35 protein-coding genes and 1 pseudogene (1 of these 36 running past the window's edge) are annotated in these 40519 nt (G+C 38.3%); 20 read left to right on the forward strand and 16 right to left on the reverse strand.

All coding sequences use genetic code 11. The annotated features are described in order from the left end of the window. Nucleotides 1-1548, reverse strand: the 5' portion of a protein-coding gene (gene priA / locus XM47_RS11350) for a primosomal protein N' (protein WP_048692569.1). The gene continues 633 nt to the left of window position 1, outside the view; only the first 1548 of its 2181 coding nucleotides appear in the window; its start codon is at nt 1546-1548; the stop codon falls past the left edge of the window. A 277-nt stretch (nt 1549-1825) separates the two neighbouring features. On the opposite strand from priA, the gene rpmE reads away from it, so the two are divergent. From rpmE to XM47_RS11390, 8 genes are all read left to right on the forward strand, one after another. Then, nucleotides 1826-2038, forward strand: coding sequence for a 50S ribosomal protein L31 (gene rpmE, locus XM47_RS11355; RefSeq protein WP_048692571.1), 213 nt, complete (start codon nt 1826-1828; stop codon nt 2036-2038). Between the two features lie 227 nt (nt 2039-2265). Next, the gene (locus tag XM47_RS11360) at nt 2266-2736 is read left to right on the forward strand and encodes a chemotaxis protein CheX (protein WP_048692573.1); all 471 of its coding nucleotides are present in this window, start codon (nt 2266-2268) and stop codon (nt 2734-2736) included. Nucleotides 2737-2742: 6 nt separating this feature from the next. Continuing rightward, nucleotides 2743-3162, forward strand: a complete 420-nt coding sequence (locus XM47_RS11365; protein WP_048692574.1) for a secondary thiamine-phosphate synthase enzyme YjbQ — start codon at nt 2743-2745, stop codon at nt 3160-3162. Between the two features lie 166 nt (nt 3163-3328). After that, nucleotides 3329-4828, forward strand: a complete 1500-nt coding sequence (locus XM47_RS11370) for a methyl-accepting chemotaxis protein (RefSeq protein WP_048692576.1) — start codon at nt 3329-3331, stop codon at nt 4826-4828. Between the two features lie 132 nt (nt 4829-4960). Continuing rightward, entirely contained in the window at nt 4961-5965 is a 1005-nt protein-coding gene (gene trpS, locus XM47_RS11375) for a tryptophan--tRNA ligase (RefSeq protein ID WP_048692578.1), read from the forward strand. A 187-nt stretch (nt 5966-6152) separates the two neighbouring features. Then, nucleotides 6153-7439, forward strand: coding sequence for a hypothetical protein (locus XM47_RS11380; protein ID WP_048692579.1), 1287 nt, complete (start codon nt 6153-6155; stop codon nt 7437-7439). Nucleotides 7440-7441: 2 nt separating this feature from the next. Beyond that, complete coding sequence (locus XM47_RS11385; protein ID WP_149865502.1) at nt 7442-7864, forward strand: type 2 periplasmic-binding domain-containing protein; 423 nt, start codon at nt 7442-7444, stop codon at nt 7862-7864. A gap of 23 nt (nt 7865-7887) precedes the next feature. Then, a complete protein-coding gene (locus XM47_RS11390; protein WP_048692583.1) occupies nt 7888-8529 on the forward strand; it encodes a hypothetical protein in 642 nt (213 codons plus the stop codon). A 23-nt stretch (nt 8530-8552) separates the two neighbouring features. Here the strand turns inward: XM47_RS11390 and XM47_RS11395 are convergent, their stop codons facing one another. The 4 genes from XM47_RS11395 to XM47_RS11410 all read right to left on the reverse strand — a co-directional run bounded on the left by XM47_RS11395 (nt 8553) and on the right by XM47_RS11410 (nt 12281). Beyond that, a complete protein-coding gene (locus XM47_RS11395; protein WP_048692585.1) occupies nt 8553-10016 on the reverse strand; it encodes a sensor histidine kinase in 1464 nt (487 codons plus the stop codon). A gap of 62 nt (nt 10017-10078) precedes the next feature. Beyond that, a complete protein-coding gene (locus XM47_RS11400) occupies nt 10079-10771 on the reverse strand; it encodes a response regulator transcription factor (protein ID WP_048692587.1) in 693 nt (230 codons plus the stop codon). A 102-nt stretch (nt 10772-10873) separates the two neighbouring features. Then, nucleotides 10874-11569: a spondin domain-containing protein gene (locus tag XM47_RS11405; protein WP_048692588.1), complete on the reverse strand. Its 696-nt coding sequence runs from the start codon at nt 11567-11569 to the stop codon at nt 10874-10876. Nucleotides 11570-11579: 10 nt separating this feature from the next. Continuing rightward, on the reverse strand, nt 11580-12281 hold the full coding sequence (locus tag XM47_RS11410; RefSeq protein WP_078061892.1) for a spondin domain-containing protein: 702 nt from the start codon (nt 12279-12281) through the stop codon (nt 11580-11582). A 203-nt stretch (nt 12282-12484) separates the two neighbouring features. Between XM47_RS11410 and uvrD the strand changes: the two genes are divergently transcribed. The 4 genes from uvrD to XM47_RS11430 all read left to right on the forward strand — a co-directional run bounded on the left by uvrD (nt 12485) and on the right by XM47_RS11430 (nt 18147). After that, nucleotides 12485-14650, forward strand: coding sequence for a DNA helicase II (uvrD, locus tag XM47_RS11415; RefSeq protein WP_048692589.1), 2166 nt, complete (start codon nt 12485-12487; stop codon nt 14648-14650). 35 nt (nt 14651-14685) lie between these two features. Continuing rightward, nucleotides 14686-15951 (forward strand): diguanylate cyclase, encoded by a 1266-nt coding sequence (locus XM47_RS11420; protein WP_048692590.1) that lies wholly within the window; start codon nt 14686-14688, stop codon nt 15949-15951. 2 nt (nt 15952-15953) lie between these two features. Further along, on the forward strand, nt 15954-17201 hold the full coding sequence (locus XM47_RS11425) for a diguanylate cyclase domain-containing protein (RefSeq protein ID WP_048692592.1): 1248 nt from the start codon (nt 15954-15956) through the stop codon (nt 17199-17201). 121 nt (nt 17202-17322) lie between these two features. Continuing rightward, entirely contained in the window at nt 17323-18147 is an 825-nt protein-coding gene (locus tag XM47_RS11430; protein WP_048692593.1) for a CvfB family protein, read from the forward strand. Here XM47_RS11430 and XM47_RS11435 read toward each other — a convergent pair. Both XM47_RS11435 and XM47_RS11440 read right to left on the reverse strand, forming a co-directional pair. Next, complete coding sequence (locus XM47_RS11435; protein ID WP_048692595.1) at nt 18113-18625, reverse strand: TIGR02444 family protein; 513 nt, start codon at nt 18623-18625, stop codon at nt 18113-18115. The genes XM47_RS11430 and XM47_RS11435 overlap by 35 nt on opposite strands. 2 nt (nt 18626-18627) lie before the next feature. After that, the gene (locus XM47_RS11440) at nt 18628-20544 is read right to left on the reverse strand and encodes an ABC transporter ATP-binding protein (RefSeq protein WP_048692597.1); all 1917 of its coding nucleotides are present in this window, start codon (nt 20542-20544) and stop codon (nt 18628-18630) included. Nucleotides 20545-20686: 142 nt separating this feature from the next. Between XM47_RS11440 and XM47_RS11445 the strand changes: the two genes are divergently transcribed. Further along, nucleotides 20687-20887, forward strand: a complete 201-nt coding sequence (locus XM47_RS11445) for a YheV family putative zinc ribbon protein (RefSeq protein ID WP_048692599.1) — start codon at nt 20687-20689, stop codon at nt 20885-20887. Nucleotides 20888-20894: 7 nt separating this feature from the next. On the opposite strand, the gene XM47_RS11450 is transcribed toward XM47_RS11445, so the two are convergent. Then, nucleotides 20895-21143: a SlyX family protein gene (locus XM47_RS11450; RefSeq protein WP_245623458.1), complete on the reverse strand. Its 249-nt coding sequence runs from the start codon at nt 21141-21143 to the stop codon at nt 20895-20897. Further along, nucleotides 21125-22108 (reverse strand): WD40 repeat domain-containing protein, encoded by a 984-nt coding sequence (locus XM47_RS11455; RefSeq protein ID WP_048692601.1) that lies wholly within the window; start codon nt 22106-22108, stop codon nt 21125-21127. Before XM47_RS11455 ends, XM47_RS11450 begins: the two co-directional genes overlap by 19 nt. Nucleotides 22109-22222: 114 nt before the next feature. Between XM47_RS11455 and XM47_RS11460 the strand changes: the two genes are divergently transcribed. Continuing rightward, the gene (locus XM47_RS11460) at nt 22223-22993 is read left to right on the forward strand and encodes a BamJ family beta-barrel-assembly machinery protein (protein ID WP_048692602.1); all 771 of its coding nucleotides are present in this window, start codon (nt 22223-22225) and stop codon (nt 22991-22993) included. Between the two features lie 299 nt (nt 22994-23292). Continuing rightward, a complete protein-coding gene (locus XM47_RS11465) occupies nt 23293-23718 on the forward strand; it encodes a hypothetical protein (protein ID WP_048692604.1) in 426 nt (141 codons plus the stop codon). 209 nt (nt 23719-23927) lie between these two features. Here XM47_RS11465 and XM47_RS11470 read toward each other — a convergent pair whose 3' ends face one another. Further along, nucleotides 23928-25388: a BNR-4 repeat-containing protein gene (locus XM47_RS11470; RefSeq protein WP_048692606.1), complete on the reverse strand. Its 1461-nt coding sequence runs from the start codon at nt 25386-25388 to the stop codon at nt 23928-23930. Nucleotides 25389-25757: 369 nt separating this feature from the next. On the opposite strand from XM47_RS11470, the gene XM47_RS11475 reads away from it, so the two are divergent. Continuing rightward, the gene (locus XM47_RS11475) at nt 25758-26366 is read left to right on the forward strand and encodes a hypothetical protein (RefSeq protein WP_048692607.1); all 609 of its coding nucleotides are present in this window, start codon (nt 25758-25760) and stop codon (nt 26364-26366) included. A gap of 282 nt (nt 26367-26648) precedes the next feature. Here the strand turns inward: XM47_RS11475 and XM47_RS11480 are convergent, their stop codons facing one another. Continuing rightward, nucleotides 26649-27107, reverse strand: coding sequence for an Rsd/AlgQ family anti-sigma factor (locus XM47_RS11480; RefSeq protein WP_048692609.1), 459 nt, complete (start codon nt 27105-27107; stop codon nt 26649-26651). A gap of 188 nt (nt 27108-27295) precedes the next feature. Here XM47_RS11480 and nudC point away from each other — a divergent pair, with 188 nt between their 5' ends. Both nudC and hemE read left to right on the forward strand, forming a co-directional pair. Further along, a complete protein-coding gene (nudC, locus tag XM47_RS11485; protein WP_048692611.1) occupies nt 27296-28117 on the forward strand; it encodes an NAD(+) diphosphatase in 822 nt (273 codons plus the stop codon). A 228-nt stretch (nt 28118-28345) separates the two neighbouring features. Continuing rightward, nucleotides 28346-29413, forward strand: coding sequence for a uroporphyrinogen decarboxylase (gene hemE, locus XM47_RS11490; RefSeq protein ID WP_048692612.1), 1068 nt, complete (start codon nt 28346-28348; stop codon nt 29411-29413). A gap of 115 nt (nt 29414-29528) precedes the next feature. On the opposite strand, the gene sthA is transcribed toward hemE, so the two are convergent. The 3 genes from sthA to trmA all read right to left on the reverse strand — a co-directional run bounded on the left by sthA (nt 29529) and on the right by trmA (nt 33617). Further along, nucleotides 29529-30962, reverse strand: coding sequence for a Si-specific NAD(P)(+) transhydrogenase (sthA, locus tag XM47_RS11495; protein WP_048692614.1), 1434 nt, complete (start codon nt 30960-30962; stop codon nt 29529-29531). A 179-nt stretch (nt 30963-31141) separates the two neighbouring features. Next, the gene (locus tag XM47_RS11500) at nt 31142-32263 is read right to left on the reverse strand and encodes a fatty acid desaturase (RefSeq protein WP_048692615.1); all 1122 of its coding nucleotides are present in this window, start codon (nt 32261-32263) and stop codon (nt 31142-31144) included. A 256-nt stretch (nt 32264-32519) separates the two neighbouring features. Then, the gene (trmA, locus tag XM47_RS11505) at nt 32520-33617 is read right to left on the reverse strand and encodes a tRNA (uridine(54)-C5)-methyltransferase TrmA (protein ID WP_048692616.1); all 1098 of its coding nucleotides are present in this window, start codon (nt 33615-33617) and stop codon (nt 32520-32522) included. Nucleotides 33618-33866: 249 nt separating this feature from the next. Between trmA and XM47_RS11510 the strand changes: the two genes are divergently transcribed. Next, nucleotides 33867-35126: a DUF5610 domain-containing protein gene (locus tag XM47_RS11510; protein ID WP_048692617.1), complete on the forward strand. Its 1260-nt coding sequence runs from the start codon at nt 33867-33869 to the stop codon at nt 35124-35126. Between the two features lie 177 nt (nt 35127-35303). Here the strand turns inward: XM47_RS11510 and XM47_RS11515 are convergent, their stop codons facing one another. Then, complete coding sequence (locus tag XM47_RS11515) at nt 35304-37913, reverse strand: DUF7133 domain-containing protein (protein ID WP_053084552.1); 2610 nt, start codon at nt 37911-37913, stop codon at nt 35304-35306. A gap of 771 nt (nt 37914-38684) precedes the next feature. Here XM47_RS11515 and XM47_RS11520 point away from each other — a divergent pair. Beyond that, a complete protein-coding gene (locus tag XM47_RS11520; RefSeq protein ID WP_048692618.1) occupies nt 38685-40217 on the forward strand; it encodes a mechanosensitive ion channel family protein in 1533 nt (510 codons plus the stop codon). A gap of 127 nt (nt 40218-40344) precedes the next feature. Here XM47_RS11520 and XM47_RS18870 read toward each other — a convergent pair. Beyond that, nucleotides 40345-40519: pseudogene (locus XM47_RS18870) on the reverse strand (NADP-dependent phosphogluconate dehydrogenase); the annotation flags it as partial.

Genomic DNA, 40519 nt, shown 5'->3' on the forward strand with positions numbered 1-40519 from the left:
TTTATTTTCTAATTCGCCTTTTCGTCTAACACTGTCGCGGTCTATTCTAATTGCATTAGCTTCTGGAAAGGTTTCATTGAGCCAATCAAAAACTTGCTCGGTTCCTATCCCGACATCAACGATTTGGGTAGAGCCGCAGTCATGGCATTGATGCGGTGGTGGTGCTGCTTCTCCACAATGATGGCAAACAATTTGTCTTAGCGCTTTATGGAAAGTGAAGTGGTTATCGCATCTTTCGCATTTACATACCCAGCCACATTCGTGACATATTAATGCTGGAGAGTAGCCGCGGCGATTTAAAAATACCAGTACTTGATTATTGTTACTCAGATGATGTTTTATCGCTTCAATTGTGCCATAACATAGTCCAGCTTTGAGTGGTTGATGCTTAATATCTAAAACTTCTATTTTTGGCACTTTAGTTGCAGTGGCTCTTTGAGTTAACTTTAGGTGTTTATATTTATTTTGCTTGGCATTTAGCACTGTCTCTAAAGCAGGTGTTGCACTACCAAGTATCACCTTACATTTGTTATCGGCTGCGCGTTTTACCGCGACATCTCTAGCGTTGTATCTTAGACCATCCAGCTGTTTGTATGAGGCATCGTGCTCTTCATCTAAAATAATCAGTCCTAAATCAGGGGCTGGAACCATAACTGCGGAACGAGTGCCAACTATGACACGAGCTACTCCCATTTGACTTTTAAGCCAAGCATTATGGCGTTCACTATCGTTAAGCTCAGAATGGAGCGCGACAATTTCGCAGTTAAACCTCGCTTGAAAGCGCTGAAGTGTTTGCGGAGTTAGGCCTATTTCAGGGACGAGTATTAAAACTTGTTGGCCGTTTTGCAGTACGTCAGCCATAAGTCGCATATAAACTTCTGTCTTACCACTGCCAGTAACACCTTCAAGTAAAAAGGTAGCGAAACCTTGCACAGCTCTAAATTCCTTTATAGCTATGTTTTGCTCTTCGGTTAAGCTGACTTCTGGGGTGGTAATTTTTACTGGTTTACGTTCGCTATAATCGATTTCAGCGGGCTGTATAGCTCCACGTTTTTCTAAAAAATTAATGATTTGCTTAGAAAATCCATCCTGTTTTAATAAACTTTCACTAGTTGGCCCGTTTTGGCTTAAAAATTGGTGCATGGCAAACTGTTGTTTAGCTTTGGTAGGAACCGGATCGGCATGTTCGACGGTTTGCCAGATAGTTTCAGCCAGTAGTTTAGCAGGCTTCCCTTCTTTTAATCTTTTGGGAAGTAAGTTAACAAATACTTCACCAGGTGGGCAGAGGTAGTAATTCACCATCCAATGCTTCATTTTCATTAATTCGGCTGAAAATAAAGCTTGCCGATCGAGTACTTCTATTATTGGCTTTATCTTATTGTTATCAAAATCACTGGTTTCAGTTAAATCGATAACTATGCCGACTACTTTATTCCGGCCAAATGGTACTAACACTCGACAACCAATTTGCGGTTGAGTGTCCGGTTGTATTTTGTAATCAAATAGGCGGCGTAAAGGCACCGCTAATGCAACACGTGCAAAAGCCACAGCATACTCTTATAAAGGAAAACAGAACCACTTATTTTAGGCTTTTAATTTTGCGGTACAAGCGCTTAATTCGTTTTAATGATTTGGCTGCGAGTTAGCTTTAAATTTTCTATCGCCAACTCGCAGTATTGGTTAAATAATAACTTGTAACTTTATTCGCTTTGACATATCATTCGCCGCCAATTTCCCTTGTGGAATTTTTATTAACTGCGCATCGTATTCCGCGATTCTAAATATCGGCGTGATTGGCGATGCGGCCTAACTGAGGTAACCCCCAATGAAAGCAGATATCCATCCGCAGTATGCAGATATTAAAGCAACTTGTTCTTGTGGCAATGTAATTGAAACAAAATCAACAGTTGGTAAAGATTTATACCTAGACGTATGTTCAGCTTGTCACCCATTCTACACAGGTAAGCAACGTAACGTTGATACTGGTGGTCGTATTGACAAGTTCAAGAAACGTTTCAACGTTCTTGGTAAAAAATAAGACTGAATTTTCAGTTGAGCAAGCTTACGGCTTGCAACTTAAAATTTATGCCTTAAGAATCCGCAGTTTGAAAAAACTGCGGATTTTTTCGTTTTATAAGCTACTGTTAATAGCAGAGTTAAATATATTCTGTTGTTAATAGGTTAAAACTTTACAATTCGTTTGATGCGCGGCAAACTGCGTTTAATATTTTTTATTTTTGTTAAGGGATGTATTAGGAAACTAATATGAATGTAGAATTCGTTAACCCATTTTTATCCTCGCTAATTAATGTAATTAGCACTATGGCAATGCTTGAACTTAAGCCTTTAAAGCCAAGATTAAAAAAAGATGAAGTCGCTCGAGGCGACGTTTCAGGTTTGATCGGTATGGTAGGTGCGCAAACTAAAGGTTCTTTATCTATTTCTTTTGACGAAAGTTTAGCGCTTGAAATTATGCAGAGAATGTTAGGTGAGAGACCGGACGGCATCAATGAAGAAGTAACTGATATGGTAGGTGAAATTACTAATATGGTTACTGGTGGTGCTAAAAAGCTACTAGGCGAAAAAGGTTATGAGTTTGATATGGCTACACCTATGGTTGTATCAGGTAAAGGGCACACAATTGCACACAAATCTGAAGGTAGCATAGTGATTATGCCTTTTGAAGCTGAAGCTGGAAAAGCTCACATTGAGATTTGCTTTGATAAAATAGACTAAACGCTAATGTGGCAACAAAAAAAAATAAACTTAAAAGCTCGTAGGCGTGGATTTCATCTGGTAACAGAGGAAATATTAAGCGCTTTACCAGAATTACAACAATATAATATAGGTTTATGTCATTTACAGTTGCAGCATACCTCAGCCAGCCTTTCCTTAAACGAAAATGCCGACCCGAGTGTTCGTAGCGATTTTGAATCCCACATAAATCATATGGTACCGGAAGATCAACCTTATTATATACACACATATGAAGGTCCGGACGATATGCCTGCCCATATTAAATCTAGTTTATTCGGGACTAGTTTAACCCTACCTATTTCATCCGGAATGTTTGGTTTAGGCATATGGCAAGGAATTTACTTAGGTGAACATAGAAATCACGCAAGTAGTAGAAGTATCTTGGTAACAATACAAGGGGAATAATTTGATTAATATTATTTATTAGGCTAATTAATAATATTAACGCTACACTGTGTTTGTGTTAAATGAATTAATCAAATTTTAAAGATGTGAAGCTTATTGCCGATATGTTTGTTACCAAGTAGAGTCATTAATAATTAAGCTTTAGCTGTAAGGGGATTAGATAAATATGCAATCAATTTTAAATTCGATAGCCAAAAAAGTGCTACTTGGATTATTGGCAGTGAACATAGTTGTTTTAGGCTCTGCTGCCGTCCTAACCATGCAGTTAGAATCAAGTGATGAAATTGCGCGGTATGAAGCGAGTAAATCGTCAATTATTGAGCAGCTTCAAGTTATCTTACAAGATCCTATCTTCTCTTATGATTACCCACTGATTCAAAATATTATTAACGCTTATGTACCAGAGCCTATCATTGCACAGATCAAAATTACCGATCATCGTGATAAGCCTATGGGGGAAACTAAGCTAAAACAAGATATTGAGCTTGAAGGCCAGCCTATTTGGCATGAAGTTAAAGACGGCGAAGGTAATTTACTTGGTAAAATTAGAATTAGTTTTTCTCGCTCTTCTATTGATGCCAGGTTAACAACTCAAGCGACTCAAAAGTGGATTTCGGTGCTTATTTCTTTAGTTGCACTGAGTATCATTTTAATCTTTTTGATCACCAAATTAGTGGTTACGCCGCTAAACAACGTAAATCAAGTTTTAGCTGATATTGCTCGAGGTGGCGGTGATTTAACACAACGTATTCCTGCGACTACGACTGATGAAATTGGTTCTTTAGCTAAAAACTTTAATAACTTTATAGAAAAAATTCAGTCCATTATTAAAGATGTTGCAGGCGGTGCTGCTGGGTTAAGTGGTTTATCTGGCTCTATTAGTTCGGTTTGTCATAAGACAACCATGAACACTCACGAGCAAAAAGAGCAAACGGAACAATCTTTAAACTTCCTTAAACAATTATCTGACGCGACAGGTGAAATTGCTAAAAACACCGAGTTAACGGCTTCAAGTACAACAGAAGCTTTCGACTTGGCTGCTGAAAGTCGCAACTCTGTAGAAGCAAACTTATCGCACGTACAGCAATTAAACGACGAATTAGAAAATAATGCGCGCGTTGCATCTGAGTTGAAAACTGCCAGTGAAAATATCGGTGGCGTATTAGATGTTATTAAAGGTATTGCCGAGCAAACGAATTTACTTGCGTTGAATGCTGCTATCGAAGCGGCACGAGCGGGTGAAACGGGTCGAGGCTTTGCGGTTGTTGCGGATGAAGTTCGTTCACTGGCGAGCAAAACGCGCCAATCAACGGAAGAAATTGAAACGATTATCGACTCATTGCAAAGTAAAGCGGATGATTCATTTAAAGCTTCTCATAAGAGTAAAGAGTTAGTGACAGAAGCAATCGAATCAACTCATAAAACGGTTGATTCTTTTACCACTATTTCCAACCAAATGAGCGGCATCAACGATATGATTATTCAAATTGCGAGTGCAACTGAAGAGCAATCTTTATTAACTCGCGAAGTCAGTCAGGGTATGGAACACTTGCTCGATGGTGCGACTCGCTTAGCGGCAGAAACCAATGAACTAGAGCATAACACTGAATCTATGATTGAAGTTGAGCAGCAATTATCGCAGCAGATTAAACAATTTAAATATTAAATCTAGATTAATGACATAAAAGGCAAGCTTCGGCTTGCCTTTTTTATTTGTTTTGCTTTTAATGCTTGGAAATTCTAGTTGAATCATAGAACATATCACCTAATTGAAAGAAAGTAAGATTTTGAGGACAAAATGACTAAACCAGTAGTATTGAGTGGCGCGCAGCCTAGCGGTGAATTAACCATTGGTAATTATATGGGCGCATTACGCCAATGGGATAAGATGCAGTCAGATCATGACTGTTTATTTTCATTAGTTGATTTGCATGCCATTACAGTAAGGCAAGAACCAGAAAAATTGAGAAATGCTTGTTTAGATGGCCTAGCTTTATACCTAGCTTGTGGAATTGACCCAAACAAAAGCTCTATTTTTATTCAATCTCATGTTCCTCAACACTCTCAATTAGCCTGGATTTTGAATTGTTATACTCAAATGGGTGAATTGAATCGAATGACTCAATTTAAAGATAAATCAGCTAAAAATGAGAACAACATTAACGCAGGTTTGTTTACTTACCCTATCTTAATGGCGGCAGATATTTTGCTTTATCAAGCTGATAAAGTACCAGTTGGTCATGATCAAAAGCAGCATTTAGAATTGAGCCGTGATATCGCGACACGATTTAATAATATTTACGGTGATGTATTTAAGATCCCAGATCCTTATATCCCAGAAACTGGCGCTCGAGTCATGAGCTTGTTAGAGCCGACCAAAAAAATGTCTAAATCGGATGCTAACCCTGGCAATTTTATTGGTTTATTAGAAGAGCCGAAAAAAATCACCAAAAAAATTAAACGTGCGGTAACTGACTCAGACGAGCAAGCTCGCATTTATTTTGATGTGGATGAAAAACCAGGTGTTTCTAATTTATTAAGTTTATTGTCTTGTGCGACAGGTAAAAGCGTTGAAGCATTAGTACCTGAATACGAAGATAAAATGTATGGCCATTTAAAAGGTGATGTGGCAGAAGCTGTTGTTGCCTTGTTAGAGCCAATACAAACACGCTTTAAAGCACTTAGAAGCGAGCAAACAGAGTTAAATCGTATTATGGCTGAAGGCGCTGAAAAAGCTTCTGCAAGAGCTCAAGAGACCATCAATAAAGTTTATGACGCAGTAGGCTTTATTGCTAAACCATAATGGTTTAAACCATGTGTTATGCTGCTTACTTTTGCTAAGCAGCATGCTTTATTGTTTTTGTATTAGCTAAGATAGTTTTTCCTTTTAGCTCTATAAACAAAGATAAACGCAACCCAGTTTGCGATACGGCCAGTTTGAGCTACATTTTAAAGTATTCTTTTATAAATAGTTGTGGCAAATGATTCGGATGAATAAGTTCATCAAGCTAGCAATAGCAACCTGCATTATATTCAGTCATTCGTCGAACCTATATGCGCGCGATAAATTGGATATTAAGGGGTTTTTAACTATAGCGGGTTATCATTCTTCTAATGATAATTTGGGTTTTCAGCCGCATTTATCTTCGTCTGACGTGGGTTATAAAGGCGATGATGAATATCTGACTTTGAGTAAAGTCGGTTTGCAATTGAATTATCAGCTGAGCACTCAGTTTGAACTTGTTGGACAAATCGTTGCTCAAAAAGAAGTGGTGGTTGATAATTCTGACAGAATTAAGATAGCGACTTTAAACTATTCACCAACTTCCTCTTTATTATTTCGAATAGGACGTTTTGCACCTAGAACCTACTTATTAAGTGATAGTCGCTTAATTGGCTATTCTAATAATGAAGTAATACCTAATCATGACTTTTATGCTCAGCTTCCTCTGTCTTATGTCAATGGGGCAGACCTAACCTATAACTTTGGTTTATCCGATGGTGTAGGTACAGCTAGCATTTTTACTGGCCGAACCGAAGTCAATATCAATGCAACTGATGGCAATACTTTGAATTCTAAATTTAAGAATTTACTTGGTTTTAATTTAGAGTATCAAACAAATAACTGGCTTTATCGTTTCGGGTATACTCAATCTCAGCTTGCAAATAGTTGGGAGCAAGTGGATACAGCGATTCAGTTTTTAACTTTAGTTTCACAAGATTATCCAAGTCCACTGGTGAGTTGGACTGAAGGTAAGGAGTTTGTTGAGGCATATCGAGTTAAAGATAAGTGGTTTCGCTATAAAACCCTTGCCGTTCAGTATGATAATTCTATTTGGCGAGTCCGAGCTGAAATCGGTGATTTAGCTGCAGATTCCAGTAATATCCCAAAAAATAAAAATGCTTATGTGAGTTTTTCTAGAACATTTGATCAGTTCACGCCATTTTTAACTTTATCGGCAATTAAAACTAGCTCACCTAGAACTTTTTCTAAACCAGATGAGGGGTTAGTGCAATTTCTTTCCGCTCAATCAAATCAAAATTTAGCATTTGGATTGCAACAAGTTTTTCAATTTGCCGAAACCTCTGCTTATAATCAAAAGAGTATTAGTCTAGGTGTTCGTTATGATTTCGCTTTAAGGCAAGATATAAAACTACAGTTTGAGCGCAAGCATGTTGAGGCCATTGGTTCTAACTTATGGGTGGTAAAAGATTTCAGTAAAATAAAAGATGAATACGTCAGCTTAATCATGTTTAGCTATGATAGGGTATTTTAAAAATGAATATCCGAATATTGATTGGCCTGATTTGTTTTGTTTTCAGCAGTGTGGCAAGTGCTGAAATCTTGGTGATAGTAAATAAAAATAACCCTATCTCAAGCATGAGTAAGCAGGAAATAATTTACATATATACAGGGCGTTTGATGGCTTTCTCAAATGGAGAACAAGCCCAGCCAATTGATTTATATGATGGCTCTCAAGAAAAAGCTACATTTTATAAAATTACGACAGGCAAGCGTTTATCTCAAATTAATAGCTATTGGGCTAAGCTCTCTTTTACGGGAAGATTAAAGCCTCCTTTGGCCTTAGAAACACAACAAGCGGCCGTAGAGTATGTTGTGAATAATGCTAATGCGATAGCTTATATTGATGAGAAATACCTGACAGATGACGTCAAGGTCGTGTTCCGGCTAGATAGTTAAAAGACTAGGCGTAAATTAATTAAGTGCTTTTTCTCACCACGCTATATTTTCGACCTAGTTTGTTTTTTAAACAGCTTGAGATTTGTTCTCGTCCCCTTTATCTCATTATTGCCAGCTGGGCATATGGCATATTTCATACACTAGATCGCATTGACCGTCACTTACTAAAAGAAAGTTTAAATCGACCATGGCCAGGTTGGGAGTTATTTGAGCCTGTGGTGAATATGTCTTGGCTAAATTTTTGGATTGTTTTATTGGTTATTGGGGCACCTGCTGGCGTCGTAGCTTATTTTTTAGGTGGCTGGTGGTACAAAATCAGGCTTAAATGGGCTGGTGCAAAGCAAGTAGAAACGCACACCGCGAGATATTTACATATTTATAGCCAGCTTGTGATGTCTTTACCCACGTTATTACTGGTGTTGATCCAATCTTTATTTTATGACAATTATCGTCAAGCTTGGCAAACCGATGTTATTTGGTTTGCTTTATTCTCTGCTTTTCCTTTCTGGTCTTGTTTTACTAGTTATTATGCAGCTAGCCGCATTTGCCAATTAAAACGTAAGGCTGCGTTGTTTTGGTTAGTTTATGCGCCTTCTATTATGTATATTTTAGCTTATCTTGGTTACTGGCAGTTGCTACAGCATTTTGCTGAAACTGCCAGTTAGCTGTATCCATCGCTTAAGTAAATTTAGGTTAATTTAGCAAATGGTAAAAGAAAGCTGAATTGACTACCTTTGCCTTGTTCACTTTTTACTTCAACTCGGCTCATATGCATATCCAATAAATGTTTCACAATTGAAAGGCCTAAACCTGCATTTTTGATACTAGAGCTAGTGTTCGTTGCTTGAAATTTTGCATCGAAAATCTGGTTTAACTCGTCATCCGGAATGCCTTTACCATTGTCTTTTATGCTGAGCTCAATACTTTCAGGTTGTGGCGAAATGACGACTTTTACTTCACCCGTCTCTTCAGTATGACGGATTGCGTTATCGATTAAGTTCACTAATATTCGCTCTAGCTTGCTTATGTCCGCGTTTGCAATTATGCCCGAATTTGGACTTTCTACAGATAAACTAACACCACGTTGCTCCGCCTGATAACGTAATCTTTGGATCACATCATAGGCAAGCTCAACCACATTGACCGCTTCGGGTATAAATTTAATATCACCGCTTTCTAATCTAGCTAACTCAAATAATTGGTCAACTAGTTGGCTAATCTGGTTACCGTTTTTAAGCGCTATTTCGATTAATTCCGGTGACCGCTTTTCTTCTGGTGAAATTAACCAAGTCTCCAAGTAACCATTGAGTGCGGTAAGTGGTGTTCTGAAGTCGTGAGAGATGTGGGATAACAACTCTCTTCTCAGTTGTTCTGTGGTTTTAATTTTTGCTAGCTGATCATTGATATGTTGAGCTGCCGAGACAAAGCTGGTTTCAAGATCATGTATTTCTTTGGATGCTAACAGGCCTTGATGCTCGGTTTTCAAGTTGGTGAAATCATTCGCCACATATTCTAAGCTTCTTTCACTTAGTTTTTTTAGCGGCTTAGTTATGACATTTACCGCAAGCATTAGAGCGATTAAACCAAAGATGATCGCAGAGCCGAGTATTAGGGCGCCATCTTTTAAGACTTTACTACTGTTAAGGATTGCTTCTGCGCTATCACGTTTTTGACCACCAATAATGACATATAAATATCCGGCTAGACTGCCATCTGCTTTATGAATTTCAGACGCAGAGAAAATTTTATGTGTACCTGGTGTTCTTGGATCGTCACCATAAAGCGGAAAACTGGCTGTGTTTAAGTATTGTTTTATCGGTGATAAATCGATTTTGCTTAATTTTACAACACCTTCAGGCGCGGAGTAAGCGAGTATATTTCCTAGGGTATCTACGGCATAAAACTCCCATTCTGGGCCAAGTAGCATTTGAGTATGGAAGGCCGATTTTAATTTCTCTTTTTTGATTATACCTTGGTTTAAATTGATATCATCGTGCACTATATGCGCAGCTAAATCTCTATGTAAACTTTGCTCTACTTCATCAGCAAATTGTTCGCTACTATGAAAGTACCACTGAAAAAGGCCGAAAGCGGCGATTAAAAAAAGTGCCCCTATGATAATGGCAAGCTGGCTTGAAAGTGAACGAAACATGGGATTACCTTACTGAGTTTAATTTGATTCTTCTTGTCCCGAATTCAGGTCTACTACAAGGTTTAGCCTGAAAATTTATAACCTACACCCCAAACTGTTTTCAGCCATTTTGGGTTAGCTGGATCTGGCTCTAATTTGGCACGGATTCGGTTTACAGTTGAATTGACTGTATGAGCAGACCCTTCATGCCGAAAGCCCCATATTTCATCGAGTAAATGCTCTCGACTAAATACGCGCTTAGGTTGCTGAGCTAGAAAATAAAGCAATTCAAATTCTTTTGCTGTGGTTTCTATTTGCTCGTTATTCAAACTCACTTGATATAAATTCGCATCTATTGATAAGCCATCAAAACTAAGGACTGCTTTTGTTTCAGTATCTTCATTTTGTTTTTGCTGAGTCCGCCTAAGATGTGCTTTCACTCTTGCTTGTAACTCTAATACCGAAAATGGTTTAGTTAAGTAATCATCTGCACCATTCTCTAACCCTGTGACTATATCGAGTTCAGAGGATTTAGCCGTTAACATGATTATCGGAATATCAGGTTGTAACTTTCTCAAACGTTTACATAGCGTTAAGCCATCTGTGCCGGGCAACATAATGTCGAGTATTGCTAAATCATATGCTTGATTGAGCTGGCGATAGGCTTCAGCACCATCGTTAAATACTTGTACTTTATGATCCAGCATGGATAAGTTGATCGATATGATGTTTGCTATATCGTGATTGTCTTCTACCAGCAGTATTTTTTTTGTCATTAGCCGTATTCTTATCTTAATGAAAACAGAAAGTAATCAGGCCTAGATAACTGGAAAGATAAGTTATCTAGGCTTTAAGATAAGAACGACTATTGATTCATTTTATTGCATACGTTTAATAACTATTTTTGCTGCTGGGTTATCAAACTTATGTCCAGCCTCTAAAACTGAGCTAGATAATTCTAGAGAAGTTAATACGCCAGGGTGAATATGAACTCGGTCGACATCACCAGTTCGAGCTGAATTAAAACCTTCCCCGCCTGAACCAGGCATAGCGATTTCATCATTCATTTCAGTACCAGCATCATATACATTGAGCATTTTTGAATAGGTATCGCCGACTGATAATTTACTTAGGTCTATACCTGTAACACCGGTAAAGCCGTCATTGGTATTAATCAGCATAGTGGCAACAGATACACCGTAGGCGTAGCCTTTTTCGACTTCAAGAGTCCAAGTGTACATATCACCTGGCGCAACAGGGGCAGCAGCTGCGTGACTTTGCTCTATTCCTGCCATGGCAGAAATTTGGCTAGTGTCACCACCTTCAGCTAAGGCTTCTAAGGCTATACTTGCACTTTCACCCGCTTGCCATAGTTGCATTTGGGCATTATGACTGGTCAAAATTGGCGGTGAGAACATTTGCCCTTGGGTAATATTCATCAGCTTAATTTCATAAACATATGGCATAGGCGCTTTGTCGTCGTCATCATTTATATCAATTGAGCAAGCAGATAATCCTGACATCATGGCAAGTAAACCTAGCCATTTAGCGCCATTTAATTTTAAGTTGTTCATTTCTTTCCCCTTACTTAACGGTTACAACCAATTTTGCGACAGGGTTTAGCCATCTATGAACTGTACTGTTTACGTCTGAAATACCGCCTGTTGCATCTGTGTCGCCAACGTTGCCAGGGTGGATATGAACATTTGAATTAGCTTCGTTACTACTTGCGCCAGTTGCACCAGAGCCAGCATTTCCACTTGGATCTGCCGGAATACCCGGTGTACCAGCATCGCCACCACCATTAATGATTTCATCATTGACTTCTGTGCCAGCATCATAAGCATTTAGCATGACGGTATAGGTGCCAGCTTCTGATGGAATTTTCCAGCTATCTAAGCCAACAAACCCATCGTTAGTAGGTAACATCATAGCGGTAACTGATAAATACATATTTGTACCTGTATCTAGCATGCCCATATGTTTTGTTCCCGCCAGAGTAGGTGCTGTGGTTAAATCTAAGTTTGCGCCACCTGCTGCAGTCACAGCAGTTTTTAAATCACCAGTGTTACCACCCTCTGCCATTTTTTGCAGTGCACTACTTGCCGTTTCACCCACATGGAATAAGGATGTATTCGCGTCATGTGCCGAGACTAAAATAGGGGTAAAAGAAATAGCGTGAGTTAGGTTATAAAGTTCGACTTCTATATTGGCTGCTGAGGCACTAGCACTGGCTAATAAAGTAGTTGCGATAGAAAGTGAAGTTAGGTTTTTTGTTAGTTTCATGAGTATCTCCTTTTAGAAAGTGATTACAGTTTGACTAACAAATGTCCCAACAAATAAGGTTAAATATCACAAAAGTGTCCCAAATATTTTAATTGTCTACTTTGGATTAAAATGGCTGGCGAAGATAAGTTCGAAAGCTAAGCTTTTTAACTGGTCCTTTATCCAGTATAATTAGATTTTTATTAGTAAATTTAAGTGTTTCTATGGATATTACTCATTTAGTTGATGGCCTCAACGACAAGCAAAAACAAGCGATTACTGCACCATTGCAGTCTATGTTGATTTTAGCTGGCGCTGGAAGTGGTAAAACCCGAGTATTAGTTCATAGAATTGCTTGGTTAATGCAGGTTGAAAATTTACCGCCGCATTCTATTTTAGCGGTAACCTTTACCAATAAAGCGGCTGCTGAAATGCGCCATAGGGTAGAAGATTTACTAAAAACCTCAGTCCACAATATGTGGATCGGTACTTTTCATGGTCTAGCACACAGATTACTTCGCTTACATTATGCCGACGCTAAGTTACCAGAAGGCTTTCAAATACTGGACTCAGATGATCAACTCAGATTGATTAAGCGGGTGGTTAGAGCCTTAGATTTAGACGAGAAAAAATGGCCGCCTAAGCAAGCTATGTGGTACATCAATGGTAAAAAAGATGAAGGTTTAAGGCCACAGCATATTGAAACCTTTGGGAACCAGCAGGAACAAATTTTCAAGAAAATTTATGAGTCCTATCAAGAAACTTGTGATCGCTCTGGCCTAGTAGATTTTGCTGAACTATTACTGAGAGCACACGAATTATGGCTCAATAACCCTCAATTACTACGTCATTATCAAAATCGATTTAAGAATATTTTGGTCGACGAATTCCAAGATACCAATAATATTCAGTATGCTTGGTTGCGCATGTTAGCGGATGGCGATAATTATATTGGCATAGTGGGTGACGATGACCAATCTATCTATGGTTGGCGTGGCGCTAGAGTTGAAAATATTCAACAGTTTTTAACTGACTATCCAGATGCTCATACTATTAGACTGGAACAAAATTATCGTTCATCAGGTAATATTTTGAATGCGGCGAATAAGGTTATTGAAAATAACTCAGGGCGACTTGGCAAAAGTTTATGGACTGAGTCCGGTGATGGTGAAGATATTTCCTTATACGCGGCTTTTAACGAATTAGATGAATCCCGCTTTGTCGTTGCTCGAATTAAAGAATGGTTTGAGCAAGGTAATGCCTATTCAGACTCGGCTATTTTATATCGAAGCAATGCTCAATCTCGAGTGCTGGAAGAAGCGTTAATCACGGAAAAAATACCCTATCGCATATATGGTGGTTTAAGATTCTTTGAAAGACAAGAGATTAAAGATACCCTTGCTTATTTAAGGTTACTGAATAACCGCCACGACGATGCGGCATTTGAAAGAATCATTAATACTCCGACTCGAGGGATAGGCGAAAAATCTATCAGTCAATTACGTCAATATGCCAAAGAACACAATACGACTTTATGGCAAGCGGTTGAAGTGATGCTCGACAGTAAACTACTGGTTGGTCGTGCAGCAAACACAATTAAAAGCTTCGTTGAATTAATTCAAGCCATGGAAGAGTCAATTGAAGATGAAGTTTTATATCGACAGGCCGATATAGTGATTAAGCAGTCAGGTTTATTTCATATGTATCAAGCAGAGAAAGGTGAAAAAGCCCAAGCTCGAATCGATAACTTAGAAGAATTAGTCACAGCTTGTCGCCAGTTCGATAATAATGAACCGGATATGACAGACCTAAGTGCCTTTTTGTCTCATGCTGTGCTTGAATCTGGCGAAAATCAGGCCGATCAGCATCAAGATTGCGTCCAGTTGATGACACTTCACAGTGCTAAAGGCCTAGAATTTCCATTGGTCTTTATGGTTGGAGTAGAAGAAGGCATGTTCCCAAGTTTGCAGACCAGTGAAGAGTCGGGGCGAATGGAAGAAGAACGCAGGCTTTGTTATGTAGGCATGACTAGGGCGATGCAAAAGCTTTATATTAGCTATGCTGAAACGCGACGCATTTATGGTAAAGATCAATACCATGCCCCGAGCCGATTTATTAAAGAAATTCCTGCTGAATGCGTCACAGAAATAAGGTTAAATAACCAAGTGAGCCGGCCTTATAATACGGGGCGCTTTAGTCAAGAAAAAGTAACTGAGACATTTAACGAAACTGGTCTAGAATTAGGTCAGAGCGTTTTGCATCACAAATTTGGTCCTGGGGTTATTACAAACTTTGAGGGCAGTGGTGAGCAAAGCCGAGTTGAGATTAATTTTAAGCATGCCGGAACCAAACTTTTGGTTGTCGCGTATGCCAGATTAGAACCCTTGTAATTAAATTTTATTTTTAGCAAATATAAGGAAGGATCTTGAGTCAAACTGACACCATGTTAATTATTGAAGATAGCAAACCAATTGCTTCATTAATTAAACATATTGCGGAACAAGCAGGTTATCAAACCGATCTAGCTATGTCATATGCTCAAGCAGAAGCGTTACTTGCGAGTGGAAAATCGTATTCAGTTGCATCGATTGATTATAATTTACCAGATGCACCTGAAGGCGAGGCGATTGACCTTGTTTTAGACACTAAAACCCCAGGGATAGTGCTGACGGGTAAAATGGATGAAGCAACTCGAGATAAAATTTTACGTAAACCTGTTGTCGATTACATCCCCAAAGAAACGGCTCAAGCCTATGCTTATTTAGGTAAATTATTAACTAGACTCAAGCTCAATCGATATATAAAAGTTTTAGTGGTTGATGACTCTAAAGCTGCTCGATTGTATTTATCTCACTTGCTTTCGCGGCATCAATTTCAAGTCTCAGTTGCTGAAAATGGTCAAGCAGGGCTAGATTACTTAGTCGAAAACCCAGATGTTAAGCTGGTCATTACAGATAATGAAATGCCTGTAATGGGCGGTATTAAATTTGTCAGTGAAGCTAGAAAGCTCTACACCAAAGACCAAATCTCAATTATAGGCTTATCTGGTAATGATGCTGGTTCGTTATCTGCAAGATTCATTAAAAGTGGCGCCAATGATTTCTTAAAAAAACCATTTTGCCACGAAGAATTTTATTGTCGTGTGGTCCAGAACATCGAACATCTAGAGTATGTGAATCGAATTCAGATGCTTGCGAATACAGATTATTTAACTAAGCTAGGTAATCGTCGTTACTTTTTTGATAAAGCTCCAGAAGCTATCAAACGTTGTATTAGCCAACAGCAATCGTATGGTTTGGCTATGATAGATATAGATCATTTTAAAAAAATTAATGATGTATATGGCCATGATGCCGGCGATGTTGTCATCGCGCATATTGCTGATGTGATGAGAAAACTTTTCCCTAGTGCGATTGTGGCGCGCTTTGGTGGTGAAGAGTTTTGTATTTTATTTGAAGATGCTTCAATCGAATCTGTGTTGTCAGAGTTAGATACGTTGAGACGTGAAATTGAGGCAAGTGAAATAACATTTAATCAAGAAAATATTCGCTACACAATTAGTATTGGTTACTCAGAGCAATCTGAGAATATTGATTTAATGCTAAGCATAGCCGATAACGCTTTATACCAAAGTAAAACAAATGGGCGGAATCAAGTGACAGCTCAAAAGCCTGAGTTGGAAACTAATTAAATATGAGCAAAGAAAAAGTTCTAATTATTGACGACAATAAATCGATAACTCGAGTGGTCGATGCGATAGCTAAAAAAATGGGCTTTCTCACGGCTGTGGTGCATAGTTATCGTCAATTAGAACAAGTCATTACTGAAAATAATGAGTTTTTTTGTGCCTGTGTTGATTTTAACCTGCCAGATGCGCCAAATGGTGAAGCGATTGATTTTGTCATTAATCAAGGTATTCCTGCTTTCGTTTTGACTGGGCAAATGGATGAGCAAACTCGTCAGACGATTCTTTCTAAACCGGTAATTGATTACGTACCAAAAGAAACGATTCAATCTTTTGATTATGTCGGCAAGCTTTTAGCGCGGTTGAAAGCGAATGAAAAAATTCGAATTTTGATTGTAGACGATTCTGCGTCAGCTCGAATCCACTTAAGAAGCATGCTAACCAGACATAACTTTCTGATATCTGAAGCTCTGAATGGGGTAGAAGCCCTAAAAGTGCTGGAAACCTATAATGACATCAAGTTAGTGGTAACAGACAATGAAATGCCTGTTATGACTGGCTTACAGCTGGTGCCTGAAATCCGCAAAAAATACGAACATCAAAAATTAGCCATTATTGCTATTTCTAGCTCTAACCAAAGTATATTGTCGGCTCGATTTCTTAAAAGTGGAGCGGATGATTATCTATCCAAGCCTTTTAGCGCAGAAGAATTTTATACTCGTATTTTCAGAAACCTAGAGTTTATTGAGCATGTTGAGGAAGTGCAGTTTGCGGTCGACCATGATTTTCTAACCAAGATGCATAACCGACGATATTTTTTTGAACAATCAGATATTATCTTAAATAAAATGAAAGAAACGGATAGCAACGCAGTTTTTGCCATTTTAGATTTAGACCACTTTAAATCCGTAAACGATACTTATGGGCATGATGCTGGAGATATCATTCTTGTTCAAACCGCTAAACGGTTAAAACAGCATTTTCCAGAGTGTTTAACCGCTCGGTTAGGCGGCGAAGAGTTTTGTATTTTATTCCCTAATACAAGCTCTGAAGAGGCAATTGGCCGTTTAGAGTTTTTAGTTCATCATTTTGAAAATTTTGAATTTGAAATTCCAGATAAGAGCTTACAAGTGACATTAAGCATAGGCATGGCTGATTGCAGTGATGGTCATATCAGTGAAACCATGAAGCGTGCTGATCAAGCTTTATATCGAGCAAAACAAAATGGACGTAACCAATTAGTTGAAGCCAATTAGACTATCGATGTTATAATTCCCGCATCAAACTTCAATTTAGCTATTTTGTCCTCGCGTATTAGAGGGAAATTTGCTGTTCTATTGATATTCTTATTTTTTAGTTTTCTTGTTAGAGGTCCCAATGCTTACTGCCGGCAAATCCTATCAGCTTAAAATCGTTAAAAATGATGAGACCGGAATTTGGCTCGATGCACAAAACTTAGGTGAAGTGTTATTGCCTAAAAAGCTTGCGCCTAAGCAAGCACAAGAAGGCGATTTAGTTTGGGCTTATTTATATCATGACTCTAAAGAGCGTCTTACCGCGACAACCCAAAAAGTGAAAGCTCAAGTGGGTGAGTTTGCCTGCTTAAAAGTTGTTTCAGCCAGTGCATATGGCGTTTTTGTTGATCTTGGGTTAGACAAAGATGTCATTATTCCGCAAAACCAGCAAAAAAGAGACATGGAAATAGGGCGTAAGTATCTCGTATATTTATACCTAGATGAAGACGGCCGAATCACTGCGACAGCTAAAACGAATGAATATTTAGATCAAACTGAAGCTCCTTACGAAGTAAAAGATGCGGTTAATTTATTAGTCTTGAATGAGTCTGATCTAGGATACAACGCGATTATTAATCATGCGCATCGTGGTGTTTTGTATCGTAATGAAGTATTTGAAAGGTTAGAGTTTGGTCAGTTCAAAAAAGGCTTTATCAAACGCATTCGTCCTGATGGCAAGATAGACTTAATCTTACAAGCCGGTAAAGAAACCCGAGATAAATATAGCGCGAGCATTTTAAAGTATTTAGAAAAAAATGATGGTTTTGCACCATTTCACGATAAAAGCTCACCTGAAGAAATCAACAAAGCATTTGCTATGAGCAAAGCCGCATTCAAAAAAGCGATAGGCGGCTTATATAAAACGAAAAAAATTAAGATTGAATCAGATGGGATTCGACTAATTTAATAAATTCAGCTGATTTTAGTTGGTTATTGGCTAAGTTTAAGTATATATCTAGCGGCTTATTTGATTGAGTCGCTGGGTTTGTATCTTCTCTAAATAAGGCTTGAATACAAGCTTTTTGCTCTAACGCCTCGCATTTTAATTCTGCATTTAATACCGATTCTTTAACCGCTTGGTAATCATTTAACGGTAAATTCTGCTTTAAGCTATTTCTAACTTTTCGGATTGCTTGGGTATGCTGTTGGCTAAATTGATTGGTCGCTTCGATCGCGCTGTGGATTAATTGAGTGTTTAAGCTGGATTTTTGGCTTTGGTAAATCGCAAAAATTAATAGCAAGTTGACGTTTAAACCATAAGTGTTTTGCCAGTTTAAGCAGAGTTGCTGAAGCTTATCATCTTGATAAATTTGGCAGCTAAGCTGCCAAATTCGATTTATTTCACCGGTTATATTACTGCTAGTTCGCTCGTGCTGATGTAGCATAGTTAACTCGCTTGGCTATCAAACTCTGCTTGGCGTTGCTCTAGTTCTTCTTCTAGTTCTAACCAAGCTTCCTCTGTTTGCTCTAACTCTGGCTTAATTTGAGCTTGCTGTTTTAATAACTCAGTTAATTTTGCTTTGTTTTCAGAAGCATAAATATCACTATCAGCAAGTTGCGCTTCTATCTCGTCTAGTTTTTGCTGTAATGTATCTGTCTGCTTACTGAGCTTTTCAATTTTTTGTCTTAATGGTTTTGTCGCTTGTCTAAATTCGGCTTCTCTGCGTTTTTGCTCTTTTTTATTACTGGCTGAATTCGCTTTAGTTGAGCTTGAATCACTACTGGTTTCAGCTTTATTTTGCTCAGTTAACCAAGCTTCGTAGTCTTCTAAGTCGCCTTCAAAAGCCGAGACCCTACCCGAATCAACTAAGTAAAAATCATCACAAGTGCTTCTGAGTATGTGCCTATCATGCGAGACTATAATCATAGCGCCTTGATATTCTTGAAGCGCTAAAGTGAGCGCAAAACGCATATCTAAATCTAAATGGTTAGTTGGCTCATCCAGTAATAACAAGTTAGGTTTTTGCCAAACGAGCAGCGCGAGTACAAGACGGGCTTTTTCACCACCTGAGAAATTAGCAATTTCAGATAAAGCTTGATCACCAGAAAAGCCAAAGCCACCTAAATGATCCCTGAGTACTTGCTCTGTTTCATTATTTGCTAAACGCGTTAAATGCTGTAGTGGGGAATCTTGTGGTCTTAATTGCTCCAGCTGGTGCTGAGCAAAGTAGCCTATATTTAAGCCTGCGGCGTGTGTGACTTCGCCTGCTTTAGCTTGAATATCACCAGCTAATAATTTGATTAAAGTCGATTTACCAGCCCCATTTCGACCGAGTAAACCAATTCTGCTACCGGGTACTAGATTGAGTTGCACGGTTTCTAATATGGTTTTATCTGGATAGCCAGCTGATACCTTATCTAAAGCAATTAATGGGTTAGGGTTTTTTTCAGGTTTAAGAAAGCTAAAGTTAAATTCACTATCGACGTGAGCAGGAGCAATAACTTCCATTTTGGCTAAGGCCTTTACTCTTGATTGAGCCTGCTTCGCTTTACTTGCTTTAGCTTTAAACCTGTCAATAAAGCTTTGTACGTGTGCTTTTTCGCGTTGTTGTTTTTCGTACAGGGCTTGCTGCTGCTCTAGTTTTGCCGCGCGCTGGATTTCAAAAGCAGAGTAGTTGCCTTTGTAACTAAATATCTTTTGCTGTTCGATATGACAAATTTGCTGACAAACCTCATCTAAAAAGTCTCTGTCATGCGAAATTAAGATAAGCGTGCCGGCATATTGGTTTAAAAATTTGGCAAGCCAAATAACTGCATCTAAATCTAAGTGGTTGGTCGGCTCATCGAGTAGGAGTAAATCTGAGCGACAAATCAATGCTTGCGCTAAATTCAATCGCATACGCCAACCACCAGAAAAATCAGCCACGCTAGCCGATTGCTGGGTTTGATTAAAGCCTAATCCGTGCATTAATTGTCCGGCTCTCGCATAAATTGTGTAACCGCCAATGTGTTCCATTTTTTCATAAAGCGCGGCGAGTTTATCGCCTTGTTGTTTTTCTTCGGCTGCCGCGATTTGAGCGGTTAAAGCTCGATATTCCTGATCACCATCTATAACATACTCAATTGCAGTTTGGTCGAGCGCAGGTGTTTCTTGCTTTACATTTGCAATTACCCAATGGTTTGGGACAGATAAATCACCACTATCAATATGAAGAATGTTATTTAGCAAGCCAAATAAGCTAGACTTACCACAGCCATTTTTGCCTATTAAGCCAACTTTTTGGCCAGGATGAATAACGGCAGATGCTTGTTCTAATAAAAAAGATTGGCCACGCTGAAGAGAAATTTTATTTAGGGTAATCATTTGGTTTCGAGCTGCGAAATAGTAGGCGTATAATATACCCAAGCTGGTTGAAAATACAGTTGCAAGATGATGTGTATAACGGAAAAACGATATCTTGTCGATTTAAGGTTTGACCGCTACATCAGATTTAAATAGGAAAAGTATGAAACTTAAGAAAAGATTTATTGCGGGCGCGGTATGCCCAGAATGCAAAGCTCAAGATACACTAATGCTTTATCTTGAGAATTCAGTTGAAAAAGTTGAGTGCGTCGATTGTGGTCATAAACAAAGCAAAACCACGCAAGAAGTTGAGAAAGTCACTAAAACAACGAATCAAGTGATAGGCTTGTTTAAACCCGAGTAGTTAATCGCTAGTAATGCGGTGGCGGGGTTTCGTCATCTAAAGAAGCCAGACTATCAGAAGGCTGTATCGCTTTCATTTTTTTAGCTAAAGCCGCCATTTGCTTTTGTAGTGTCATTAACTGATCTTGCTGGCTAATCAGCGCATCATTTAGAGACTGGATTGTGTCTTCTTGAAAAGCTAATTGAGTTTCTAAATCTGCTATTTTATATTCTAAGTCTGTGGTAGTTGTCATATGCTCTAATACTTTATTGGCCAAAATTCAGTATTCCCAACTGAACTTTCAGATACGATTTGCTCTGGGCTAAAAAACGCTGCAGAGTTTACCACAGCCCCTGCAAACTTAGTCTTATTATTTGTCGCAACTTTCCACTCCTGTTGTAACTTGCCAGACGTTAAATCCCATAATAAAAGCTGTTGTCCGTCAGATGCCGTTAATATGAAATTTTGATTAGGGTGAAACCGAGCAGAAGTAATTACTTCAGGTAGTCGATTTTTATCTAATTGAGAAACGATTTTTCTATCTTTGAGTTGCCAGACCTTGGCTGTATTTTTATCACTGCTGAAAATAAGGCGCTTATCTGGGCTGATGGTAATTCGTGTAATTCTGCTCGTGTGGGTGAAGCTTTGAATCATTTCAAAATTGGATAATTGCCAAACAAGCACTTTATAGTCATCGGATGCAGACACAAGTAGCTCGTCATCTTGACTGAGGGCGATATCGTTAATAGAAGCTTGGTGTAGCTGTACTTTTCTGGCTTGATTTGTATTGAAGTTGATTAGGCTAACTTGGCCATTAGATAGCGCTATGATGACTTCTGTCGACTTCTCCGAAATCGCAATCGCGCGAATCTTACTGTCTGAGATTGACCAGTAACCTAGCATACTCCCATTTTGAATATTCCACACCGCGAGTTCATTTGCAGAAGCGGTCGCCGCGTATTGAGATGTAGAAGAAATGTGGGTTAAAAAAATTAAATCATGAATTTTTGAACTATGTTGCCAGATGTATGTCGGATGTTGTTCGGTCAATTTTCTTAGGTAAGCTTTACCATCGATAGAAGCCGTGAGCGACCATTTTTTATCTAAAGAAATAAATCCAGATGTGGTGCCAAGCTGAGTATGAGGGATTACTGTATCAGCCTGATGAGCTGAAAATTTACAGCTAATTACCAAAATTAGGGCAAAAAAGATAAAAAATGGCCGAATAATGCCAATATACATAGGAATACAGTTGTTTATTGTGCTGATAAGGTTAGTATAAAGCGTTTTTAATACTCTGCATCAAGCAAGTGACAAAATAAAGCGAATAAGATTTTATAATTGGAGTATCTACAGATGAAAAAAATTGGAGTGGTAAGTTCACTAGCTGCAGCATTAATTTTAGCAGGTTGTGGTAAAGACGCTGCGAATGCAGCAGTAAGTGAGCAAGCCGAAGTAAAAACAGAGCAAACTAAGCAAGAAGAGGCTGTAACATTGCAAACTTTAACTGAAAAACAAGCTTATGGTTTAGGCGTAAACTTTGGTACTCAATTAAAATCAACAGTTGAGCAAATTAATTCTGTCGGTATCGCTTTAGATATGGAATTAGTTAAAAAAGGTATGACAGACGCAGTAGCTGGCACACCTTCTTTAAGCCAAGAAGATATTCAAACTGCTTTACAAGAGTTACAAAAGCAGCATCAAGAATTAGAGCAAGCTAAACGCGCTGAAGACGGTAAGCAATTTATCGAAGAAGGCCAAACTTTCTTAGCTGAAAATGCTAAAAAAGAAGGTGTAGTAACAACTGAATCTGGTTTACAGTACGAAATCGTAACAGCTGCAGACGGTGAGAAGCCAAAAGCAACAGATACAGTTACAGTTCATTACACAGGTACACTATTAAATGGTGAGAAGTTCGATAGCTCAGTTGACCGTGGTCAACCTGCTTCATTCCCATTAAACCGTGTAATTCCTGGTTGGACAGAAGGTGTTCAATTAATGCCAGTTGGTTCTAAGTTCAGATTCTATATCCCTTACAACTTAGCATATGGTGAAGGCGGTTCTGGTAGCATTCCTCCGTACTCAACTTTAATCTTCGATGTTGAATTAATTTCTATCGATGGTTAATTTAATTAGTTAACACTAATTAAAGATAAAAAAACCGCTTTTAAAGCGGTTTTTTTGTACCTGGTATAAAAATTCTGGTTATAATTAGTTGGAAATTAAATTTAAAAGCAATTAAATTAAAAGTTTGTAGCCACTGCTCACTAGCATTATGACTATTTCATTCGGTACGATGCGAGTTTACACTAATCACGATTAATCATTACATGGAAAGTTAAGCTATTGTTTTATTTAGAAGCTTATAGTGTTTATAGAATGCAACAACACGTTCTCTATTCTACAAATGTATTGGTGGGGTACTAATGAATTGGGTGCGTCGGCAGTTACTTTATGTTTATTACTTTGAAGCTAAACGATGGATAAAAAGAGGTAAACCTGATACGACTTTTAGTTTTTTTAAGTTAACAGGTTTTTTAGGAATGTGGCTAATTGATATCAATATCATCGTTGTTGCTGCGAGTAATTCTTTCAGGGTAACTTTTCAGCAATGGAACAATATTGTTGTTGCTTCAACATACAAAGGTGGAATGACGGTGCCTGCCGCTGTAGTTTGTTTGATTTCTGTGATTATTATGTTTTGTATATTAAAGGTTGGTGTTAAATATGAAGATATACCTAACTTAACAAGGGATTTAAAGTGGCTTGAAAAAAATGGCCGATTGAAAATCGATATTGCTTATTTTCTGAATATCGTGCTTCTGTTTACATTGATGGCTACATTAGTTTAGTAAGCTTTTGGCAATGCGTTGGGGAATAGTGTTGTTGATGAGATGAAAGGACCATCTGTTCTGCACAGATTTCTAAACACTACCTTCTAAGCACTACCAGTTATGGTTTATCCTGCTTCTATTTACATGGTCTGGCATGCTCACTTTTGCATGTTTTTAGGTGTGGCTGTCACACTTAAGATAATCCACCATTTGATCATGTTCGCTCTCTAGTTTAGGTCAAATACTTGTAAATACAGGGTGCGCGTATCACCTATCCCTTCAGCTTGTTTTAAATAGTAATAAACTTTGCCGTCAGCAACAAACAACACACCTTTATCAAATTTTGGTCCTGTGTTGTGCTGGTACATAAGCTCAAATTTATTCTCGCCACCTTGTGTTTTGACTATATTTACCCGGCTGTCTTTTAAACCAATTAGATACACAGCATTGTTTGAGGTGTAAAGCTGGCCGCTTAGGTCATATTCAACAGTCGTAAAGTTTTTTGTACCCGATTTTCGATAGGTGTGAAGGTTTATCTCTTTACCAAATTCAAGGTCTTTCACTTGGCTAACAAAATGTTCATCACCTTTATCTGTTACCACAAAGTCAAAACCATGCACTATCGACACCTGGTCTTTTTTAGTCGTTTGTGCCCAATCACCGGGCTCTGCAATTTGAATAAGCTCGGCTTTAGCGACAGGCAATTCAATTGGCTTAGCGTTAGCATCTTTCCAACTGATTACCCCTGTTGGGTCATCAGAATATGCGTAATAAATACCATTTTGGTAAACATATTTGTCGTTTTTATTTTTTGAACGGCGCTGAAAGGCGACGCGAAACTTGCCGCCTTCGTATTTAAAATCTCCATATAAACCCCAGTTGTATTCACTGCCGTGTTCAGAAGCTAATACTCGATTAAAATCTGTGTAGCCATGCCATTGTTTACCATCGAAACGCGCAAACAGCATTTTGCCGTTGGCAGAAAATCCATAACGCATTTTCATAAACAGGTCGCCGTTGTCGCCGGTAAAAAACGCTGGATAAGTTAATAACTTAGTAGTTTTAACATCATCTATGCCTGTAAAATTTAAATGTTTATAGTGACCTGCTTTGGAGTTAACAAACAGGTTCAAATTAAAATCTTCATCGGCAACAGTTGCTGCGCCTTTAAGTGTGTAGGAATAACGCAAATAGTCATCAGCAAATTCTGAGACACGACCATTTCTATGCATGTCGTAGAGCATATGGATGCTGTCATTTTTGGGGCTTATACCAACCGCTATGGTGTTATGTGTTTCACCAATCCACCATTTACCGTTATACCCAGTGTGACGGTGCGGAAATTCTATGGTTTTCATTACGCCAGTTTTGTTATTTAACCGAGTAAGCATCACGTGGCGATTTTCTTTTCCACCTTTGTACCAAGTCATAAATACATAATCTTTATATACTTTTATGCAATCGCCATGTGGGGATAACGCGTTGCCATATACGTAGTCATAACCTGCTGGGTTATTAGCTTGATGTTTAATCGACACCTTGTTGCCGTCAAAAAACATCGCTTGGTCAGTAATTTTGCTTTGTGAAAGAAAAACAGCCTTAGTTTGATTTTCAGCAAAAGCGAGTTGACTACAACAAAAACTGACAAGAGAAACAAAAATAATGGTTTTTAGTTGGTTTAGAGGCATTGCAAAGTGCTCAGTTCTTTCATAATTATTGCTGTATATAATACAAGCCTATGGCTGAACATTCAGTTTGCCTATGAACTTTTTGGCACTGTTATAAATTTAAAAATATATTAGGTGTACAACTATCTGGACAGGCGTTTATAGAGAGTAATTTATACTCGTTAAGTTTGGTGTGGCTTGATGATTTGTCTAATTACGGATGAAAAATAAATAGACATGAGTTGTAAGTAATTGTAATTTATATTTTTTAACAATGCCTGTCATGTGGATTTTGTTTCTAGAAATCCCTTTACCATCAGGAGGCAGCGATTTTATTAAGGGTGCGTTAAAGGTATTTTATATGCAGTTTTTGAGTAGTAGGTAACTACAATGATAAAAAAGATAGTTATGGGATCCCTCATCGCGGGTTTGTTGATTTGGTGGGCCAATTGGTCTAGTAAAGGTCTTGACGGTTGCGTTAAATTTCAAAATACATATATACCTAGAACGGTTTTGGTAACACCATCTAACTATAATTCAGCACCCTCAGGTCATGATCAACGTACTAGTATCAACATACGGATTTCGATTGATGACACAAAACATATTGTTCAGCTATATGGTAAGTATGCTCGAAAAACTAACGGTTTTCATGACGTCGCAATAAGAGCTTTGAAAGATTATGGGCCTGATACTATAAAACCGGAGCCATATGCAGTTAAATATCATCGGTTATATTATGCATCTCATGAAGGGGAAATGTTACCCAGTTGGTATATGATAAATTCTATTGAGCCGCCTATAGATCCAAATGTTAGATGGGCTTTGGCTTTGTGTTCAGAAAGGACTACTGGTAGTCCTAATTGTATATATTCGAATATGAACCATAAGATTCACTATGTAGTGACCATATATAAAGACTACTTTTCAAGGCTTGAAGAAATTGATCGCGTTATTTCGGATAAGCTTAAAAAATGGGAAGGAAAGTGCACATCTTAGATCCTTATGATACATAAACGTTGGTTCTGCTTATTAAGCTTTTGTTTTGAACTGTGCATATCAGCGTCTAAATATCTAGGCCACCCACCGATTGGAATTTTATAAATTAATCGGTTATGCATTTGGCAATGCGTTGGGGAATAGCATTGTTGAGGGGATAAAGAAAAAGCCTTACCTGACTTGATGGCGGTGTTGGCTTTCTCGTAATCAGCTTAAATATGTTTAGTTTTTATATAAACAGGCAAAGCTATTAGCGCCAAAGCCTGTTTATTATTTGGGGGATTAAGCTGTTTCTGTATGCTTGGTGTATAGGTTATGAATTAGTTGGTCTTCGTATTCAAATCTATCTTCTAACGCTTGTCCTAGCTTGGCTAGGTCTTCGTCAAATGATTTCCATACACTATCGTCAACAACAGAAGTATAAGTGTCGTTGAAATTAAGGGCTAAATCAGTACTGCTGGTTATTTTTGGCAGTAAGTCATGTGCAAGTGCTTTACTCTCGCCACCGTTTTTCTCACATTTTGATACAATGTCATCAAAGATTTCAAAATGACCAGCAGACAAGTAGTCAACGAGTACTTGGCAAAATTCGACCACTTCTTCAGCTTGAGGTAAAGCTGAGCCTTGTTGAATTAAATGGCAATATTTAACTAAAAGATCCTGTCTTTCTGCTAACCAATTATCGATAATTGTGTTTGCGCCACCGTATTTTTGTTGTGTTTGTTTTAAATCTGTTAGCATATCCAGCTCCAATCTTCTTTGGTATTCTTGCTATAGTGTTAATCTAACGCTATCGAAATGTAAAAAGCAACTAAACTAGGCGCTTTAAGTTAAAAATATGCTAAAGCGAGTAAGTTATAGAATAAAGTAACATAAAATTAGTCAAAAATTGAACAAAATCATTCGAATACAAGAGAGCAACACAAAAAATGATAATTGATAAGCTGACAAAAATTCATTCAGTAGAAAAGGCATACTGGTTTATTGTCAGAAAAGATGAAATATGGTTTGAAAGAGAAGCACCTTATGTTCCATTAGCAAGCTTTGCTGAGATGTTTCTTTCTGGTGATGTCAAAAAAATAATTTGTTTGGGTGAGCACAATGGTTTGCCTGTTTATAGCGTTAATTCTAATTCAGTTGCTTTATGCCCTGAGTTGAATGGCGATTTTATTGATCTGCGCCAAGTAATTACCGAATGTGAATTTACTTTATTTGGTTTTGCTGCAAAATCCATCCAATTTCAGCACTTTGTCGAAACTCATAAATTTTGCGGCCGATGCGGCCATAAGATGAAACCTGTTGGTTGGGAATTGGCAAATCAATGTCAAAAATGTAATCACAGGTGTTATCCAAGGCTGTCGCCTTGTGTCATCATGGCGGTAACAGATGGCGACAAATTGTTATTGGCTAGAGACAAGAAAAGCCGTTCAGGTCGGTATTCTATTTTAGCGGGATTTGTCGAGCCGGGTGAAACCTTAGAACATGCAGTGGCTCGTGAAGTTTTTGAAGAAACAGGTTTGGATGTTGGCAATATTAAGTATTTTTCTAGTCAACCTTGGCCCTTCCCACATCAAATTATGGTAGGCTTCACGGCTGAATATATTGCAGGCGAGATCAATGTTGATACTAGAGAGTTGATCGATGCTAAGTGGTTTGAAATATCCGATTTGCCAGAGACACCAGGAAAGTATTCGATTGCGGGTCAGTTAATTGAATATGTCTCTAAAAACAAAAAAGCCTTACATAAGTAAGGCTATAAAGTTAGTGCTTAAGGTCCCGTAAATATCGAGCTTCTGATTGTTGTTTTACTAGCGCGTGTATTTTATACCAGAGAGCCATTTTGCTTGCAACCAAAATATTAAATAAATGTAAATTTTGTAATCAATATAACTGAATTGTGTTCTTTTATATTGAAATAAACGTAAGATATAGGTTTGATTTATTAACTCAGTTTAAATCATCCATAGTTAGGAAATAATATGACTCAACTTAAAAATAGACGATATTTAGATGCTTTATTAAAACAGCCAGTCGATCGTACCCCAATTTGGATGATGAGACAGGCTGGGCGTTATTTGCCTGAATATCGTGCCACTAGAGCGCAAGCCGGTGACTTTATGTCATTATGCAAAAATGCGGAGCTAGCATGTGAGGTAACTATGCAACCCTTACGTCGTTACCCGTTAGATGCTGCTATTTTATTCTCAGACATTTTAACCATTCCTGATGCTATGGGTTTAGGCTTGTATTTTGAAACGGGTGAAGGTCCTAGATTCAAAAAAGAAATCAATAATGTAGCGGATGTTGCAGCGCTAAAAGTACCCGATCCAGATAAAGAACTAAAATATGTAATGGATGCGGTTAGTACGATAAGAAGAGAATTGAAAGGCGAAGTGCCATTAATTGGTTTTTCTGGTAGCCCTTGGACACTTGCTACTTATATGGTTGAAGGCGGAAGTAGTAAAACATTCTCTAAAATTAAGCGCATGGGTTATGAAGAGCCAGAAGCATTGCATTTGCTATTAAGTAAATTAGCCGATTCTGTCATTGAATATTTGAATGCTCAAATTGCCGCTGGTGCGCAATCTTTAATGATCTTTGACACTTGGGGTGGCGTACTTTCTCCAAGAGATTATCGTGAGTTTTCGTTAGATTATATGGCTAAGATAGTCGATGGTTTAAATACTGGTTCTGGTGAGCATAAAGTTCCTGTGACGTTATTTACTAAAGGCGGTGGTCAATGGTTAGAGTGGATCGCTGATACTGGCTGTGATGGTGTTGGTTTAGACTGGACGGTTGATATAGCAGACGCTAGAAGACGTGTCGGGCACAAAGTTGCGCTACAAGGTAATATGGACCCATCAATTTTATATGCATCTCCTGAGCGTATACGTCAAGAAGTGCAGGTGATCTTAGATGGCTATGGTGAAGGTACTGGACATGTATTTAACTTGGGTCATGGTATAACACCAGAAGTAGATCCTGAAAATGCAGGTGCGTTTATTAAAGCGGTAACTGAGTTAAGTTCTGCTTACCATACTAAGTAAGCTTAAGTTATTTTCTGTCGCTAATTAGCAAAAAGGGCAATTTATTAATTGCCCTTTTTATTTTAGTCAAAAGTCTCAGGATGCGGAAAACAGTATGACTGACTATTTTCCTTCCTTAAAAAAGTCGGTTAAGCCCGTTTAACGCGGCAACACGATAAGCTTCTGCCATAGTCGGGTAGTTAAATGTTGTGTTAACAAAGTAATCAACCGTATTAGCTTCGCCTTTTTGTTGCATTATCGCTTGTCCAATGTGGACAATTTCAGATGCCGCTGTGCCGAAGCAGTGGATACCTAAAATCTCTTTTGTATCAGGGTGGAATAGTATTTTTAAGCCACCAATTTTTGAGTTTGCGATTTGTGCTCTAGCGAGATGTTTAAATTGAGCTTTTCCTACTTCGTAAGGTATTCTGGCTGCAGTTAGTTCTTGTTCTGTTTTACCGACCGAGCTGATTTCCGGAATGGTGTAAATACCTGTTGGAATATCTTCTATTAGCTTAGACTCTACTTGTCCATCGACAATGTAGTTTGCCGCAAGTCTACCTTGGTCGTATGCCGCACTGGCTAAGCTTGGGTAACCTATTACATCACCAACCGCATAAACATTGTCTATTTCTGTTTGGTAATGCTGATCAACTTTAACTTGACCACGGCTGTCAGATTTAAGGCCAATTGATTTCAAGTTTAATGTATCTGTATTACCTGTTCTACCATTGGCAAAAAGTAAGCAATCTGCTTTAAATCTTTTACCTGATTTTGTTCTTAATATAACGCCATCTTCTGAGCTAGTGATAGTGTCATACTCTTCGCTATTACGGATAACAGTACCGCTATTTCTTAGGTGGTAACTAATCGCATCAGATACTTCGTTGTCTAAGAAAGATAATAGTCTTTCTCTTGTGTTGATTAGGTCAACTTTAACACCAAGACCTCTAAAGATACTTGCATACTCAGAGCCAATTACACCTGCACCATATATAATAATGCTGCGTGGATCATGTTTAAGTGACAAAATAGTATCGCTGTCATAAACACGAGTATGTGCAAAATCGACATCTTTTGGACGGTAAGGTCTTGAACCTGTTGCAATAACGATTGTTTTAGCTGTGATATCTTGAGTCGAGCCGTCGTCTTGAGTTATTTGGATCGTATGTTTATTTAGAAAAGCCGCTTCACCTTTAAGCAAGTTCACTCGGTTTCTATCGTAAAAGCCCGCTCTTAAACGAGTTTGTTGACGAATTACACCTTCAGCATGTTTTAAGATTTGTGGGAAAGTGAAGTGCTTGTCTCGACCACTGTCGCTAAATAAAGGATTTGAATTAAAATCAATTAATTGAGATACGGATTGTCTTAACGCTTTTGAAGGAATCGTACCCCAGTGAGTACAACCACCACCAACGGCTGAGTGGCGTTCTATTACGGCTACGTTAAGCCCTCTTTTTACCAGTCCCATTGCTGCGCCTTCGCCACCAGGTCCTGTACCTATAACGATTGCATCATAGTCAAATTTAGTTGGGCTTGAATCTTTAGATTTTTTGTCTGTTTCTGTCACGAGCTATCCTACCCTGTAGTTATATGTGTTTTTGATTATTCTAGCTTAAATAAGGGGGGGGGAGTGGAATATTTTTTGACAATAATCATTACAAGGGGATGTGATAAAGGGAGACTTTGATTTTTCGGGAGGATCTTAAAGTCAGGAGCCTTATTTATAAAGGCTCCATACTCTAATGTTTAGCTAAGTTCAGGAATTGAGTGTTGCCAAAAGGCATCTTTATGCTGCGCAAACTTACGCTTAAACTCTTCAACTTGTTTATAGACATCAGTCTTTTTGTAGTCATGGTTGAGTTTGCGTTTTTTTACTTCGATTAAGCGTTTTTTTGCCGCATAAAATTGATTCATAGCTTGGATTAGCTGTTCGTAATCGGCTTCGAGTTTATCGAGTAAAGCCGCATGTTGTGGCATTTTTGATAATTTCTGCCTGAAAGTTTCTAGTCGATGATCCGCTTTCGCTTTTTCTATTCTTTCGTCTGGTGCTGTGCGTAAGTTGTAAGTTAATCCAAACCAGCTTGCAGATTTAATGAACCATTTAGTCGGGTCAAATTGCCACCATTTAATCCCATTTCTGTAATCATACTCAAAAGTGTGGTGGAAGTTATGGTAGCCTTCGCCATAAGTTAATAAAGCTAAAAAGCCGTTATCTCGAGCCGTGTGTTCAGCGCTATAAGTTTGCTTACCCCACATATGCGCAAGCGAGTTGATGAAGAAAGTGAAATGATGGCTTAATACCAATCTAAGCACGCCTGCAGTTAATAACATAGCGGCTATATTTCCGTCTAACCAGCCTAACAAACATGGAATACCAAAGTTGGTCACTATTGCCAACCATAAGTAATTTTTATGCTGCCACATGACAATTTTGTCTTTTTGTAAATCTTTGACATTGTTGTAATTTTTATATTCAGTGCCTTGTTGTTCTCTAATCATCCAGCCAATGTGAGAATGCCAAAAGCCTCGCTTAGCTGAATAAGGGTCTTTGTCATTATTATCAACAAACCTGTGATGGTTTCTGTGATCAGAGCACCAATGTAAGATACTGTTTTGCAGAGCAAATGCTCCACCTATCGCATAAACGAATTTAATAAAAGGGTGGGCGTTGTAGGTTTTATGCGACCAGAGCCTGTGGTAGCCAGCTGTAATTGACATACCGCAATAGCCAAGACATAAGATAGTTGCGATTATATTTGCACTTGAGTAGCCATAGCTGAAGCCATAATAAGGTACTAGCGTTAGTGAAATTAATCCTGTGATTGAAAAAACCAAAAGGTTTACCCAGACTAGGGGAGCTTTATTCATATTTTTCTCAAATGTTTTGGGTTAGTGTTTTAAGACTAACTTTTAGCGTAATTAAATTTTAGAAGAGGTAAATATTTGTTCAAGTTTGGTTATGACTTGAGACCTCTAAAAAACTTTTCTTTGTAAAATCCAGAGCACTAGATATTTGATTAGTCAGTTATTTTTTATACTTGTTCAGGTTTAAAAAACGTCTAACTAAGCCATTATATCTAGCAATTATTTACTCCGATTGACATACAGCAAGCTAGCTGTGTTTTTATTTTTTCCGTAACCAGACGCCAGTTTCAATATGATGTGTGTATGGAAACTGATCAAAAAAGCAAATATCCGCAATTTCATGAGTTGAGGTAATTGCTGTTAAGTTTTTAGCTAATGTTTCAGGATTACAGGATATATATAAAATATGCTCAAACTTTTGTACTAGGCTTTCAGTATCTTGGTCTAATCCGGCTCTTGGTGGATCAACTAAAATGGTTGAAAACTTGTAGTCGTTAAAATCGATCTCTTTTAATGACTTAACTGGTTTACCTTCAAAGTAGGCTGCAGAAAAGTCCTCAGCGGATGATTGGCCAATAACCGTATTGTTGATGCCATTTTGAGCTAAATTAAAATTAGCGCATTTCACTGAGTTCTTAGATATTTCGGTTGCGAGTACTTTATTAAATTGGTTCGCCAGTGCGATACTGAAATTACCGTTTCCACAATAAAGTTCCAGTAAATCATGACTTAGGCTTGAACTGATATTATTAGCCCATTCCAACATTTTCTGATTAATAAAGCCGTTTGGTTGGGTGAATGTATTTTCTATTTGCTTATAGCTATATTCTTCCCCACATACAGTCAGCTTTTCTGTGACAAAATCTTGCTCGACTAGGATTTTCTGTTTTCTAGAACGACCGATTATATTGAGAGGCGCAATTTTATTAAGTTCGGTTTTAAGCTGCTCAGCTTCTCGTTGCCAATTGTCGTCGAGTGGCTTGTGGTAAATCAGGCTAACGAGAGCTTCACCTGATAAAGTCGTTAAAAAATCAACTTGGTAAAGCTTGAAACGTAAAATGTCATTCGCGAGAAAGGCTTCTCTAACGGCTTGCATTAATTGATTGATTAATTCAGAACCAGGTAAAAAATGATCGACTCTAAACTTTTCTTTGGTCGCCGGATCAAACATGATGTAATAGCTGTCTTCGCCTTGATGCCAGACTCTAAACTCAGCGCGTAAACGATAATGTTTCTCTGGTGAAGCGACAACAGAATGCTCGGGAAGCGCTAACCCTTTAAATAACTCTAAAGTGTCTTTAACTTTTTGATCTAGTAAAGTTTGATATTGACTCGTGTCAATTTGATCAACGCGCATTGAAGCTCCCGCTTAAAAAGCTGCCAATTTTACCTACATAGCGGCGTATTGTCAGTTTATTCTTGTATTTTTATAAATTAGTATCTGTTTGTTGGGCAAATGAAGCGGTATTCCGGAATATATTTTCTAAATTTAGCGCCGAATCAGCGCTTAAAATTAAGGCTATAATTAAAAATACGATATTGGCTAAATATTATTCAGTTTGAGCCGATAATAAGATAACTACAATTTTATTAAATGGTGATGATTATGGATGTGACTAATATCAAACCTGTATTAGACAATCGACCTTCGCCTAATTTAGCGAACACAGCTGAGGTTAAATCTAACCCGGACGCAAACCCTGCTGCTGGCGTAAAAGCTGAACAAGCAGTTGAGACTCACCTTAGTCAGGTGTCGAGGCATAAATTAGGTATTACAGTATTGCATCAATCTTTGGCTCGCAACATGGATTTATTCCAAACAGACAAGCCATTAGAAGAGCCAAAACAGAAAGAAATACCAGATAACAAAAGCTTATTCGACTTTGAAGAAGTCGCAAAAAATGTGCTCAATTTTGTTACAGGTGTTATTTCTGCTGCGTATGACTCTGGCGCAGATCAAGACGAGCTAAATGACTTACTCGGCCAAGCCAGAAAAGGGGTTAGTGATGGGGTTAAATCCGCATTTGATAGCCTAGGTTTATCGGAAGACAGTGATGACGAGCTTGCCAAAGGTATCAATAAAGCGCACGACAAAATTAACTTTGGTTTAGATGAGCTAGGTAAGCAAATTAATGCGGACAACTTTGGCTCAGAGCAAGCTGTATTTGGCAGCCTAGTCACAGAAAACAGTATTAGTAATAGTCAGTCTGGTGAAATTGCCATTACCACTAAAGACGGTGATAAAGTGAGTATTAGCTTTTCTGCAATCCAAGCTTATATGGAAAGATTAGAGCAAACTCAATTAGCTGCTGAAAAAACGACGCCGCAAGGGAATCAGTATTTTTTAAGTTCTGAAGAAAAGCTGACCACTGCGAATTTACGTTCTGCTGAATTGGCGCTTGCCGTTGAGGGGGAACTTGACGAAGCTGAGTTAGTTGCAATTGGTGATTTAATGTTGCAGATATCAGATGTAGCAGATGAGTTTTTTAATGGCGATGTTCAAGCCGCCTATGAACAAGCTTTAAAAATAGGATTTGATGAAACTGAAATCGGTAACTTTGCGTTAGAGTTAAACCAGCGCAGTGAAGTGGTGAGTAAAACCACTAGCCAAGTAGCTGCTTATCGTTCAGAAAATACGGCAGAGAAAGAATTACCTAAGAGTGTGGCAAATCCGATTCAGGAATACGTGAAAAAATTACTGGATATGACTAAACAAGGTGAACAAGTCGCGGATAAAGAAGAGTTAGAGTCGGTGGTAAATCAGGTTTTAGGTAACCAGTATCAACTCACAGGTAATGAGCTGATTAGCGCTATGAACCGCTTTAATCATTTTAATGGTCAGGTTTTAAATAACCTTAACTCGTGATAATAATTGGATAATGCAGATAATTAGCTAATTTATTATCCTGAATTAAGGTTAAATAAAGATCTTCTGGCTTAGAAACTTTCATTTGGCTGAATTCATCCGTGTGGGTTCACCTAAACTGACAGCTTAACAACTCATTTGCTGAGTTTGTTAAGCTGTATTCAATGTGTTATTCCACTAATCTAAGTATCGCCCAGTCAATGATAAGTCGTTAATTTTCCATTGCTTGTTTCCACCAATCTGATTGGTGATTTTGATGAACTTAGCGACTTGACCTAGAGTCTGGTTTCTATCGTTATCGGTTGCTGTTTTATTCTTTATAACCGTTTGCCATTTATTGCCATCTAGAGAAAACTCAATTGTGTAGCTTCTAGAGTAATTGGCTAACTGGCCTTCGGAATTTAGATTAACTTCGGTAATTGCAGCTTTGGCTGGTAATTCTAGTGTAATCGCCTGACCTGGTTGGCGTTTATTCATTGCTGAAAAATGTGGCCATTTACCAAGTTGAGAATCGGTTAATTTAGCTATGTTGTTTTTTGGATGAACGTCAAAATTGGTCGTAATTTTCCACTCTTTTTTACGCTCGAGTGGAGTGTTAAACGCTTGGGTCAGTTCTTCTAAAGTCCAAATCGCCGTTCTATCTGATGATAGCGATTTTATTTTTGCAACTTCATCCGGCGTAATTAAGCTAGCTTTGTTGCCAAATTCATTTCTGATGTAAGTTAAAACATTAGCAACGTAAGTATCTCCGTTAGAAGCTAAAGATTGCATCATGCCACCTAGATAGGTTTTTCCTTCGATAGGTCCTTGTAATCCATGTAAAACTAAATTGGTTAGTAGTGTCTTATTACCTACAATTCGTGGGTTATTTACAAAAGATGGCGCTATTAGCATTTCGCCCGCTTTCGTGCCTGTACCATCTTTACCATGACAATCAGCACATAAACTCTTAAAGCCTTTTTCACCTTGTATCATAGCCGCAGCAAGTTCTTTATTACCTTCGGCTAGCTTTTTACGCTTTTCGTTTAGTGCAACTAAATTAATCATAGACTGTGCAATGGCTTGCATGCCTTTTTTGTTGCCATGATTTCCGGTTGCAAATTTTAAAATTGGTTTTTGCATTGAGCTGCTAGTCGCATAGGCAGATAAAACCGTTTGTTGAGCTATTTCAACGTTTTTGCTTTTTGCTTGTTCTAGCCAAAGTTGCTCTATGCCTTTATCTCCTTTTGTGACGAGTTGTTCTGACAGTCGAATGGCAGAGATTCTTACTTTAGTGTTTTCTGCACTGAATAATTTCTGAATTATTTCCGTGTCGACTACACCTAAGCCTTCCATAGTCCATAAAGCATGGATTTGACCCATCGGATTAGTATCATCTAGCGCCATTTTTTTCAGAGCGGGAATGACGTTTTTATCGCCAGAGATAACAATTAATTTTTGTGCTTCTAGTCGCCACCAACGGTTTTTATGACTTAAATGTTTAACCAATTGAGCGGGTGTTTCTGAGTACATTTTGGGTTGCTTTCCAAGCTTCACGCCCTCTTTAGTCACTCTGTACAAACGCCCGCCGCCAATTACTTTGTCAAAACCGTAGAGGTCAATCACTTCGCGTAAATACGATCCTTTTTTAGTCCAGTTCCCTTCTTGAATTATGCCTCTATACATGTCGAGGATCATTAATGAACCGTCTGGGGCATTATCTGACCACACAGGTCGGAAATTCGCATCGGTCGAACGAATAAACTCAGATTTTGCTGTTTGGTACGGGTGGGTTAACACGGTATAGCCGTCTTTTCTGACACGTTTTGCCCGACGCACTAAGTTTCCAACCGGTTCTGGAATAATATAGTCACCATACATATCGTCGAACAGTTCACCATAGTAAATGGATTGGCCGCCGTTCCCTGTGAAGTGATTTAATGTATTGTCTTTACGCAGCATTTTTAACCCACCTTGTACATCTGGAGTTGTATCAAGTGGAAAAACTTCTCTAAAGCCTTTTGCTTGTTCACCGCTTACTTCTATTTGGCTATAAACTGCTGGAAATTGGAAATTATAAGCCGGATTTTGTGCCCCAGCGCCTGAGTAATATTGAGTTCCTAAATCGTCATGCGCTAAGCCCCATTGGCCGCCTCCGTATGCGATTTCTTGGGCGATTACTTTACCATCGACATATTTGTATCTTTTATCTGTGTAGGTAACATACATCCAATTATCTAGGTTGTAGATTAAACCGCTAGGTTGATGCTCTAAATTACCGCCTCTTGGGCCACCTTGGTAAATGGTGGTTTTCTTATCAGCAATACCGTCATCATTCGTATCTTCAATTAAGAGTAAATCAAGCGTGTTAGTTTCTCTGACTAAAATTTTACCGTCTTCTAGTGTGGTTATCATTCTAGGTAACAACAAGTTATCGGCAAAGATGGTAAAGCTATCAAATACACCATCGTTATTTTTATCTTCTAAACGTTTAATTCGACTTACTTTATTAAATTTACCTGAGCCATCTACATCCTGCATATAGGTGAGCATTTCTGCGACATATAAGCGGCCATTACCATCGTAAGTAAATAAAACCGGTTCTTCTATCATTGGCTCTGCTGCTGCAAGCTCCATCTTGTAACCATCTTCAAGTTCCATCGTTTTCAGACTGGCTTGCGGTGATAGGGGCTGAATCTTTTTATGTAGTTCAGGATCGTAAGCATTTGCTTGAAAAGCGAGTGAGCCACTCATTAATAAACATAGAAATTTAAGTTTTGTCTTTACTGTATTTTGCTGCAAATTCATATCTTACTGAGCCTTTTATGAATTGGAGTTCTAAAATGGTTTATAGGTTTAGAACCTGATAGATATTTAACCTAGGTTACAAATTAGGTTATCTCAGAAAAATTTGTTGTACAATTGTTGCCAGATAGGATCGAGTTAGGCTTGTGACTTTTTCCCGCTTTTTTATTTCTGTTTTGTCTCATTTTTCGTGAACTTAATCTTTTATTGAGCCTTTTATATGGTGTGATATCAAGTTTTTATTTATTTAGTTGTTTATTATCAATTGGTTATGGTGGTTGTCAGTTGCAGGGCAAAATGACTAAATTTGGTATAAAAAGTCAGTGTTAAAAAGTGTAAAGCTTTTGAAAGTTTATGATGATGAATAATTTTCAGCCGATTTAGCTATTTTGGTTTATGCTTAATGTATCTAACCTTAATTCTGGATAATAACTTGCTTTCTAGGGGCTATTCTTCCCTGCTAATACGGTTTTAAGCGCGTTGAATTCGAAGAGAAAATATTAGCTTAGAATAAAGCTTTATGTCTTTGTTAATGATTACAATGATTTAGCAAACTTCTTATCTCGAGTTTAGGTTACCTAAGTCATTTGGCGTGGGCTAATAACTTTCATTGTTTTTACATTTAGCCAAACTTAGTTTTGTGGTTAGCGAGTTGCGTAAACGCATTCGATGATGAGGCGCTTTAAGCTTGTATATTCAGTGTAAAGCTATTTGAAGCGTGCAAAATAAGCCATTACATACTATTCATTTTTTATCTTTATCTAGAGGAAAATTATGATATTCACCTCTTGGGTAACAGCAGCTGTTATTAGTGTAAGTTTTTTGGTTACCGCAGCATCATTAAGGGCGATCGAACCAGGAAATAATAAACGAGCTAGGCGTGTTGCCTTTTTCTGTTTGAGCTATTTATTAGCGGTTGCCTGTTTTTATATTAGTAAAAGTGTACCGCAGATAGACATTGAAGCGAGTTCGCAAGGCATTGCTTTTTTAATGGGGTGGTTAACCTCGTTAGAAATCTTTTCCATCATTCTATTTAAAATTATTTTGCCCAAGCTCGGGCATAATTTACCTTCTATTGTCACTGAACTGTTTTTGGGTGTGTCTGTTGTTGTATTAATCGGCGTTACTTTAAGTCATTTTGGTGTAGATACCACAAGCATAGCTGCAACTTCAGCGGTCGTGACGGCTATTTTAGCAATTGGACTTCAAGCGACTTTAGGTAATGTGATTGGCGGCGTTGCCCTGCAATTAGATAGGTCAATTAGAATTGGGGATTGGATTCAACTAGAAAATGGTAAACAGGGTAGGGTGCAAGAGATTCGCTGGCGTCATACTGTGTTAGAAACCCGAGATTGGGACACTATCATTGTGCCTAATTCATCTTTGCTTGCAGCAAATATTACCATTTTAGGCAAGCGTGCAGGTGAGCCGCTACAGCATAGAATGTGGGTTTATTTTAGTGTTGATTTTCGTTATTCACCTTCTTATGTGATTGATACAGTTGAAAAAGCGATTCAAGCACCACCTAGCATTTTAGGTATTTCTGAGAACCCTAAACCTAATTGCGTTTGTATGGATTTCTCTAAAGAACATCACGAAAGCTATGCCTTGTATGCAGTGAGATACTGGTTAACGAATATACAGGATGATGATCCCACCAACTCTTTAGTACGAAGACGTTTATTTGCTGCATTACAAAGAGCAAAAATACCGCTGGCGATACCTGCTGCGCAAATCTTTGTGGAAAAAGATAATGAGCAAAATCGTGAACGTAAAGCCCATTCAGAGTTAGATAAAAGGGTGGGGGCGTTAAAACGTATAGAGTTTTTATCTGCCTTGAGTAAAGATGAATTTAAGCATCTTGCAGAGGGCTTACAGCCGGTATTATTTTCTAAAGGTGAAAATATTATGGTGCAAAATGATCAAGCGCACTGGCTGTATATAATGACAGAAGGAAAAGTTGGTGTATGGGTTACGGCTGCCAATCAAACTCAAAAAGTAACAGATTTATCAGCACCAACTTTCTTTGGTGAGATGGGGTTAATGACAGGGGCTCCAAGAAGCGCCACCATAACAGCTATGACGGATGTTAGGTGCTATCGATTATATAAAGATGTTTTCCATAAAATTTTGCATGATCGACCAGCGATGGCAGAAGAGATCTCAGCGATTTTAGCAACCAGAGAAGTTGAAACTCAGAACGTTAAAAGCTTACTGGATCAGGCTACTCAAAAGAAAAGAATTGATGAAGTCTCAGGACATATGCTGGATAAAATCAGTGACTTTTTTGGTTTAGCGGCTAAATAGATTAAGTATAGGGGCGTGAAGGTAGGCGAGGACAAATCGGCAAAGCAAACAAAAAAGCCGAGAAGAATTCTCGGCTTTCAATTTTAAACTAATACAAGTTAACGCTTAATTAAAGCTTAATTAAAGCTTAAACGTTGTAAGTACTAGATGCTGTGTCACCACCGCGGCCAGTCCAATTAGTGTGGAAGAACTCACCTCTTGGCTTATCTGTACGCTCATAAGTGTGCGCGCCAAAGTAATCGCGTTGTGCTTGTAATAAGTTCGCTGGTAAGCGCTCTGTACGGTAACCATCAAAATAAGTC

The sequence above is a fragment of the Catenovulum maritimum genome (genome assembly GCF_001050375.1).
GTDB classification, from domain to species: domain Bacteria; phylum Pseudomonadota; class Gammaproteobacteria; order Enterobacterales; family Alteromonadaceae; genus Catenovulum; species Catenovulum maritimum.

Excerpts from the sequence above, each read along its gene's own strand:
- rpmE (WP_048692571.1), top strand. The coding sequence starts at position 1,826 with ATGAAAGCAGATATCCATCCGCAGTATGCAGATATTAAAGCAACTTGT.
- XM47_RS11360 (WP_048692573.1), top strand. The coding sequence starts at position 2,266 with ATGAATGTAGAATTCGTTAACCCATTTTTATCCTCGCTAATTAATGTA.
- XM47_RS11365 (WP_048692574.1), top strand. The coding sequence starts at position 2,743 with ATGTGGCAACAAAAAAAAATAAACTTAAAAGCTCGTAGGCGTGGATTT.
- XM47_RS11370 (WP_048692576.1), top strand. The coding sequence starts at position 3,329 with ATGCAATCAATTTTAAATTCGATAGCCAAAAAAGTGCTACTTGGATTA.
- trpS (WP_048692578.1), top strand. The coding sequence starts at position 4,961 with ATGACTAAACCAGTAGTATTGAGTGGCGCGCAGCCTAGCGGTGAATTA.
- XM47_RS11380 (WP_048692579.1), top strand. The coding sequence starts at position 6,153 with ATGAATAAGTTCATCAAGCTAGCAATAGCAACCTGCATTATATTCAGT.
- XM47_RS11385 (WP_149865502.1), top strand. The coding sequence starts at position 7,442 with ATGAATATCCGAATATTGATTGGCCTGATTTGTTTTGTTTTCAGCAGT.
- XM47_RS11395 (WP_048692585.1), bottom strand. The coding sequence starts at position 10,016 with ATGTTTCGTTCACTTTCAAGCCAGCTTGCCATTATCATAGGGGCACTT.
- XM47_RS11400 (WP_048692587.1), bottom strand. The coding sequence starts at position 10,771 with ATGACAAAAAAAATACTGCTGGTAGAAGACAATCACGATATAGCAAAC.
- XM47_RS11405 (WP_048692588.1), bottom strand. The coding sequence starts at position 11,569 with ATGAACAACTTAAAATTAAATGGCGCTAAATGGCTAGGTTTACTTGCC.
- XM47_RS11410 (WP_078061892.1), bottom strand. The coding sequence starts at position 12,281 with ATGAAACTAACAAAAAACCTAACTTCACTTTCTATCGCAACTACTTTA.
- uvrD (WP_048692589.1), top strand. The coding sequence starts at position 12,485 with ATGGATATTACTCATTTAGTTGATGGCCTCAACGACAAGCAAAAACAA.
- XM47_RS11425 (WP_048692592.1), top strand. The coding sequence starts at position 15,954 with ATGAGCAAAGAAAAAGTTCTAATTATTGACGACAATAAATCGATAACT.
- XM47_RS11430 (WP_048692593.1), top strand. The coding sequence starts at position 17,323 with ATGCTTACTGCCGGCAAATCCTATCAGCTTAAAATCGTTAAAAATGAT.
- XM47_RS11435 (WP_048692595.1), bottom strand. The coding sequence starts at position 18,625 with ATGCTACATCAGCACGAGCGAACTAGCAGTAATATAACCGGTGAAATA.
- XM47_RS11440 (WP_048692597.1), bottom strand. The coding sequence starts at position 20,544 with ATGATTACCCTAAATAAAATTTCTCTTCAGCGTGGCCAATCTTTTTTA.
- XM47_RS11445 (WP_048692599.1), top strand. The coding sequence starts at position 20,687 with ATGAAACTTAAGAAAAGATTTATTGCGGGCGCGGTATGCCCAGAATGC.
- XM47_RS11455 (WP_048692601.1), bottom strand. The coding sequence starts at position 22,108 with ATGTATATTGGCATTATTCGGCCATTTTTTATCTTTTTTGCCCTAATT.
- XM47_RS11460 (WP_048692602.1), top strand. The coding sequence starts at position 22,223 with ATGAAAAAAATTGGAGTGGTAAGTTCACTAGCTGCAGCATTAATTTTA.
- XM47_RS11465 (WP_048692604.1), top strand. The coding sequence starts at position 23,293 with ATGAATTGGGTGCGTCGGCAGTTACTTTATGTTTATTACTTTGAAGCT.
- XM47_RS11470 (WP_048692606.1), bottom strand. The coding sequence starts at position 25,388 with ATGCCTCTAAACCAACTAAAAACCATTATTTTTGTTTCTCTTGTCAGT.
- XM47_RS11475 (WP_048692607.1), top strand. The coding sequence starts at position 25,758 with ATGATAAAAAAGATAGTTATGGGATCCCTCATCGCGGGTTTGTTGATT.
- XM47_RS11480 (WP_048692609.1), bottom strand. The coding sequence starts at position 27,107 with ATGCTAACAGATTTAAAACAAACACAACAAAAATACGGTGGCGCAAAC.
- nudC (WP_048692611.1), top strand. The coding sequence starts at position 27,296 with ATGATAATTGATAAGCTGACAAAAATTCATTCAGTAGAAAAGGCATAC.
- hemE (WP_048692612.1), top strand. The coding sequence starts at position 28,346 with ATGACTCAACTTAAAAATAGACGATATTTAGATGCTTTATTAAAACAG.
- XM47_RS11500 (WP_048692615.1), bottom strand. The coding sequence starts at position 32,263 with ATGAATAAAGCTCCCCTAGTCTGGGTAAACCTTTTGGTTTTTTCAATC.
- trmA (WP_048692616.1), bottom strand. The coding sequence starts at position 33,617 with ATGCGCGTTGATCAAATTGACACGAGTCAATATCAAACTTTACTAGAT.
- XM47_RS11510 (WP_048692617.1), top strand. The coding sequence starts at position 33,867 with ATGGATGTGACTAATATCAAACCTGTATTAGACAATCGACCTTCGCCT.
- XM47_RS11515 (WP_053084552.1), bottom strand. The coding sequence starts at position 37,913 with ATGAATTTGCAGCAAAATACAGTAAAGACAAAACTTAAATTTCTATGT.
- XM47_RS11520 (WP_048692618.1), top strand. The coding sequence starts at position 38,685 with ATGATATTCACCTCTTGGGTAACAGCAGCTGTTATTAGTGTAAGTTTT.